The sequence below is a fragment of the Bradyrhizobium sp. YR681 genome (genome assembly GCF_000282615.1).
Classification (GTDB): Bacteria; Pseudomonadota; Alphaproteobacteria; order Rhizobiales; family Xanthobacteraceae; genus Bradyrhizobium.
The window spans coordinates 1-55897 of sequence record NZ_AKIY01000209.1; the positions used below are offsets into that span (position 1 = coordinate 1).

A 55897-nucleotide genomic window follows, 5' to 3' on the forward strand; every position below is an offset into this window, starting at 1 on the left:
GCCCGCCGCATGCGGCGGGCGTTGGCGTCAGATCATTTCGACGCGGTCTTGGTGTCCATGTTCACGACCTGGACGCGGCGGTTGATCGGGTCGGCGCCGTTGGCGGTGTCCTTCAGCTTGGTCTTGCCGTAGCCGACGGTGACGAGATCGGTGCCAGTGAGGCCGTAGTTCTGAACCAGGTACTTCTTGATGGTGTCGGCGCGACGCTCGGAGAGTCCCTGATTGTACTCTTCGGTGCCGATCGCATCGGTGTGGCCGGCGACCACGAAGGTCGAGCCCTTCAGCGCCGGGTCGGACAGTGCCTTGCCGAGCGCCTGCACCGACGACACCGACGTCTTGGCGATGTCGGCGGAGTTGTAGTCGAACTGGATCTCCAGATCGATCTTCGGCTTGGTCGCAGCCAACTCGGCGATCTGCTCGCGCTCGCCGGTCGAGAGCGACCGGGTCGAGCGGTTGCGCACGGTGTTCAGGAACGTCGCTTCCTTGGCCTGCACCGCCGGATCGGCCTGCGGACCGGCGGAGAGGCCACGCGTCGCCGGCCTCGGCTTCAGCGCATCCAGGATCTTGTCGGAAGAGACGTTGGTGTCGCCGGCGAAAGCCAGACTGGCCGTCATCGACAGCGCGGCCGTGAGAGTAATCGCCTTCAGTCCAAAAAACTTATCGAAACGGGTCATTGTGGTATCCTCGCTGTTACGCCTGATGACGATTTGATGCTGCGAGCCTAGGGCAGGTTCAAAGGCCCCGATGTGATCCCGGTCACGGTGGCTACGGGAGCTTGCGGCCTCGTCCCGGTGCGTTTTGCGGCGTTTCAGCGTGCCACACCGGGCTGCTTGGCCTCCGCAGGGAAGGCCAGCCTCGGCAGGCGAACAGTTGTCGTCGCGTCTTTTTTGAGGCCGGTTCGATCCGTCACGATCTCAACGTGATCTAGATCACATTTCTCTTCCGTGGAGGAGATCACACTGGCCGCATCGGTGGTTCTTGATCTGGGGAGAAAGACCATGCGTTTCCTGATAGCGGCAGTGTCCTTCGCAGCCTTCGTCTTCAGCGGTCACGCGGCGCTCGCCGACAAGCGCGTTGCCTTCGTGGTCGGCAACGCCGCCTACAAGAATGTCCCGCAGCTTCCGAACCCCGCGATCGACGCCAGGTCGATGGCGCGGGTGCTGCGCAATGTCGGCTTCGACGTGGTCGAGGGCAGCAACCTCACCCGTGACGCCATGACGGCGAAGCTGCTCGAGTTCGGAAAGAAGAGCGAAGGCGCCGATGTGGCGCTGTTCTTTTATGCCGGCCACGGCATCGCGGTGAACGGCACCAATTACCTTCTGCCCGTCGACGCCGACCTCAAATCCGAGATGGACGTCAAGCTCGGTGCTGCCATCAACGTGGATCTGACGCTGGAGCAGACCATGGCGGATGCCAGGGTGAAGCTGGTATTCCTCGATGCCTGCCGCGACAATCCCTTCGCCGCAAAAATCCGTTCGGCCAGGGCGACACGGTCGGTCAACGTCGCAAGTGGCCTTGCCGAGATGAAGTCCGGTGAAGGCACGCTGATCGCCTTCGCCACCGGCCCCGGCCAGACCGCACTCGACGGCGAGGCCGGCACCAACAGCCCGTTTACCCGCGCGCTGCTCGCCAACATCGCCAAGCCCGGCATCGAGATCCAGCAGGCGATGACTAAGATCCGCGCCCAGGTCAACGACGAGACCAAAAAGGCGCAGCTGCCCTGGGGCCACACGAATCTCACCGGCACCGTCTATCTCAACCCGGCCGCCGCAGCTGCGTCGGACGCCGCGGCGCCGGCGACCGTCGCCCAGGCCGGCGAGGTCGAGCTCGAGTTCTGGCGCTCGATCAAGGACACCAACAAGGTCGAGGAACTCAATGCCTATCTCACCAACTATCCGAACGGCACCTTCAAATCGCTGGCCCTCGCCCGTATAGCAGCGCTGCAGGACGGCCCTTCGACGACGACGCGCAACCTCACCGCCGGCGTCGATCCCGCCACTTTCACGGATGCGGCCGACCAGATCTCCGAAGACCAGATCGGCCTGGACAAGAACCAGCGCCGCGACGTGCAGCGCCGCCTCACCGGCCTCGGCTTCGACGTCAAGGCGACGGGCAAGTTCGACGAGGAGACCCGCACGGTACTCAAGCGCTGGCAGGCGGCGCGCGGCTATCCCGCAACCGGCTATCTCAACAAGCTCCAGCACAAGGCGATGCAGTCCGAGATCGTCTCTGCCCGCGTGGCCGGTTCCGACGAGTCCGAGGACGCACCCGCGCGTCGCCGTTCCTCCGGCGGCAGCCGACGTGCTCACGGTGGTGGTGGTGGCGGCGGCGGGCCGGGCGGCCTCTTCGGCCACATGATGGGCGGACTGTTCCGGCGGTAACCGGCTTATGGCGATGCGTGCAGGCGGCCCGATCGCGGGCCGCTTCTGCTTTGGAAACCCTTGCACACCGATCGTCGCAAAGCCGTCGCCGCATGGCCTGCCTGCGAACAAGTTTTCGGCCAGATAGGCGCCTAGCAGAACGCCTGGTCATCAATCGCGAATGAAGGGGAGCCGAGTTTCGTCCAGTGCCGAGGCCGAGTGACACCCAGTTCTACCGCAGCGGCCCACCGGATCGGACAGTGTTCCTGAGCTCGATGCCTATCTACATCGGTGCGGCGATGATCGCGCTGGCGATCCTGCTGTCGACGCTGATCACGGGGGTGACCTCCCGCTATGTCGGCCTCGACGGGCCGACCGACGAGAACATGTGGCTGGTCGACCGTCTCACCGGCAGCGTCTATCGCTGCCAGGCGGAGGTGCGCGGCAAGGCCTCGTGCGAGCCGGATATCGCCACGGGCAGCGTTGACGATCGGTCCAGGGGTCCTAAGGGCGGGCGCTGATCCCTCCGCCACCGCACCGCAGCGAAGGAAATTTTATTCTCCACGAAACGTTCTCTCTGGGGAAACGTACTAACGAATACCGGCATGACGCCGGTTTGGTTTTTTACGGAGGAGACTTTTCGATGAAGATTGTGCTCACCGCCGCTGCCCTTGGTGCACTCGCTCTTTCCCTGTCGCCCGCATCCGCGGCGATGATGGCGTGCACCGGCGATAACATGATGAAATCAACGGCCATGATGATGGGCACTGCCGACACGCCGGCCAAGGTGGCAGCCAACAAGGAAATGGCCATGGCCAACACCGACATGAGCAATGGCAAGATGAAGAGCGGCTGCATGCATTACATGAAGGCGCAGAAGGCCATGATGATGAAGTAGGGCTCGGCCGCAGTCGCAAGGCCGCGCTGGCAGCAGATGGCAGCGCGGCTTTTTCTTGAGGAGGCTTCTTTCTCCGGTCGCGAATCCCGCTACATTGCATGCTGCAATGTCACGCGCGCCAAAACCTCTTCCCCTCACTACGACACAGGCCCGGCAGATCTGGCTGCATGCCCAGCGGCTGGACGAGCGTAGCCCGTTCGGCGAGGGCGCGCAGGCCGTCGCGGGCGCGGTCGCCCATCTCGGCTACGTGCAGATCGACACCATCAACGTGATCGAGCGCTGCCACCACCACATCCTGTTCAGCCGCATCCCGTCCTACCGCCGCTCCGATCTTCGCCAGGCCCAGAGTGTCGACAGAAGCGTGTTCGAATACTGGACCCATGCGCTGTCCTACGTCCCGTCGGACGATTTCCGTTTCTTCCTGCCGGCGATGCGCGAGCATCGCCGCGAGGGCCACAGATGGTACGCCTCGGTGAAGCCGGCCGACACGCGCAAGGTGATGCGGCTGCTGCGCGCCGGGCCACTGACGATCCGCGACATCGAGGACGACGTGCTCACTGAGAAGGAGCACCTCTGGCAGAGCCGCAAACCGTCGAAGCGGGCGTTGCAGCTCGCCTTCTACACCGGGGTCGCGACCGTCAGCGAGCGCCAGGGCATGCTCAAGACCTATGAGCTGATGACGCGGCATTTCGGCTGGGACAGGCTGCCGAAGCCGGCTTCGAGCAAGGACATCACGACCTATCTGCTCGACCGCGCGCTGCGCTCGCAGGGCGTGGTGAGCCTGGATTCAATCTGTCATCTCGATGCACCGAGCAAGAAAGCGGTCGCGGGGCTGATCACATCGCGCGTCCGCCGCGGTGAGCTCGTGCCTGTCGCGATCGACGGTGCCGGCAAGCAGGAGCATTGGGCCATGCCCGCTGCGCTGGGAGCGAGCGGCGAGGTGTCGTGCGATCTCGTCCACATCCTGTCGCCGTTCGATCCCCTGATCATCCAGCGCAAGCGCACCAGCCTCATCTTCGGCTACAACCATCTGTTCGAGGCCTATGTGCCGAAGGCCAAGCGCAAGCTCGGCTATTTCGCGCTGCCCGTGCTGGTCGGCGACGAGATCGTCGCCGCGCTCGATCTGAAGACGGACCGGCAGGCCAGGAAGCTCTTGATGCAGAAATGGACCTGGGTCGGGGAGGGGAAGAAAACCGCGCGGCGCAAGGAGCTAAAGCGCGTGATCGAGGAAGAACTCGACCGCTTTGAACGGTTTCAGCTCGCGGAATGAACGTCATCGTCTCTCTGCCTGCGGCCGGGCTTCGAACGGGCCCGCGCCTCGAGCGGCAACATGCGCATATCGGTCCAGCACATCGTCGGCCGAATAGCCCGAGAGCTGCGCAAATTCCTCCCGCAGGCCCAGCCTTGCCGAGACTTTCAATCGCTCCGCCGTGGCGGTGACCATCAGGGGATCGAAGCCCAATTCTCGCAAGCCGGCGGCGACGCCGTCCATTTCCACTGCGCGGCGTTCGGCATGGAGCACGTCGGAGCGGACGCACATGTCCAGGAATTTGCTGAACGTGGTGGCGTCCATCGATGCGCAAAGCCCGCGCATGGTTTCATCGCGCACGCCCGCGAGCGTTGCGGCGGTCAGCGCCTCCACCAGCAGCGCCTCCATGCCTTTTGTCACCACGCTCCGCAGCATCTTCACGGCTGCGGCCGTTCCGGCTTCGGGGCCCGCGACATCGATCCGCATGCCGAGCGGCTTGAAGACCTCCGCGAAGCGCTCGGCGCCGCTGCCGGACGTGTAGAGCGTGACAGCAGCGCCGTAGAGGTCGACGGAGCCCATCAGGTTTGCATCCGCAAACAGGCCGCCGCGCGCCTCGACGGCTGCGGCGACACGCTGTTTCGTTCGTGGCGTCGCGGCGTTGATGTCCACGACGAGGCAGCCGGGGCGGATGATCCTGGCAATCGCCTCACCTGTCTCGGCCGCGACGGCAACGACCACGGCGGAAAAGATCACATCCGCGTCCGCGAGGTCCTCGAGCCGATCGACGAGCGTGGCGCCACAATCGGCCGCCACTGCGCGAAAGGCCTGAGAGTAGGGCGGCGCGTTGGTCTTGCCCTGACAGAATGCAACGACCTGTATTCCGGTCTGGGCCACCAGATGCTTTGCGAAGCATCGCGCGGCCTCGCCAAATCCAACGAAGGCGATCTTGGGCTGCGGCATGGAGGTCTCCTCGCGCGGCATTCCACCGTTGACGGCCATTGTGCCGGATTCTACACCGAAGTCAATGAACCGGTTCATAATGGCTTTGATTCCTAGAAGTCATCGTTGCGCATTCTGTCTAATTTTTTTGGCAGTATGCGTTGCAATGCCTTGCCTCGAACTGGTGAACCGGTTCATATACTGGCATGTCGCCACCCGCTCGCCGATCGCAAACCGTGAAGGTCAAGGACGTTGCCCGGGCGGCCGGCGTGGCGGTCGGCACGGTCTCCCGCGTGCTCAATGATCATCCCAAGGTGACCAGGGAGCTGCGCGAGCGGGTCGAACGGGCGATGGCCGATCTCGGTTACGAGGTCGATGTCACGGCCCAGAGCATGCGGGCGGGACGGTCGCGGCTGGTGGCCTGTGCCATTCGCGATTTCGACATCCCGCGCTTTGCACTGTTCATCAAGGAGGCCGAGGCGGTCCTGCGCGAGGCCGGGTACACCTTGCTTCTGGCCAGCACGACCAATCGCCCCGAAATCGAGATCGCCCTGTTGGGCGCCTTCCGCAGGCGCCGGGTCGACGGCGTGATGATGACGCTGAGCGACGAGCAGCACCAGGGCGTGCGCGCGGCGCTGTCGGAGGCGCCGATGCCGGTCCTGCTGATCGATCGCGATCGCGTCGAGGCGCTCGATCGCGTCACCGCCGATCATCGCGAGGGCGCGCGGCTCGCGACCAGCCATCTGATCGGCCTCGGGCACCGCCGGATCGCGATGCTCGTCGGTGATACCAAGGCGTTTCCGTCGCGAAGCCGTCTGGAGGGATTTCGTGCCGCGCATGCAGCAGCAGGTATCGTGCCCGATCCGCGACTGCTGCGCGACCATGTGCTGTCGAGCGAAGACGTCTATCGGGCGACCGCGTCGCTCATGGGGCTTGCGGAGCCGCCAACGGCGCTGTTCGTCGCGGCGATGGACATGCTCGGCGGCTGCCTGCGCGCGCTGCGGACCATGGGTCTTGCCGTCGGCGACGGGATCTCGGTGGTCGCTGGCAGCGATTCGGATCTTGCCGAGCTGCACACGCCGCCCATCACGGCGATTGCGTGGGATCTCGCCGCCATGGGCCGCCACGCCGCGACCATGCTGCTGGAGCGGATGCGCGGCGACGAGATCGAACGGGGCCGTGCTCTCGCCGTGCCGACGGAGCTGGTCATTCGCGGCTCGAGCCGGCCCGTCGCGGGTTGAGCGCGGTCTGCCGGGGCGAGGTCCGGTCTTTCGCGACGCGGCTGTCAAGCCAGATGCCGACGACGATGCCGATGAAATAGGCCACCAGATTCCACAGCGAGAAGATGCGTCCGAGCAGCAGTGCGCCGGCGGTCGTGAGCCGAAACGCATCGAGCCATGGCGTGTGAATGAGCCGGGAGAACTCCACGAAGACCGCGATCGCCACCGCGACGGCTGCGATCTGTGGCCGTGACAGCTGCGGCAACGACACCCCGACCAGCAGGAATACCATCGTCGCCCACAGCAGCGATCCGCCATACTTCACCACGAAAGCAGGCAGGCCGAGCGGAAAGCCGTACCAGCGCAGGGACAGACCGCAGGCAATCACGACCAGGGCGAGCGCGGCGCGGACCAGCGATGCGCGCAACCGCGCAACAGGTTTATCCGGCTGCGCCCCGTGCATTGCTTGATCCATTGACTCTTTGTCCGTGATGCTGAAAACCCCGGATCAGCTCACAAAAGCAATAACCCGGGGGAAAGCCATGAGCCAGACCACGACCTATGCCGGCGCCGCCAAGAGCGACATCGAGACATCCACGATCCGCGCCATCTCCTGGCGCCTGATTCCGTTCCTGGTGCTGGCCTACTTCTTCTCCTATCTCGACCGGGTCAATCTCGGCTTCGCCGCGCTCACCATGAACGCCGAGCTGAAGTTCACGCCGCTGATCTTCTCCTGGGGCGCCGGCATCTTCTTCATCGGCTATTTCATCTTCGAGGTGCCGAGCAATCTGGCGCTGGAGAAGTTCGGCGCCAGCCGCTGGATCGCCCGCATCATGGTGACCTGGGGCATCATCTCGGCGCTGATGGCGCTGACCAGCGGCGTCACCAGCTTCTACGTCCTGCGCTTCCTGCTCGGCGTTGCCGAAGCCGGCTTCTTCCCCGGCATCATCCTTTATCTGACCTATTGGTATCCGGCCGAGTATCGCGCCCGCTTCCTCGCAGCCTTCGCCATCGCCGTCCCGGTCTCGACCGTGATCGGCGCGCCGGTCTCGGGCCTGCTGCTCGGGCTCGACGGCGCCATGGGCCTGAAGGGCTGGCAGTGGCTGTTCATCATCGAGGGCATCCCGTCCGTGCTGCTCGGCATCGTCACCTGGTTCTACCTCACCGACAGGCCGGAGAAGGCGGATTGGCTCTCGACCGAGCAGAAGGCCTGGCTCAAGGCCAAGCTCGATTCGGAAATCGCGGCCAAGCAGGCGGTGAAGCACCTGTCGCTCGGGCAAGCCCTGTCCTCGCCGAAGGTGATCGCGCTCAGCCTGATCTATTTCGGTTTCGTCGGCGCACTCTACGGCATGCAGTTCTGGCTGCCGCAGATCGTGAAAGCGTTCGGCCTCACCAACGCGCAGACCGGCTTCGTCACCGCGATCCCGTATCTGTTCGGCACCATCGCCATGATCCTGTGGGCGCGGCATTCGGATGCCACGCGCGAGCGCGTGATGCATGTCGGCGCGCCGCTGCTGCTCACCGCCGTCGCGCTCGGCGTCTCCTCCTATCTCACCGACCCCACCCTGACGATGGCAGTGCTGACGGTGGCCGCGATCGGTGTGTTCTGCTGCTTCGGCGTGTTCTGGACCTTGCCGACCGCGTGGCTCTCCGGCACGGCCGCGGCCGGCGCCATCGCGCTGATCAACTCGATCGGCAACCTCGCCGGCTTCGGTGGCCCGTATCTGATCGGCTGGGTCAAGGAAGCGACGGGGCAGACCTCGACCGGCCTTCTGGTGCTCGCGGTGCTGCCGCTGATCGCCGGCATTCTGGTGTTCGTCGGCGGCCACGACAGCAAGCACGAGTTCGTCGAACAGGGACGGTAGAGCCGAGCAGACGGTCTCGTTTGGTGGCAAAGCGTAGCGTGCCCACCAAACCGCTATTGTGATTCTCAAATGAGAGAGGCGGGCACTGCACTACGCGCCTTTGCCCATCCTTCGGTATTTCGCCTGAGGTGCCTGATCCGGGCTGTGAGCTTCAGACCACCCTGCGACAGCACCTTTGCACGAGCAGTCGTCCCATCCTTACCACCCCTTAACGATCACAGATTTCTGATGACTGACGATTATTGACTTTCATCAGTGATTAGTCGACATTCCTCTCATTGCAGCGGCAGGAGTGTCCTTCGATGTTCGTCCGGTCAGTTTTATCGAGCTATTCCAAGCTCTTGGCAGGTGTATCCCTGGCCCTGATGGCAGCTGCCCTGGCCGGGTGCAATGATACCGTCGCTGAAAAAGCTGAACCGCCGCGACCGGTTCTGGTCGCGACCGCGCATTATGATGCCGAGACCCCCGAGCGCAGCTTCGTCGGCACCATCAGGCCGCGGATCGAGAGCGATCTCGGTTTTCGCGTCGCCGGCAAGGTTGCGAAACGTCTTGTGGAGGTCGGTCAGACCGTCGAGATCGGCCAGCCGCTCGCCACCCTCGATGAGATCGACCTGAAGCTCCAGGCCGAGCAGGCCCTGGCCGAACAGACGGCCGCCACCGGCGTGCTGGCGCAGGCCGCCGCCGCCGAGCAGCGCGCCAAGGATCTGAAGGCCAAGGGCTGGACCACCGACGCGCAGATGGATTCGAGCCGTGCAAGCGCCGACGAGGCCCGCGCGCGCCTGAACCGCGCCGAGCGGGCGCTCGAACTGAGCAAGAATTCCCTTTCCTACGCGACGCTCAACGCCGACGCCCGTGGCGTCGTCACCGCAACGCTGATCGAGCCCGGCCAGGTGGTTGCCGCAGGCCAGACCTCGATCCGTGTCGCCCGCTTTGCCGAGAAGGAAGCGGTCGTCGCGATCCCTGAGACGCTGGTCGGACGTGCCAAGTCGGGCGCCGCCAGCGTCACTCTTTGGTCGGAGCCGGGCAAGAAGTATACGGCCAAGCTGCGCGAGATCGCGCCCACCGCGGATTCCGCCACGCGCACCTATCTCGCAAAATTCTCGCTGCCCGAGGCCGACGACAAGGTTTCGCTCGGCATGACCGCGACGCTGACGCTGTCGGACGCTGCCACCGAGCGGGTCGCGCGGCTGCCGCTGTCGGCGTTGTTCAACGAAGGCGGCAAGCCCTCCTTCTACGTCGTCGACGACAATGGCGGGGTGGCGCTGAAGCCGGTCGTGGTGAAGTCCTACGAGAGCAACGACGTCATCATCACCAGCGGTGTCGAAGAGGGCGCCAAGATTGTCGCCCTCGGCGTGCAGAAGCTCGATCCCGGCCAGCGGGTGCGGGTCGTCTCGTCGCTGTCGTTCTAACAAGTTCTTACGAGTTACGTCGTGTGAGGTGAGTTTCGGCCCGAGCGCAAATGCAAGGGCTGAAGCGGCGAAGCGATCCAGAACCTGCCCAGCCCCCTGGATTGCTTCGCTGCCTCGCGACGACGGTTTGAACAGAGTGGCTGTCGTTTTTGCAACTGGATCGTCTTTCGGAGAGAGCGATGAAGCGCTTCAACCTTTCGGCCTGGGCCGTCAGCCATCCGACGCTGGTCCTGTTCCTGATGCTCATACTCGGCGTCGCCGGCTTCTTCTCCTATGAGAAGCTCGGTCGCGCCGAAGACCCGTTCTTCACCGTGAAGGTGGTCAACGTCTCCGTGCTCTGGCCCGGTGCGACCGCCCAGGAGATGCAGGCGCAGGTCGCCGATCCCATCGAGAAGAAGATCCAGGAGCTGCCCTATTTCGAGAAGGTGCAGACCTATTCCAAGCCCGGCTTCACCGCGCTCCAGGTCACCTTCCGCGACTCCACGCCGCCGAAGGACGTGCCCTATCTCTTCTATCTGCTGCGCAAGAAGCTCGCCGACGTCCAGGGCCAGCTGCCTTCGGGGATCCTCGGACCGGTCGTCAACGACGAGTTCTCCGACGTCGATTCCATCCTCTACATGATGACCGGCGACGGCGCCGACTATGCCCAGCTCAAGAAGGTGTCCGAAGGTTTCCGCCAGCGCCTGCTGAAGGTGCCCGGCGTGACCAAGGTCGACGTCTACGGCAATCAGGACGAGCGCATCTTCGTCGAATTCAGCCACGCCAAGCTCGCCACCCTCGGCATCACCCCGCAGGCGCTGTTCGATTCGCTCGCCAAGCAGAACAACGTGACCCCGGCCGGCACGGTCGAGACCTCGTCGCAGCGCGTGCCGCTGCGCGTCACCGGTGCGCTCGACGGCGCCAAGGCGGTTGCCGAGAGCCCGGTCGAGAGCAATGGCCGCGTGTTCCGCCTCGGCGACATCGCCACCGTCACCCACGGCTATGTCGACCCGCCGAGCTTCATCGTGCGCCAGGAAGGCAAGGCCGCGATCGGCATCGGCGTCGTCACCGCCAAGGGCGCCAACATCCTCGACCTCGGCAAGGAGGTCGAGAAGGCGACGGCCGAGTTCATGAAGGCGGTGCCGCAGGGCGTCGACGTCAAGCTGATCGCCGACCAGCCCAAGGTCGTCGAGCATGCCGTCGGCGAGTTCGTGCACTCCTTCATGGAAGCGCTCGTCATCGTGCTGTTCGTCTCGTTCCTGGCGCTCGGCTGGCGCACCGGCATCGTGGTCGCGCTGTCGGTGCCGCTGGTGCTCGGCATCGTCTTCATCGTCATGAACACGATGTCGCTCGACCTGCACCGCATCACGCTCGGCGCGCTGATCATCGCGCTCGGCCTGCTCGTCGACGACGCCATCATCGCGGTCGAGATGATGGTGGTGAAGATGGAGCAGGGCTGGGACCGCATGCGGGCTGCGTCCTTTGCCTGGGAATCAACTGCGTTTCCGATGCTCACGGGAACGCTGGTCACGGCCGCTGGCTTCCTCCCCATCGGCTTTGCCAATTCCGCGGTCGGCGAATATGCCGGCAGCATCTTCTGGATCGTGGCGATCGCGCTGGTTGCCTCCTGGTTCGTGGCGGTGATCTTCACGCCCTATATCGGCGTCATGCTGCTGCCCAACATCAAGGTGCACCACAATCACGATCCGCACGCCGTCTATGAGACCCGCATGTACCGCGGCCTGCGCGCGATCGTGCAATGGTGCGTCAATCACCGCATCACCGTTGTGGCCGCCACCGTCGGCGTGTTTGCCGCCTCGATCGTCGGCTTTGGCCATGTCCAGCAGCAGTTCTTCCCGCTGTCGGAGCGGCCCGAGCTGTTCCTCCAGCTCCGCCTGCCCGAAGGCACCGCCTTCAACGTCACCGAGAAGGCGGTCAAGACGGCCGAGACGCTGCTCAAGGACGACAAGGACATCGAGACCTATACGTCCTATGTCGGCCAGGGCTCGCCGCGCTTCTGGCTCGGCCTCAATCCGCAGCTTCCGAACGAGGCCTTTGCCGAGATCGTCATCGTCGCCAAGGGCGTCGAGGCGCGCGAGCGCATCAAGGCCAAGATCGAGAACGCGGCTGCCGAGGGCATGCTGAGCGAAGCGCGCGTGCGCGTGGATCGCTTCAATTTCGGCCCGCCGGTCGGCTTCCCCGTCCAGTTCCGCGTGATCGGCCCCGACGCCAACAAGGTGCGCGAGATCGCCTACCAGGTCCGCGACGTCATGCGGCAGAACAAGAGCGTCAAGGACGTCCAGCTCGACTGGAACGAGCAGTCGCCTTACCTCAAGCTCGTCGTCGACCAGGACCGCGCCCGCGCCATGGGCCTGACCCCGCAGGACGTCTCGCAGGCATTGTCGATGCTGATCTCGGGCTCGCAGGTCACCACCGTGCGCGACGGCATCGAGAAGGTCGGCGTGGTCGCCCGTGCCGTTCCGTCCGAGCGCCTCGACCTCGGCGGCGTCGGCGATCTCACCATCACCTCGCGCAATGGCGTGGCCGTGCCGCTCCAGCAGATCGCCAAGATCGAGTATGCGCATGAGGAGCCGATCATGTGGCGGCGCAACCGCGACATGGCGATCACCGTGCGCTCCGACGTTGTCGACGGCGTGCAGGCGCCCGACGTCACCGGTCAGATCACGCCGAAGCTGAAGGCGATCAAGGACAACCTCGAGCCGGCCTATCGGATCGAGCCGGGCGGAGCGTTCGAAGAGTCTGCCAAGGGTAACGCCTCGATCTTCATCCTCTTCCCGCTGATGGTCATGGTGATGCTGACGCTGCTGATGTTCCAGCTGCAGAGCTTCTCGCGCCTGATCCTGGTGTTCCTGACCGCGCCGCTCGGCATCGTCGGCGCCTCGTTCGGCCTCAACGTCGCCAACGCCCCGTTCGGCTTCGTGGCGCTGCTCGGCCTGATCGCGCTCGCCGGCATGATCATGCGCAACACCGTCATCCTGGTCGACCAGATCGAGACCGACGTCTCGCATGGCCTGACCCGCCGCGAGGCGATCGTGGAAGCAACCGTCCGCCGCGCCCGTCCGGTGGTGCTGACGGCGCTGGCCGCGATCCTGGCCATGATCCCGCTGTCGCGCTCGGCCTTCTGGGGCCCGATGGCGATCACGATCATGGGAGGCCTGTTTGTGGCGACATTCCTGACGCTGCTGTACCTGCCGGGCCTCTATGCCCTGTGGTTCAGGAAGAGCCTGGACGAGGCTGGCACCCCCGAGCAGCCTGCCGCGCCGCAGCATGGGAGCGATGACCAGCACGCAATTCCGCTTGCTGAAGCGGCTGAATAAATGAGAAGACTGCTGACGAACGAGTCCTGACTGATGGCCCTTATTTCGGAACATATCGAAGGCGACACCCGGGATCGGATTCTCGAGGTGGCCGAGCGGCTGTTCCGCCAGATCGGCTACCAGAAGACCACGGTCGGCGACATCGCCAAGGAGCTCAGGATGAGCCCCGCCAACGTGTATCGCTTCTTCGAATCGAAGAAGGCGATCCACCAGGCGGTGGCGCGGGGCCTGATGGGCGAGGTCGAGCTCGAGGCGCAGCGGATCGTGGCGCGGCCCGGCCCGGTGCTGCCGCGCTTCCGGGAGCTGCTCACCACCATCCACCGCATGAACACCGAGCGCTACGTCGGCGATAACAAGCTGCACGAGATGGTCGCGATCGCGATGGAGGAGGACTGGGACGTCTGCGTCACGCATATGGAGCTGATCGCATCCCTGATGGGGCAGATGATCGCCCAGGGCGTGGCCACCGGAGAGTTCGAGGCACCGGACCTGCAACTGGCCTCGCTGTGCGCCTGCACCGCGATGATGCGCTTCTTCCACCCCCAGATGATCGCCCAGTGCGCCACCAAGCCGGGCCCGACCATCGACCAGATGATCGATTTCGTCATCGCCGGTCTGTCCCCGCGCCACTGACGGGCGGAGGAATTTCTCCTATAAGCGAGCCGACGTAGCCCGGATGGAGCGAAGCGCAATCCGGGATGGTTCAGCGTTGCGCTGGCGGATCCGGATTACGCTTCGCTCCATCCGGGCTACCAGGATCAGGGAAGACCTCGCGTGACCGACAAAGACCTTTACTTCTACGAGCCCTCCAAGGGCCACGGCCTCAAGCACGATCCCTTCAACGCCATCATCGCGCCGCGGCCGATCGGCTGGATCTCCTCCCGTGACGCCAAGGGCCACGTCAACCTCGCGCCCTACAGCTTCTTCAACGCGTTCTGCTACGTGCCGCCGATCATCGGATTCTCCTCCACCAACTGGAAGGACACGGTCTCGAACATGGAGCAGACCAGGGAGTTCGTCTGGAATCTCACCACGATGGATCTCGCCAAGCACATGAACGCGACCGCCGCGCATGTCGGCCCCGAGGTCGACGAGTTCGAGATCGCCGGCCTCACCGCCGTGCCCGGCAAGCTCGTCAATGTGCCGCGCGTCGCCGAGAGTCCCGTTGCCTTCGAGTGCAAGGTGTCCGACATCGTCCGCCTCAAGGGTGCCGACGGCAAGGAGGCCAATGCCTGGCTGACGTTAGGTGAGGTCGTCGCCGTCCACATCGACAAGGCCATGATCAAGGACGGCGTCTACCAGACCGCCGCCGCTCGCCCGATCGTCCGCGCCGGCCGCCAGGGCGACTATTTCGAGATCAAGCCGGAAAACATGTTCGAGATGAAACGGCCGGATTAGGCCCGGGCCTCTCGCTCCACGCCGTCATTCCGGGGCGAGGCGCAGCTCGCGCCAAGAGGCGCGCCCCGGAATGACGTGGGGAGACATTCAGCCTCATTCCCCTCCCGGAACTGCCCCCGCGCCCCGACCGTTATGGTCCCCGGGGCGGCCGCCCGGCCGCGTCAATTTTGCCGCCGAAGAGTTCCCTTCCGCCGGCCGGTTTCCGCTAAAATGCCCGATATCCGCGCCGATCCATGAGGTCCGCCATGAGCTTCCGCCGCGACAAAATCACAAGGCCGATCTTTTCCTGGGCGCGCGGCGTGTTGCCGGCGATGTCCGACACCGAGCGCGAGGCGCTGGAGGCAGGCGACGTCTGGTGGGACGCCGATCTCTTCACCGGCAATCCTGACTGGACCAAGCTGCTGAAGGTCCCGCAGGCGAGGTTGACCGCCGAGGAGCAGGCCTTCCTCGACGGCCCCGTCGACGAGCTCTGCGCCATGCTCGACGAGTGGAAGATCTTTTGGGAATGGCGCGACCTGCCGCAGGACGTCTGGTCTTTCGTCAAGCGCGAGAAATTCTTCGGCATGATCATCCCGAAGGAATTTGGCGGCCTCGGCTTCTCGCCCTACGCGCATTCGGAAGTGGTGCGCAAGATCTCGACCCGCTCGATCGCGGCCGCCGTCACCGTGATGGTGCCGAACTCGCTCGGCCCCGGCGAGCTGCTCATGCGCTTCGGCACCAAGGAGCAGCAGGAGCGCTGGCTGCCGCGCCTGGCCGACGGCCGCGACATTCCCTGCTTCGGCCTCACCAGCCCGGAAGCCGGCTCCGATGCGGCCTCGATGGTGGACACGGGAATCATCTGCAAGGGCAATTTCGAGGGTCGCGAGGTCATCGGCCTCAGGCTCAACTGGCACAAGCGCTACATCACGCTCGGCCCCGTCGCGACGCTGCTCGGCCTCGCCTTCAAGGCCTACGATCCCGATCATCTCGTGGGCAGCCAGGACGAGCTCGGCATCAGCGTGGCGCTGATCCCGACCAACCTGCCCGGCGTCAAGATCGGCCATCGTCATCTGCCTTCGATGCAGGTGTTCCAGAACGGCCCGAACTGGGGTCGCGACGTCTTCATTCCGCTCGACTATGTCATCGGCGGCCAGGAGCGGCTGGGGCAGGGCTGGAAGATGCTGATGACGGCGCTCGCCGCGGGCCGCGGCATCTCGCTGCCCTCGCTGTCGGCGGCCGGTGCCGCCTATGCAGCGCGCACCACCGGCGCCTATGCCCGCATCCGCGAGCAGTTCGGCATCTCCATCTCGAAATTCGAGGGCGTCGAGGAGCCGCTCGCGCGCATCGTCGCCACCGCCTATCAGCTCGACGCGGCGCGGCGGCTGACCTGCGCGGCGCTGAATGCCGGCATCCATCCCGCCGTCATCTCCGGCATCATGAAGCTGCACGCGACCGAGCGGATGCGCACCGCGGTCGACGACGCCATGGATATCCACGGCGGCAAGGCCGTGATCGACGGCCCGCAAAACTATCTCGGCAATCTGCACCGCGCCGTCCCCGTCGGCATCACGGTGGAGGGCGCCAACATCCTGACCCGCAATCTCATCGTGTTCGGGCAGGGCGCGATTCGCGCGCATCCCTATCTGCTCGACGAGATGAACGCGCTTGCCGATACCGATCGCGAGCGCGGCTTGACTGCCTTCGACAAGACGTTCTGGAAGCACGTCAGCCACAGCTTCAATACGTTGCTCCGCGCCTTCGGCCGGAGCTGGACCTTTGGCTTCTTCGCGCTTGCGCCCGACGCGGGCGATGCGACGCCGTTCTATCGCCAGCTCTCGCGCTACTCCGCGGCGTTTGCGCTCTGCGCCGACATGGCGCTGCTCACGCTCGGCGGCGCGCTCAAGCGCAAGGAGATGCTGTCGGCACGCTTCGGCGACATTCTCTCCGAGCTCTATCTGCTGTCGGCCGCGCTGAAGCGATGGCAGGACGAGGGCCGGCAGAAGGAGGATTTTGCCGCGCTGGAATGGTGCATGGCGACGGGCTTCAAAACCATCGAGGTCAGGCTTGCCGAAATTCTCGCCAATCTGCCCAACCGCTTCGTCGCCGTCATCCTGAAGCTCGTGGTGCAGCCGTTCGGCGCGCGCGTGCTCGGCCCGTCCGACCGAATCGTGCACCGATGCGCGAGCCTCGTGCTGGAGCCATCTGCGGCACGCGAACGGCTCACGCCGGACCTCGCCCATGTCGATGACGACGGCGGCTTTGCCCGGCTGGAGCGTGCATTCAAGCTGGTCACGAGCACCGATGCGATCGCCAAGCGCATGCGCGCGGCGCACATCCGCGACTGGAAGGACGCTGTCGCCAAGGGCGTGATCACGCAGGCCGAGGGCGAGCAGCTCGCCGCCGCTCACGAGGCCGTCACCAAAGTGATCGAGGTCGACGATTTCGCGCCGGAGGCGCTGTCGCCGATTTACAAGAAAACCGGAGATGTGCATCAGTTCTTCCAGGAACTCGGTGAACAGAGGGCGGCGAGCTGATGGCACGACCGGTTTTCATCGTCGACGGCAGCCGGACGCCGTTCTTGAAGGCGCGCTCGGGGCCGGGGCCGTTCACGCCGGTCGATCTCGCCGTGCAATGCGGCCGGCCGCTGCTGGCGCGCCAGCCGTTTGCGCCTGATGACTTCGACCAGGTCATCCTCGGCTGCGTCAACGTCATCGCTGACGAGATGAACCCGGCGCGCGTCGCAGCCCTTCGGCTCGGCATGGGCGAGGACATGGTCGCCTTCACCGTGCAGATCAATTGCGGCTCCGGGATGCAGTCGATCGACACCGCCTACCGCTACATCCGCGAAGGCCATGCCGACATGATCCTCGCCGGCGGCACCGAGGCGCTGAGCCACGCGCCGCTGGTCTGGCCGAATTCCGGGGTACGATGGTTCGCCGGCCTTGCCACCGCAAAGGGCGTGGCCGCCAAGCTTGCCGCCGCGTTCAAGCTGCGCCCGCGCGATCTCAAGCCGATCATCGGCCTGGAGCGGGGATTGACCGATCCCATCACCGACCTGAACATGGGCCAGACCGCCGAAGTCGTCGGTCATCTCTTCGGCATCACCCGCGCGCAGTCGGACGCCTACGCCGCCGAGAGCCATCGCCGCCTCGCGCACGCGCAGGCCGAAGGCTTTCTCAAGGGCGAGGTCGAGACCGCCTTCTCCCGCGACGGCAAATTCTTCGGCCATGACGACGGCGTGCGCCCGGACTCCTCAGCCGAGACGCTGGCAAAGCTGCGGCCGGTGTTCGAGCGTCCCTGGGGCCAGGTCACCGCCGGCAATTCCTCGCAGATCACCGACGGCGCCTCCTGGGTGATCCTCGCTTCCGACGCGGCTGTGGCAAAGCACAAGCTGTCGCCGAAGGCCGCGATCGTCGACAGCAATTGGGCCGCGCTCGATCCCAGCATCATGGGCCTCGGTCCCGTGATGTCGGCAACCCCGCTGCTTCAGCGCAACGGCCTCACGGTTCAGGACGTCGAGACCTGGGAACTGAACGAGGCGTTCGCGACCCAGGTGCTCGGCTGTCTCGCCGCCTGGAACGATGACAAATTCTGCCGCGAGATTCTTGGCCTCGACGGCGCGGCCGGCGAGATCGACCGCGACAAGCTCAATGTCGACGGCGGCGCCATCTCGCTCGGCCATCCCGTCGGCACCTCCGGCAACCGCATCGTGCTGCATCTCGTCAACGCGATGAAGCGGCTCGGCACAAGGCGCGGAATTGCCACCGAGTGCATCGGCGGCGGGCTCGGCGGCGCCATGCTGATCGAGGCGGTGTGATCATGGAGTCGAAGATCATGACCGCGCTCGGCGACCGCGTGCTGGAGCTCGGGCCCAAGCCTGCGGCCGACAGCCCCTACAGGCACTTCAAGCTGACGCGCGATGCCGACGGTGTCGCCTGGCTGCTGTTCGACCGCGCCGAGACAAGCGCGAACACGCTGTCGTCCGACGTGATGGAGGAGTTCGACGCCGTGCTCGCGGCGATCGAGACCGAGCGTCCCGCAGGCCTCGTGATCCGCTCGGCAAAGCCGTCCGGCTTCATCGCGGGCGCCGATGTCAACGAATTCCGCGGCGCGTCCGATCCCGAAATGGTCGAGACGCGCATCCGCGCCGCGCACGCGGTGGTGGACCATCTGGAGGCGCTGAAGCTGCCGACGGTTGCCGTCATCCACGGCTTCTGCCTCGGCGGCGGTCTCGAGGTGGCGCTCGCCTGCCAGTCGCGTATTGCCATCGACGGCGCCCGCTTCGGCTTTCCTGAGGTGATGCTGGGCCTGCATCCCGGTCTCGGCGGCACTGCGCGTTTCACCGCGCTGGTCAATCCCACGCAGTCGATGGCGCTAATGCTGACCGGCCGCACCATCGATGCGCGCCGCGCCAGATCGCTCGGCCTCGTCGATACCGTGACGCAGGAACGCCATGTCCGTGGCGCCGTGAAGGACGTGCTGTTCGGCCGGCTGAAGCGGGCCAAGCCTGGCCTGCTCACGCGTGCGGCCAATCTCGGACCGGTGCGCGGGCTCCTGGCCAAGCGGATGCGGGCGGAGGCGGCGAAGGCCGCATCCCGCGAGCACTATCCGGCACCTTACGCGCTGATCGACCTTTGGGAGACGCATGGCGGCGGCAAGGCCGCGATGCTGAAGGCCGAGCAGGCCTCGTTCGCAAAACTGATGGTGACGCCGACCGCGCAGAATTTGATCCGCGTGTTCTTCCTGCGCGAGCAGATGAAGAAGACGGCCGGCAGCGGCAACACCATCCAGCACGTTCATGTCATCGGCGCCGGCGCCATGGGCGGTGACATCGCCGCTTGGGTAGCCGGGCAGGGGCTGCGCGTCTCGCTCGCCGACATGAAGGCCGAGCCGATCGCGGGCGCGGTGAAGCGCGCGGCCGAGCTTTACGGCAAGATCATCCGAAAACCCACCGAGGTGCGTGACGCGCTTGATCGCCTCATGCCTGACATGGATGGCGAGGGTGTCCGCAATGCCGATCTCATCATCGAGGCGGTCCCGGAAAAGCTGGAGCTGAAGCAGAAGGTCTATGCCGGCCTCGAGCCGAAGATGAAGCCGGGTGCGATTCTCGCGACCAACACGTCGAGCATTCCGCTTCAGGACCTGCGCACCACGCTGGCGCGACCGGAGCGGCTCGTGGGCCTGCATTTCTTCAATCCGGTGTCGCGCCTGCAACTGGTCGAAATCGTCAGCCACGACGGCAACGATGCGCAAGTGCTGAAGGACGCGCTCGCTTTCGTCGGTGCGATCGACCGCCTGCCGCTGCCCGTCAAGAGCTCGCCCGGCTTCCTCGTCAACCGCGCGCTGACGCCCTACATGCTGGAAGCGATGGTGATGCTGGACGAGAAGACCGACCAGCGCCTGATCGACGCCGCGGCCGAGCAGTTCGGCATGCCGATGGGGCCGATCGAGCTGGCCGACCAGGTCGGCCTCGACATCTGCCTCGACGTCGGAGACATGCTGCGCACAAAATTCGGCGACCTGTTGCCGCCGACGCCGGCCTGGCTGCGCGAGAAGGTCGCCAGGGGCGAGCTCGGCCGCAAGACCGGCAAGGGCTTTTACACCTGGAAAGACGGCAAGGCGGAGAAGGCGCCATTGCCCGAGACCGGCCCGCGCGTCACCGACCAGATGATCGACCGCCTGGTGCTGCCGATGTCCAACGTCTGTGTCGCGGCGCTTCGGGAAGGCATCGTCGATGATCCCGATGCGGTCGATGGCGCCATGATCTTCGGCACGGGGTATGCACCGTTCCGCGGCGGCCCGCTCAACTATGCGCGCACGCGCGGCGTGGAGAATGTCGTAGCCACCATGCGCGCGCTGGCCGAGCGATTCGGCGATCGCTTCGCGCCCGATCCGGGCTGGGACAATTTGAGATAGCGGCGGTGCCGGCATAAGATGCTATCAAGGGTAGTGCAGCCCGATGGAGTATCGCCGATGCCGACGATCCCGTTCTTCAAGCACGCCACCCTGCGCGAGATCATCATCACGCGGCTGTGCTGCGGGGCCGACGCCGTCGTGATCCTGTGTTGCGGGGGCTATCTCCTCCGGTGTTACGACGCGGTGGGATTGCGCTGGCCGTGGCTGATCGTGGCGCTCCTGGTCGGTTATTTCCTTGCCGACCTTTTCTCGGGGCTGGTGCATTGGGTGGTCGACACCTGGGTGGACGAAGGGATGCTTGGCCGCGGTATCGCGATGACGCGTGAGCACCACACCCACCCGAGCCACGTCCTGCTCTACGGATTCCTCGACCAGGCGTCCCTCGGTGCGGCGCCGAGCGCCGTGGTGGTCGGGAGTGCGGCCGCCGTCACGGCGTCGTTCCCGGTTTCCGCGCTGACTTATACGCTCATGATCGTCTGGTTCGTGATCGCGACCTGCATGCTGTTCGGCATGAGCTTTCACAATCTCGCGCACTGGCCGGTCCGCCCGCCGCTCCTGCGCTTGGCGCAACGGCTTCATCTGGTCTGCTCACCCGAGCATCATTGGCGTCATCATGGCGACCATACCGTCCGTTATTGCGTCATCAATGGATGGGCCAATTATCCATGCGATCGGCTCGGGCTTTGGAGCAAGTTGGAGTGGCTCGTGACGGCTACGACCGGGCGCGCGCCGCGGGCCGACGATGCGGAATGGCACCGCAAACTCAACGACACCGGCCTCCTCGCAGGGGAGCCACGGCCGGTCAGATAGCGCGAACTGGTCTCCCGCCGATGTTGCGCAAGTTGGCGCGGCTTTGTATCCAGAGCCGAGAGTCCGGGAGATCAATCAAATGTCCGACACGCCCGTCCACGCCGCCACCACGTCCGACGTCGGGCCGAGCGGGGATCTCTGCATCCGCACGCTGGCGATGCCGGCCGACACCAACGCCAATGGCGATATCTTCGGCGGCTGGCTGCTCAGCCAGATGGACGTCGGCGGCGGCGTGTTCGCGTCCAAGGTCGCGAAGTCGCGCACCGTGACGGTCGCGATCGAGGCGATGAACTTTCGCAAGGCCGTCTATGTCGGCGATCTCGTCTCGGTCTATGCCAACGTCGTCCGCGTCGGGCGCACCTCGATCACCGTGCATCTGGAGGCCTGGGCGCTGCGCCGCAGGGAGGAACATCCGTTCCTCGTCACCGACGGCAACTTCACCTATGTCTCCATCGACGACCACGGCCGCCCGCAACCGATCAGCCGCACCGACACGCCGATTGCGACGTAAGCGCGCGCGACCTTGCGCCTCGTCGCGCCAAGGCGTGCGACGTCAAGCCAAACGCGGCGCGCGTGGGTCAACGCGTCGCGTCTTCGCCAAGAACAAGTCATAAAACGGATGAGGTCCCCGCGTACTCAATTGCGTGTCGATTCGGGGTGGGAAACGGCCGATTTGCCTCAGGAACCTTTGGGCAAAGTCGTCGTTATTTGCCCGCACTTGAGGAATCCACGGGCCATGCCGGACAGCTACATCATCGAAGTGAATTCAGAGACCGCGGGTATCGTCGTTCGCGGCCAAGGCGGTTACTGCTTCTTCGCCTCGTCCCATCAATTCAATCGTCTCGAAGGCCAGCTCTTCCGCAATGCCCGCGAAGCCGAGCGCGCCGCGCGCAAGCTGGTTAACGGCGATGTGAAGGAAGCGGCGTAGTTGCCGTGCACTCGGTCATCCCTTCTCCCTTGCGGGAGAAGGTGGCGCGAAGCGCCGGATGAGCGGTTGTTTCGACGGATTCAACTGTGAGAAATCCACTCACAGAGAGATTTTTCACCGTCTCGCCGCTTTTGCGGCAAGCCACCCTCTCCCCCAAGGGAAGAGGGTGAGAAGCAGCATCACAATTTCGTTGCCGCCCGCGACAGGAGCTTCCAGTCGTCGCCCTGCTTCTGCCAGTTCATCAGGATGTGAAGGTTGGTCGGCACTTTCTTCCCATCGGCCGCCATTTCCTGTTCGGCGACCCAGTGGAAGCGCACGATCGCGGCCGGGCCGACGACCTTGATGGTCGGGTCCTGGTATTCGATCGACAGGAATTTTGACTTGCCGTCGGTGGCGTTGGTGACGAAGGTCGCCTTGTCCTCGACCCGGCCGTTGGAATGGCTGTAGCTCACTTCGTCGGCGCAGAGCGCGCCGAGCGCCTTGGGGTCGGCCGCGATCTGGGCGAGGCGGAAGGCCTCGACCTTCTTCGCCACGGCCTCTTCGTCCGCTGAGGCGGCCAGCGCCGGGCTGGTGAGAGCGAGCGCGGAGACGGCAAGGGCCGGGAGAGCAAGAGTCGAGAGAGCCAGATCGCGTCGGTTGATCGTCATCGTTTCCTCCTTTTTGATCTTGGAGCGAGTGTTGCAGCCGCGCGCGGCTTTGTCGAGTGTCACGTGGCGGTCATGCACGTGCGTCATTGCGCGATTGAAGGCATATTGATACGTGTCGCGCATCGATGCGTCGTGCATTTGGGAAAGTACGGAAATGATCGAGGCCAAGGACGATGCGACGGGCAGGGCGTTGCTGTTCGACATCGACGGTACGCTTGCCAATACCGACCCGCTGCATTTGAAGGCTTTCAACGAGGTGCTTGGTCCTCGCGGCCATGTATTCGATCACGCGCGCTTCTCGAAGGAGCTGCAAGGTTTCGCCAATGTCTCGATCGGCGAGCGCTTTCTGCCCGACGAAACGGTGGAGCGGCGGACGGCAATCCTCGGCGAGAAGGAAGAGGTCTTCCGCACGCTTGTCGCCGGACAGATCGAGCCGCTGCCGGGCCTGATGGCGCTGCTCGACCGTGCGGATGCCGCCGGCATCCCCATGGTTGCGGTAACCAACGCGCCGCGTCTGAACGCCGAACTGCTGCTCTCCGGCCTCGGCATCACGCATCGTTTCAAGGCGATCGTGATCGGCGACGAACTGGCGCACGGCAAGCCGCATCCGCTGCCCTATCAGGAAGGGTTGCGCTTCGCCGGCGCCAGCGCGTCGGCCTCGATCGCGTTCGAGGATTCCCGCACCGGCGTGCAGTCGGCGACCGCCGCGGGCATTCCGACCATCGGCATCCGGACCAGCCTCAACCATGCTGACCTTGTCGGCGCGGGTGCCGTCGCCTCCGCCAGCGCCTTCGACGATCCGGACCTGCTCGCGCGTCTCGCCGCCGCGATGGCATGGTGAGGGGGCCAGCCGTTAACTGTGATCGGCGCACGCATTGACCGATGGCGCGAACCGCCGCACCATGCACCGTCCTGATTTGAGGCCATCGCCGTGACCGGATTGACCCATCGCCAAGCCGAAATCCTCAACATCGCGCGTGCTTCGGGCCGTGTCATGGTCGAAGAGCTCGCGCGCAAATTCGAGGTCTCGGCGCAGACCATCCGCAAGGATCTCAACGATCTCTGCGAGCGGAGATCGCTGACGCGCATCCACGGCGGCGCCATCATCGCCTCAGGCGTCGAAAACCTCGCCTACGAGGCGCGGCGTTTCGTTGCGGCCGACGAGAAGAAGGCGATTGGCGCTGCTGCCGCATCGCTGATCCCGAACGGCTGCTCGCTCTTCATCAATATCGGCACCACGACCGAGGAGGTCGCGAGCGCGCTGACCTCGCATGAGGACCTTCTCGTCATCACCAACAACCTCAATGTCGCGATGCTGCTCTACCGCCATCCCCGCATCGAGGTGGTGGTTGCCGGCGGCACGGTGCGGCGCGCCGACGGCGCCGTGGTCGGCTCCACCGCGACGCAGCTGATCGGGCAGTTCAAGGTCGACTACGCCATCATCGGCGCATCCGCGATCGACGAGGAGGGCGCGCTGCTCGACTTCGACTATCGCGAGGTGCAGGTGGCCCAGGCCATCATCGCCAACGCCCGCAGCGTCATGCTGGTTGCCGATTCCACAAAACTCCGCCGCAGTGCCCCTGTGCGCATCGCCCATATCACCCAGATCCAGACCTTCGTCACCGACCAGGAGCTCCCCGAGCGCCTCGCCACCATCTGCCACAGCAAGGGCATCGAGGTGATGGCGGCGATGCCGAAGGACGCGTCCGATATCGATGACGCGCAGGCCGAGGTACAGGAAGCCTCGCCGGTGGTGCGGCTGCGCTAAGGGCTTATTGACCACTCCACGGGTTGATCAACGTCACGCCCGTCGGTTCGAAATCCCCGACATTACGCGTAACGACCATCAGGCCGTGAACAAGCGCGGTTGCTGCAATGAGGGCGTCGCGCTCAGCCCGCGGGTTGGGAACGTGCAACTGCGCGCAACGCTGCGCCACCGCCGTATCGATCGCCAGAATCCGCCCTTCGAAGCGGACCAGAATGTGATCGTCGATCCAGGCGCGCAGGATGGTGCCTTGCATCGCGTCTTTGCGCTCGATCAGGCGCGCGCCAAGTTCAATTTCGAGGACCGAAATGGCGGACATGAAAAAATGCGCCGCAGGCACACCGCTGGCCCAGGCGAGGACATTGCGGTCAGCCCTATCCGGCCGTCTCAGTTCGGAAATGACATTGGTGTCCAGCAGAAACATCAGTCGAGATCGGCGGGCTTGGCGATCCCGCCGGCAAGTCGAGGCGGATCGAAATCAAAGTCCGCGTTCGCCTGTGCCAAGGCTTCGGCAAGGCTCATATGCCCGCCGCTCAGGCGCAAATAGTCCTCGATCGTCAGCAGGACATGGGCCGGGCGGCCGCGATCCGTAATGAAGACGGGGCCCTCCGAGGCCGCCTTCTTGGCGCCGCTCGTATCCTGGTTGAATTCGCGGCTGGTCAGGGTGGTCACCATCCTCAGTGCCTTTTCAGCTCACTGGCCAAATTATATGTAGTTACGTTACTACATTCAAGTTGATTGGCATGTTCGCTAACGGCTAACCAATTGGCCCTTTGCCTATAAACCGGCTCGTGCTCCTGCCGATTTCTCCGGCTTTCTGGCGCTGAAAAAGTTCCTCTTTCACTTCCCGTCGCCTCTCTTTCATCTTGCTTTCGTTTTTCGGTGTGATCTAATCAAAAGCGAAAGTAGTCGCTCGAAGGAACGAGCGAGTCGCCGGGGGATGCGTCTGTTGGAGCGTATTTTCGACCTCGCCATCATTGGAGGCGGTGTTAACGGTTGCGGTATCGCGCGCGATGCCGTGGGCCGGGGCAACACGGTTTTCCTCTGTGAGATGAACGACCTGGCGAGCGGGACGTCGTCCTGGTCGACCAAGCTGGTGCATGGCGGCCTGCGCTATCTCGAATATTACGAGTTTCGGCTGGTCCGCGAGGCGCTGATCGAGCGCGAGATCCTCTGGGGCATCGCGCCCCACATCATCCGCCCGCTGCGTTTCGTTTTGCCGCATCACGCCGGCCTGCGGCCCGCCTGGCTACTGCGCCTCGGTCTCTTCCTCTACGACCACATCGGTGGCCGCCACCTGCTGCCGGCGACGCGCTCGGTCGACCTTGGGCGTGACGAGGTCGGCAAGCCGCTGATCCCGAATCGCTACAGCCGTGCGTTCGAATATTCCGACTGCTTCGTCGATGATGCCCGTCTCGTCGTGCTCAATGCGCGCGATGCCGCCGACAAGGGCGCCGAGATCCGCACCCGCACCCGCGCGACGGATATCAAGCAGTCCGACGGCGTCTGGACCGTCAGCATGGTCGACACGCTGACCGGCGAACGTTCATCGATCCGCGCGAAGGCGCTGGTCAATGCCGGCGGCCCCTGGGTCGAGGACGTGCTCGGCCGCGGTGCCGGCGTCAACGCGAAAGCCAAGGTGCGCCTGGTGCAGGGCTCGCACATCGTGGTCAAGAAACTGTACGACCACGACCGCGCCTACATGTTCCAGAACGCCGACGGCCGCATTATCTTCGTGATCCCGTACCAGGACGACTTCACGCTGATCGGCACCACCGACCGCGACTATGACGGCGATCCCGCCAAGGTGAAGGCGACGCCGGAGGAGATCGAGTATCTCTGCAAGGCGGCCAGCGAATATCTCGCGAAGCCGGTCACGCCCGCCGACGTGGTCTGGACCTATTCCGGCGTGCGTCCGCTCTATGACGACGGCGCCAGCGAAGCCAAGGCCGCAACGCGCGACTATGTGTTCGAGCTCGACACGCCCGGTGGCGCGCCGCTGCTATCGATCTATGGCGGCAAGATCACGACCTATCGCCGGCTCGCCGAAGAAGCGCTGGAGCGGCTCGCGCCCTATCTTCGCAGCGCCAAAGCGCGCGAGGGCTGGACCGGCAAATGGCCGCTGCCCGGCGGCGACATGAATGTGTCGGATATCGACGGCCTGATCGCCGAGCTCCAGCGCGGCTATTCCTTCCTCAGCCATGAACATGCCCGTCGCCTCGCGCGCGCCTACGGCACCCGCGCCCTCAAGCTGCTCGGCGATGCGAAATCGGCCTCCGATCTCGGTCAGGCTTTTGGCGCGACACTGACCGAACGCGAGGTCCGCTACCTCATGGCCAACGAATGGGCCGTCACGGCGGAAGACATCGTCTGGCGTCGCTCGAAACTCGGCCTGCGACTATCTGCCGACGAGATCGCGGCACTGAGCGACTGGATTGCAACCCATGCAGTGCCGCAAAGTCCCCTGCTGGAAGCGGGAGGACGCTCATGAGCGTGACACTCGACCACGTGACCCGGACCGTCGATGGCATCGAGCACATCCGCGACGTCTCGTTGACGCTCCAGAGCGGCACGCTCAACGTGCTGCTCGGGCCGACGCTGTCGGGCAAGACCTCGATCATGCGGCTGCTTGCCGGTCTCGACAAGGCGACCTCAGGCAAGGTGCTGGTTGGCGGCAAGGACGTCACCGGCGTCGACGTGCGCCAGCGTTCCGTCGCGATGGTCTATCAGCAGTTCATCAATTATCCCTCGTTCACGGTCTATGAGAACATCGCCTCGCCGCTCCGCGTGCAGGGCAAACCGCGCGAGGAGATCGAGGCGCGCGTGGCGGAGGCAGCAAAGCTGCTCCGGCTCGAGCCGTTCCTGAAGCGCACGCCGCTTCAGCTGTCCGGCGGCCAGCAGCAGCGAACCGCAATGGCACGCGCCCTGGTCAAGGGCGCCGATCTCGTGCTGCTCGACGAGCCGCTGGCCAATCTCGATTACAAGCTGCGCGAGGAGCTGCGCGCCGAGCTGCCGCGCATCTTCGAGGCCTCGGGCGCGATCTTCGTCTATGCCACGACCGAGCCGACCGAGGCGCTGCTGCTCGGCGGCAACACGGTCTGCATGTGGGAAGGCCAGGCGCTCCAGATCGGCGAGACGCCGAAGGTCTACCGCCAGCCGCAGACGCTGCGTGTCGCCCAGGTGTTCTCCGATCCGCCGCTCAACCTCGTCGGCATCGAGAAGAAGAACGGCTCCGTGCAATATGCGGGCGGCATCGCCGCACCGGCATCCGGTCTCTACTCCGCTCTCGCCGACGGCGCCTATCGCGTCGGCTTTCGCGCGCATCAGCTTGCGCTCGCCAATGGCGAGACCGACCGCCATGCCTTCCATGCCACTGTCACGGTGACCGAGATCACCGGTTCGGAGAGCTTTGTGCATTTGACCCGCGACGGATCGAACTGGGTGGCGGTGCTGCACGGCGTGCACGAGTTCGAGCCCGGCCAGACGCTCGACGCCGTGCTCGATCCCAACGACGTCTTCGTGTTCGATGCGGCCGACCGTCTGGTCGCCGCTCCTAGCTCGTGAGGGAGGTGCGCCATGGCTCGCATTGACCTCGTCGATCTCGCCCACTCCTACGGCGGCAATGATGCGCCGCAGGACAGCTTTGCGCTGAAGCCGGTCACGATGACATGGCGGCAGGGCGGCGCCTATGCACTGCTCGGCCCAAGCGGCTGCGGCAAGACCACGCTGCTGAACGTCATCTCCGGCATCATCACGCCGTCGCGGGGGAAAATCCTGTTCGACGGCCAGGACATCACACCGCTGTCAACCCAGAAGCGCAACATTGCCCAAGTGTTCCAGTTTCCGGTGATCTACGACACCATGACGGTGGGGCAGAATTTGGCGTTTCCGCTGAAGAACCGCGGCGTGCCGAAGGCCGAGATCGACAAGCGCGTCGCCGAGATCGGCCGCCTGCTCGATCTCGAACCCTATCTGAATCGCAAGGCCACGCGGCTGACGGCCGACGCCAAGCAGAAGATCTCGCTCGGCCGCGGCCTGGTCCGCTCCGACGTCGCCGCCGTGCTGTTCGACGAGCCGCTGACCGTGATCGACCCTGAATTGAAATGGCAGCTTCGCTCCAAGCTCAAGGCGCTGCATCGCGAGCTCGACCTCACGATGATCTACGTCACCCACGACCAGACCGAGGCGCTGACCTTCGCCGACACCGTCGTCGTCATGCATGACGGCCGCGTGGTGCAGAGCGGCACGCCGGCCGAGCTGTTCGACAAGCCCGCGCATACCTTCGTCGGCTATTTCATCGGCTCGCCCGGCATGAACATCATTCCGGCCGAGGTGAGGGGCCGCGAGGCGCACATCGACGGCCACGTCATCGCGCTTAACCGGGCTTACGACAAGCTTCCCGCGGGCGCGAAGATCGAGATTGGCGTGCGTCCGGAATTTGTGGAGGTCGTTGCGCCCGGACCGGGCCTGCTCACCGCAAAAATCGAGCGCATCGACGATCTCGGCCGCATCCGCTTTGCGCGGACGCGCCTCGGCGAGGCCAAGCTCGCGGCGCGTGCGCCGGCGGGCTTCACCAGCTCCGACGGCAATGCCGGGCTGAAACTCGATCCGTCGCATATCCACGTCTATGCCGACAGCCTTCTGGTGGAGGGAGCCGCCTGATGGACAAGACCGTCAATCAAAAAGCCTGGTTCCTGGTGCTACCGGTGTTCCTGGTCGTCGCCTTCTCGGCGGTGCTGCCGCTGATGACGGTGGTGAACTATTCGATGCAGGACACGTTCGGAAATAACCAGTTCTTCTGGAACGGCGTCGGCTGGTTCAAGGAGCTGCTGGATCCTTCGACCGATCTCGGCGGACGCTTCCTCGCCTCGCTCGGCCGCAATCTGTTCTTCTCGCTGGTGATCCTCGCCATCGAGGTGCCGCTCGGCATCGTCATCGCACTGTCGATGCCGCGCCAGGGCTGGACCGTCGCGGCCTGCCTCGTGATCCTCGCGCTGCCGCTGCTGATTCCGTGGAACGTGGTCGGCACGATCTGGCAGATTTTTGGCCGGCCCGACATCGGCCTGATGGGGTACGTCCTCAACCATATCGGCCTCGACTACAATTACGTCTCCAACGACATCGACGCCTGGGTCACCGTCATCGTGATGGACGTCTGGCACTGGACCAGCCTCGTCGCGCTGCTCTGCTACGCCGGCCTGAAGTCGATCCCGGAGGCCTATTACCAGGCCGCCCAGATCGACGGCGCCTCGCGCTGGGCCGTGTTCAAGGCGATCCAGCTGCCGAAGATGAACCGCGTGCTGCTGATCGCGGTGCTGCTGCGCTTCATGGACAGTTTCATGATCTACACCGAGCCGTTCGTCGTCACCGGCGGCGGGCCCGGCAACTCCACCACCTTCGTGTCGATCGAGCTGGTCAAGATCGCGCTCGGCCAGTTCGACCTCGGCAAGGCCGCCGCGCTCTCGCTGGTCTACAACCTCATCATCCTGATCGTCTGCTGGATCTTCTACACCGTCATGACCAATGCCGGCGCTGAGCGGAAGCCGCAGGAAGGAGCCGCGTGATGCATTCGATCCCCGGCCGTCGCCTCATCATGGGGCTATTTCTGATCTTCCTGCTGCTGCCGATCTACTGGCTCGTCAACATGAGCTTCAAGACCAACGCCGAGATCGTCTCGACGATGACGCTGTGGCCGCACGCTCCGACGCTGCAGCACTACAAGCGCATCTTCACCGACGAGAGCTGGTATTCCGGCTATATCAATTCGCTGGAATACGTCGTCCTCAACACCATCATCTCGATCTCGGTGGCGCTGCCGGCGGCCTATGCGTTCTCGCGCTACCGCTTCCTCGGCGACAAGCATCTGTTCTTCTGGCTGCTGTCGAACCGCATGGCGCCGGCCGCGGTCTATGCGCTGCCGTTCTTCAACCTCTATTCGGCGATCGGGCTGTTTGACACGCCCTGGGCCGTTGCACTCGCGCACTGCATCTTCAACGTTCCGCTCGCGGTCTGGATTCTCGAAGGCTTCGTCTCCGGCGTGCCCCGCGAGATCGACGAGACCGCCTTCCTCGACGGCTATTCGTTCCCGCGCTTCTTCATCAAGATCCTGGTGCCGCTGATCGCGAGCGGCATCGGCGTCGCCGCCTTCTTCTGCTTCATGTTCTCCTGGGTCGAGCTGCTGCTTGCGCGCACGCTGACCTCGGTCTCGGCCAAGCCCATCGCCGCGATCATGACGCGAACGGTGTCGGCGGCCGGCATGGACTGGGGACTGCTGGCAGCCGCCGGCGTCCTCACCATCATTCCGGGCGCGCTCGTGATCTGGTTCGTCCGCAATTACATCGCGAGCGGTTTCGCGCTCGGCCGCGTCTAGGGAGGCATCAATGGAATCCATCGCATGGATGGCCTGGACGCTGCCGACGGCGATCTTCTTCGCGGCGCTTGCTTGCACCCTCGCTGTCATGACGTACCTCGCCGCGGTCTATCCTGAGGCCGAGCGCGTCGGCGTGCTCAGTATTCCGACCACGCGCGGTGATCGCCTGTTCGTTTCGCTAATCGCGGCCGCGGTCATCCATCTCTTGTGGATTGCTTTCTTCGGCACGGACGCGATCGCGACGCTGCCGATCGGCGAGGAGGGCGTCGAGATCTCGCGCCTGTGGCTCGCAAGTGGAATTTCGCTGGTCACGGCTGTGCTCATTTTTCGCACGGTCTGAAGCTCGCGAAGGAACGGCCAGATCCGGGGGCAATCCGGGTCTGTATAAAAGTTTGTCGCTGCAACGGAGGAACAACATGCGACAGTTTAGGAGAAGGGAACGTCCATTGACCAAGAATAGCTTTCTGACCATGTCCAGCGTCGCCGCGCTCGTTGCGGTGTCGTTCGCCGTCTCGGTGCCGGTCCGCGCCGCCGACGACGCCGCGATCCAGAAGTGGATTGCGGAATTCCAGCCCTCGACCCTGTCGAAGGAAGACCAGAAGAAGGAGCTGGAGTGGTTCGCCAAGGCCGCCGAGCCCTTCAAGGGCATGGAGATCAACGTCGTCTCCGAGACCATCACGACCCACGAATACGAATCGCAGACGCTGGCCAAGGCGTTCTCCGAGCTCACCGGCATCAAGCTCAAGCACGACATCATCCAGGAAGGTGACGTCGTCGAGAAGCTGCAGACCCAGATGCAGTCCGGCAAGAACGTCTATGACGGCTGGATCAACGATTCCGACCTCATCGGCACGCACTTCCGCTACGGCCAGACCATCGCGCTGTCGGACTACATGACCGGCGAGGGCAAGGACGTCACCGATCCCATGCTCGACGTCAACGACTTCATCGGCAAGTCGTTCGGCACCGCGCCGGACGGCAAGCTCTATCAGCTGCCCGACCAGCAGTTCGCCAACCTCTATTGGTTCCGCTACGACTGGTTCACCAACCCCGACTACAAGGCCAAGTTCAAGGCCAAGTATGGCTACGAGCTCGGCGTTCCCGTGAACTGGTCCGCCTATGAGGACATCGCCGAGTTCTTCACGAACGACATCAAGGAGATCAACGGCGTCAAGGTCTACGGCCATATGGACTATGGCAAGAAGGACCCCTCGCTCGGCTGGCGTTTCACCGACGCCTGGCTGTCGATGGCCGGCAACGGCGACAAGGGCATTCCGAACGGTCTGCCGGTCGACGAATGGGGCATCCGCATGGAAGGCTGCCGTCCGGTCGGCTCCAGCGTGGAGCGTGGTGGCGACACCAACGGTCCCGCCGCGGTCTACTCGATCACCAAGTATCTCGAGTGGATGAAGAAGTATGCCCCGCCGCAGGCCCAGGGCATGACCTTCTCCGAGTCGGGTCCGGTGCCGGCCCAGGGCAACATCGCCCAGCAGATGTTCTGGTACACCGCCTTCACCGCCGACATGGTGAAGCCGGGCATCGCCGTGATGAACGCGGACGGTACGCCGAAATGGCGTATGGCTCCGTCGCCGCACGGCGCGTACTGGAAGGAAGGCATGAAGCTCGGCTATCAGGACGCCGGCTCCGTGACGCTGCTGAAGTCGACCCCGGCAGATCGCCGCAAGGCAGCCTGGCTCTACCTCCAGTTCATCGTCTCCAAGACGGTGTCGCTGAAGAAGAGCCATGTCGGTCTCACCTTCATCCGTGAATCCGACATCTGGGACAAGTCGTTCACCGAGCGTGCGCCGAAGCTCGGCGGCCTGATCGAGTTCTACCGCTCGCCCGCGCGCGTGCAGTGGACCCCGACCGGCAACAACGTGCCCGACTATCCGAAGCTGGCGCAGCTGTGGTGGCAGAACATCGGCGATGCGTCGTCCGGTGCGAAGACGCCGCAAGCCGCGATGGACTCGCTCGCCGCGGCCCAGGACTCCGTGATGGAGCGTCTGGAGAAGTCCGGCGTGCAGAAGGAGTGCGGTCCGAAGCTGCACAAGAAGGAGTCGGCCGAGTACTGGTACGCCAAAGCCCAGAAGGACGGCACCATCGCCCCGCAGCGCAAGCTCGCCAACGAGAAGCCGAAGGGCGAGACGGTCGACTACGACACGCTGATCAAGTCGTGGCCGGCCACCCCGCCCAAGCGCGCCTCGTTGCAGTAAGCAACGTCTCATAACGACGAAAGGCCGGGAGCAATCCCGGCCTTTTTCTTTTGTGCGCTCGCAATGACGCATTTGCGGCAGGTGCTCTCCACATTCTCGGTGTCATCGTCCGCGAAGGCGGACGATCCAGTACGCCGTGGCTCCTCGATCGAATCGTGCTGCCGGTGGCGACTGGATTCCCCGCCTTCGCGGGAATGACAGCAGTGGTGCGGGGCGCGTCCCGCGGCGCAGCCGAACGCCCCCGCTTGACTCGCTGTCACATCGAATTCATGATCAGCATAATGCGATTGAAGTAATCGTATTTCGATTACGTTCGCGAAAGCCGTTTGGGCCAGCGTCGGCCCGTCCCGGAGGCTGTGATGGCATTGATCGAGGCGTTCAGGCAGTTGCTGGGCGACACGGCCGTGCTGACTCGCGAGGAGGATCTCGCGGGCCTCACCGAGGACTGGCGCGGCCGCTATCGCGCGCCGGCGCTCTGCGCCGTGCTGCCGTCGACCACGGAGCAGGTTGCGGCCATCGTCCGTCTCTGCGTCGCGCATGAAACGCCGATCCTGCCGCAGGGCGGTAACACCAGCCTCTGCGGCGGTGCGACGCCGTCCGGGCAGGGCAAGCCGCCTGTCATCGTCGCGCTGACGCGCATGCGCAAGGTCCGCTCGCTCGACCCCGTCAACAACACCATGGTGGTCGATGCCGGCTGCGTGCTGGCGACCATCCAGGAGTTCGCCGCGGCCGCCGGCCGGCTCTATCCGGTCAGCCTCGGCGCCGAAGGCTCGTGCCAGATCGGCGGCAACATCGGCACCAATGCCGGCGGTACCGGCGTGCTGCGCTACGGCAACACGCGCGACAATGTGCTGGGGCTCGAGGTGGTGCTGCCGGACGGCTCGGTCTGGGACGGTCTCTACGCGCTGCGCAAGAACAACACCGGCTACGACCTCAAGCATCTCTTCATCGGCTCGGAAGGGACGCTCGGCATCATCACCGGCGCGGTGCTGAAGCTGCATCCGCTGCCGACGGCGGAGGCCGTCGCCTGGCTTGCTGTCGACAGTCCGCAGAAGGCGCTGGGCGTGCTTGGCCTGTTCCAGGCCGCCTGCAGTTCACGGCTCTCCGCCTTCGAGCTGATGAATGCGAAGCAGATCCAGCTGGTGCTGGAGCAGGTGCCGGGCCGGCGCTGTCCGGTCGCCGAGATCGACACCTGGCACGTCCTCGTCGAACTCTCCGACACCGGCGACGCTGCGGCACTGGCGGCGACGATGCAGACGGTGCTCGAGCAGGCGCTCGAGGCGGGGCTCGTCAGCGACGGCGTCGTCGCTGCGAGCGAGGCGCAGCGCAAGGCGATGTGGCTGGTGCGGCACAGCGTCTCGGAAGCCAACAAGAAGGCCGGTGTCGGCCTGACCTCGGACACCGCCGTCCCGGTCTCGACTGTGCCTGACTTCATCGACCAGGCGATGGCCGCGGTGCGCGCGATCGTGCCGGATCTGTCGTTCATCATCGTCGGCCACATGGGCGACGGCAACATCCATCTCATTCCCTTCTTCAGCTTTGCCGAATGGGACGCGCTGCCGGAGCGTGATGCCGTCGGGCAGAAAATTCGCCGCGCCATGAACGACGTCGCAAGCGCCTTGCGCGGCACCTTCAGCGCCGAGCACGGCGTCGGCCGCACGCTGACGGGTGAGATGGCCCGCTACAAGCCGCCGGTCGAGCTCGCTTTGATGCGGGCGGTGAAGCAGGCGTTCGACCCGTCGGATCTGTTCAATCCCGGCCGCGTTCTGCCGCCGTCATCCGCGGCGGATGCCGCCGCTTCGCCGACCACCGCAACATCGCAAAGAGGGGCCTGACATGACCAACGCACCGAAGATCATCACCTCCCGCCGCCGCCTGCTGCTTGGCGCAGGAGCCGGCGCCGTCGCACTCGCCGCTCCCTCCGTCTGGTCGCCGTCCCGCGCCGCCGGAAAACGCATCGTGGTGCGCGACGATGGCGGCATCTACACCAAGGCCTATGGCGCGGTGTTCTACCGTCCGTTCACCGAAGCGACGGGGATCGAGGTGGTCGGGGTGCAGGCCAATGCCGAGCCGGTCGCGCAGATCAAGACCATGGTCGATACCAAGAACTATACCTGGGACATGGCCAAGATCAGCTGGCCCGCGATCCTGCTGCTGACCAACGGCAGCAAGCAATATCTCGAAAAGCACGGCCTCGAATCCGAGCCCGTGATCAAGTCGATCCCCGCCGAATTCATGTCGCCCTACGGTGTCGGCACCAACGTCTATACCACCGTGCTGGCCTATCGCACCGACGCCTTCAAGGGCCGCAAGGCGCCGCAGTCCTGGGCCGATTTCTGGAACGTGGCGGAGTTTCCGGGACGCCGCGCCGTGCGCAAGCATCCGTTCGACACGATCGAGGAGGCGCTGATGGGCGCGGGCGTGCCGACCGCGCAGGTCTATCCCTGCGATCTGAACAAGGCGTTTGCCTCGCTCGACAAGATCAAGTCCTCGGTCGCGGTGTGGTGGACCAGCGGCGCGCAGGTCGAGCAGATGCTGATCTCGGGTGAGATCGACCTGCTGCCGACCTGGGTGTCGCGTCCGCAGTCTGCGCAGGCGGCTGGCGCACCGGTGGAGATCGTCTGGAATCAGGGCGTCTGGGGCGGCGACAACTGGTCGATCCTGGCCGGCACGCCGAATGCGGACGCTTGCCGCGAGTTCATCAAGTTCGCGTCCGATCCGAAGCGGCAGGCGGCGCTGGTCGAATACTTCCCGGCCGGGCTCACGCAGCCGGAGGCCTTCAACTACGTCAAGCCGGAGGTCGCCAAGAACTGCCCGACCTATCCTGACAACATCAAGGCCGGGCTGAAGATCGATGCGAAGTTCTGGTACGACAACCAGGCCGCCGTGATCGAGCGCTTCAACAGCTGGATCCTGGCTTGATCGGGTCAGGCGGATCGGAGCGGCCCATGGTCTCGTCGAGCCTGCGTATTCGAGAGCTGTGCAAGCGCTACGGTGATTTCGTCGCGCTCGCGCCGACCAGCCTCGACGTCGCCAAGGGGGAATTCCTCACCCTGCTTGGCCCGTCGGGCTCGGGCAAGACCACGCTGCTCAGCCTGATCGCGGGTCTCGCCCATCCCGACGAGGGGCGGATCCTGATCGACGATTGCGACGTCACACATAGCCCCGCTTATGACCGCGACATCGGCGTGGTGTTCCAGAACTACGCGTTGTTTCCCCACATGACGATCGAGGACAACATCGCATTTCCCCTCCGGATGCGGAAAGTGTCCGACGCGGACGCGCGCCGGCGCACCGCCGCGGCGCTGGAGACGGTGCGCCTGCCGCATGTCGCAAAGCGCTACCCGCACGAATTGTCCGGCGGCCAGCAGCAGCGCATCGCGCTGGCGCGCTGCATCGTCTACCGCCCCGCGATCATCCTGATGGACGAGCCGCTGGGGGCGCTCGACAAGAAGCTGCGCGACCAGATGCAGCTCGAGATCAAGCGCATCCATCGCGAGCTCGGCACCACGATCGTCTATGTCACCCACGACCAGGAAGAGGCGATGACGATGTCGGATCGCATCTGCCTGATGAATGCGGGCGCGATCGAGCAGCTCGGCACGCCCCGGGATCTCTACTTCCGGCCGCGCTCGGTGTTCGTCGCCGACTTCCTCGGCGAGTCCAATCTGCTCAGCGCCACCGTTCGCGGTGTCGATGGCGAGGGGCTCGACATCGTCCTCGCCGAGCAGCTTGCAGCGTCGCGCGCGGTCGGCAATGGCTCCCGTTTCGCCGCCGGCGAGCCGATCAAGGTGATGGTGCGGCCGCAGAACCTCATGGTAGGTGAGGGCGGCCAGCTGTCCGGCCGGCTCACCGACGTGATGATCAGCGGCAGCCTGACACGGCTCTACATCGCGCCGGAGACGGCGGGCCTGCCGCAGCTCGTTGCCGCGCATCCGACCCGCAGCGGCAGCGCGCCTTACGAGATCGGTCAGCGTCTGTCGCTCGGATGGCATGCGGCGGATGCCGTCGCCATCCACGACGGCAAGGGGATCTGAGCTTGGCCGGCATGCGCGCGATATCGCGGAGGCTGGCCTGGACGCGGGCTGCAATGGGCGCGCCGCTGGTGCTGCTGCTCGTGCTGTTCCTGGTCTATCCCGTCGGCCAGCTGCTGCTGCTCAGCATCTACGGCGACAATGGCTTCACGCTTGCGCAATATCGTCAGCTCTTCGCCTCGTCGGTCTATCTCGACGTTCTCCTGATCACGCTGAAGATCTCGCTGGTGACCACGCTGGTCTGCGTCGTCACGGGTTATCCGATCGCCTATCTGATCTCGGTCGTCGGCAAGGAGCGCAAGGCGACGCTGCTGTTCTGGGTGCTGCTGTCGTTTTGGACCAGTTTCCTGGTCCGGGCCTTCGCCTGGATCGTGCTGCTCGGCCGCAACGGCGTCATCAACAAGACGCTGATTTCGCTCGGCATCATCTCGAGTCCCGCAAACCTGCTCTACAATTTCGGCAGCGTTCTCGTCGGCATGGTGAATGCGCTGCTGCCGCTCGCCGTGCTGACCATGCTCTCGGTGATGGAGAACATCGACCGCACCCTGCCGCGCGCCGCCGCCACGCTCGGGGCGCGGCCGGGCATGGCGTTCTGGAAGATCTATTTTCCGCTGTCGCTGCCGGGCGTCGCTGCTGCCGGGATCATGGTGTTCGTCACCGCGATCGGCTTCTTCATCGTGCCGGCGCTGCTCGGCGGGCGCCGCGAGACCATGATCACGCAGCTGATCATCGACCAGGTCCAGCAGACCATGAACTGGGGCTTTGCCGGTGCGATCTCGGTGCTGCTTCTGGTCGTGGTCCTCATCGTCTTTGCCGCCTATGACCGGCTGCTCGGCCTGTCGAGCATGACCGGCGCATCCGCGCCGCGCAATGCGAAGCCATCGCGTCTGTCGGGCCCGGTCGCGAGGGCGGGCGATGCGCTGCTCACGTTGCTCGGCGCCATCTCCGACCGCATCATCCTGCTGCTGCCGTCACGCCGCCGCGACCGCAATCCCGATCAGGCCGGCCTCGGCTTGCAGGCCTTCGTCTGGACCATGCTGCTCGTCATCAGCGCGCCGACGATCCTGATGATCCCGCTGTCGTTCGGCACCGGCGGCCTCAACTGGCCGCCGCAGGGCTTCACCCTGCATTGGTACGAGACGGTGCTGAATTCGCCGGTCTGGACCCAGGCCATGCTGCGCTCGCTGCTGGTCGGCATCGGCACCGGGCTGCTCGCCATGCTGATCGGCACGCCGGCCGCGTTCCTGCTGGTGCGCAGCGAGATCCGCGGCAAGGCGGCGTGGCTCGCCTTCATCCTGTCGCCGATCGTGGTGCCGCGCATGATCATCGCGGTCGGCCTGTTCTACGTCTTCGCGCAAATGGGTCTGGTTGGCAGTGCCCTCGGCCTCGTGCTCGGCCACACCGTCGTCGCCGTGCCCTATGTGGTGATGACCATGATGGCGGTGCTGCGCAATTACGACACGCGGCTCGACCACGCCGCACAGAGCCTCGGGGCGCGCCCGTTCGCGACGCTGCGCTTCGTGACCTTCCCGATCCTCGCCGCCGGCATGATGTCGTCGTTCCTGTTCGCCTTCGCGACCTCGTTCGACGAGCTGACCATCGCGCTGTTCGCGACCGGCGGCCTCAACGCGACGCTGCCAAAGCAGTTCTGGGACGAGGTGACACTTCAGGTCTCGCCCACCATCGCCGCCGTCTCGACCTGCCTGTTCGTTTTCATGGGGCTCCTGATCTTCGTCGCCGAACGCCTGCGCCGGCGTGCCGCCGCAAGATAGAAGCTCCGCATTCCAACCAGAGGTTCTCAATCATGCTCACTGCCAATCGTCTCCGCGGCCTGTTCCCGGCCATTCCGACCCCGGTCAAGGCGGACGACAGCATCGATGCCGGCGCGGTCGCGGCCATGTTCACCTGGCTCAACAAACAGGGCATCGACGGCGTGGTGCCGCTCGGCGGCACCGGCGAATACGGGGCGTTGGCGCGCGCAGAGCGCATCAAGATGGCCGGCCTGTCGGTGAAGGCGATGGCGGGCAAGGGCCCGGTCATTGCCGGCGTGCTCGACACCGGTTTCCACGATGCCCTCCAGGCCGGCCGTGAATTCGCAGCCGAAGGCGTGGACGGTCTGCTGGTTCTTACGCCATATTATACCAACCCGACTCAGATCGGCATTCGCGACTATTTCCTGCGCTATGCCGACGCTTCGCCTGTGCCCGTCCTGATCTACGAGATTCCCTATCGCACCCGGATCGCGATCGAGCCCAAAATCCTGCATGAGCTCTCCAGGCATCCCAACATCATCGGCATGAAGGCCTGCAATCTCGACATGTACCATTTCCTCCAGGTCGTGGCCGGTGTCGACGAGAGCTTTGCGGTGCTGAGCGGCGAGGACAGCCTGTTTCCGCTACATCTTGCAGCCGGCGCGACGGGCGGCATCGTCGTCACCGCCTGCCTGCTGCCGCGTGCCTGGCGGAATATATACGAGACGGCGATTGCTGGTCGGACCGCCGAGGCACTGAGCCTGCACCGCCGCCTGATCCCGTTCATGAACATGGCGTTTGCCGAGACAAATCCGGGGCCGATGAAGGCGGTGATGGATCTCGTCGGTGTCGATGCGCCGCGGATGCTGGCGCCGCTGGTCCAGCCGGCGCCGGCGCTGGTCTCGGCGTTCCGCGCCGAGCTCAAGAAGCAATTGGCGCTCACTGAAAACGTTGGGTGACGAGAGGACGGCGACATGGCGCGCAGCGGCCAGGGCGGATCAAGGAAGGCTGTCAAGGCCAAAAGCCTGGACAAAGCGGGCCCGGATAAGGCGCGTGCAGGAAAGCACGTCGAGAAAAGCGCCGAGCCGGCGCGCTCGTCGCTGTTCGTCGGCTCGACCGAGAAGGCCTTTCAGGTCCTGCACGCCTTCGATGGGCCGCGACGCTTCATGACGCTGGCCGATATCGCGCGCGCGGCCGGTCTCGACCGCAGCGCCACCCAGCGCCTGGTCTATACGCTGGAGACGCTCGGCTATCTCAGGCGGATCGAGGGCACGCGCAACTATGGCCTCACGTCGAAGGTGCTCCAGTTCTCGCACAGCTATCTCAAGGCCAACGAACTGATCGACAAGGCCTCGCCCTATCTGCTCGACATGAGCCGTAACCTCGGCGAGACCTGCAATTTGCACGAGCTCGACGGCCACGAGGTCGTGTTCGTGGCACGCTTTCCCGGCCGGCACCTCATCCACATCGATTTCGTGATCGGAAGCCGGCTGCCGGCCTACTTCACGGCGTCCGGCATCGCCATCCTGTCGGCTCTTCCCGAGGAGACGCGGCACGATCTGTTGAAGCGTACGCAGCTGGAGCCCCTCACGCCCTATACGATCACGGATCCGGACCAGCTTCTGGAGCAGGTGCGCGTCGCCGCCACGCGCGGCTATTCGATCCAGGTCAACCAAAGCGTCATGGGCGACATTTCCGTCGCGGCGCCGATCATCGACGAGCACGGCCGCGCGGTCGCCGCGGTCAACATCTCCGTGCCGACCACGCGCTGGACCAGGGAGCGCGCCGAGGCGGAGCTCGTGCAGCATGTCCACGTCGCCGCGACCTCGATCTCGAAGTCGAAATTCAACCGCTACGCCGCCTGATGCGGATGCTGCTGAATGCCGACGACTACCGCAGCCGTGCGCGAAAATTCCTGCCGCGCGGCCTGTTCGACTACATCGATCGCGGCACCGAGGATGAGGTCGCGCTGAGGCGCCTGCGCGCCTCGCTCGATGAGATCACGCTGATGCCGTCGGTGCTGACCGGGCACGACAGGCGATCGTTCGACACCGCGCTGCTGGGACAGCGCCTCGCGGTGCCCCTCGTCGTCGCGCCGACCGCGCTCGCCGGTCTGGTCGCGCATGACGGCGAGACCAAGCTGGCGCGCGCGGCCTCGCGCGTCGGCATTCCCGTCTGCATCTCGACGCAATCGGTGACGACGGTCGAAACCATCCGGCGCGGCGCGCCCGATGCGACGCTGTGGTTTCAGCTCTATGTCTGGCGCGATCGGGCGCTGACGGCAGGACTTCTGGAGCGCGCCCGCGCCTGCGGCTGCGAGACCCTCGTCGTCACGGCCGATACGCCGGTCTCGCCCAACCGCGAGTACAACAGGCGCAACGGCTTCGGCATTCCGTTCGTCCCCAGCCTGCGCAGCACGATCGACGTCGCGCGGCATCCGCGCTGGCTCGTCGGCGTTCTGGCGCGCTATCTCCTGAGCGAGGGCATGCCGACCTATGGGCACTATCCGGACGAGTTCCGCGCGGCGATCACCCGGCCGAACATCGCCGAGGCCGTGCGGCTCGACCATCGCCTGAACTGGGACGACGTGCGCTGGCTGCGCCAGCTCTGGCCGGGCAAGCTGATCATCAAAGGCGTCTTGGCCGTCAAGGATGCGGAGACCGCGGCCGAGCTCGGCTGCGACGCCATCGTTGTGTCAGCCCATGGCGGCCGCAATCTCGACTGCCTGCCTGCGCCCGCGGAGTGCCTTCCGGCCATCGTCGAGGCCGTCGGGGGACGCCTGACGGTTCTGGCGGACAGCGGCGTGAGGCGCGGCACCGATGTCCTGAAATATCTCGCACTCGGCGCCGGAGCCGTCCTGCTCGGCCGCCTGCCGCTCTGGGGCCTCGCCGCGGGCGGCGAAGCCGGTGCAGAGGCGGTCCTGCGCATGATCGTCGCCGAGATGGACGCCGCGATGGCTTTTTTGGGCGCGGAGTGCGTGTCGGGGTTGCAAGCGCCGCTTCGATAAGACAAAGGCCGGGAGCGATCCCGGCCTTTTCTCAATTGCCCTGCCGCGAGCGGGGAGGCGCTTACTTCGCCGCCGCCAGAGCCGGGTAATCCGTATACCCCTTCGCGCCGCCGCCGTAGAACGTGTTCTTGTCCCAGTCGTTGAGCGCCGCACCCTGCTTCAGACGCTCGACGAGATCGGGGTTGGAGATGAACGGCTTGCCGAACGCGATGAGATCGGCGGCTTTCGCGTCCAGCACCTTGGTGGCGAGATCGAAATCGTAGCCGTTATTGGCGACGTAGGCGCCGGCAAAGCGCTTGCGCAGGGACGCATAGTCGAACGGCGCGATGTCGCGCGGGCCGCCGGTGGCGCCCTCGACGACGTGGAGATAGACAAGCTTCAGCGCGCTGAGGCCGTCGACGATATGGTCGTACAGGGCTTGCGGGTTGGAATCCGAGATGTCGTTGGCCGGGGTCACCGGCGAGATGCGGATGCCGGTGCGCTCAGCGCCGGCCTCGGCCACGACGGCCCTGGAGACTTCCAGCATCAGCTTGGCGCGGTTCTCGATCGAGCCGCCGTAGGCGTCGGTACGCTTGTTGGCGCCGTCCTTCGCAAATTGCTCAAGCAAATAGCCGTTGGCGCCATGAATCTCGACGCCGTCGAAGCCGGCTTCGAGCGCGTTCTTGGTGGCGCGCTTGAAGTCGTCGATGATGCCTGGAATTTCGGAGAGTTCGAGCGCACGCGGCTCGGAGACGTCGGCGAAGGTGCCGTTGACGAAAGTCTTGCCCTTGGCACGGATTGCGCTCGGCGCCACAGGGGCTGCGCCATTGGCCTGGAGGTCGACATGCGAGATGCGGCCGACATGCCAGAGCTGGATGAAGATCTTGCCGCCGCGCGCATGCACTTGGTCGGTGACCTTGCGCCAGCCGGCGACCTGGTCCTTTGAATAGATGCCGGGGGTGTCCTGGTAGCCCTGGCCCTGCTGCGAGACCTGGCTCGCTTCGGTGATGAGAAGGCCTGCGGAGGCGCGCTGGGCGTAATAATCGGCGGCGAGCGCGCCGGGTACGAATGTGCCGGGAACGGCCCGGTTGCGCGTCAGCGGCGCCATCACGAAACGGTTGGCCAGCGTGATCGGGCCGAGCTTGTAGGTCTCAAACAATTTGGTCGGGCGGCTCATGGGGATGCTTCCAGGCGGTGAGAGGTTCGGAACACTTGTGCATCGCGGCAATCAGCGCAAGAGACGAGCCATACGGAAAGTGCAGGCGAGCTGCGCGGCAAGGCCCGCGCAGCATAATTCATGTGCAATTTGAGCCGCGGCAGCGGAATTCCACTACGCGGCCGTGCGATTTGGCAAAATCAGCTCGCGCCGAGGAAATCGCGCTTGCCGATCTCGACGCCGGCATGGCGCAGAAGGCCGTGGGCGGTCGCGGCGTGGAAATAGAAGTTCGGCAGCGAGAACGCGCTGAGGAATTGCTGCCCCTTCATGGTGATGGATTTGTCCGGGCCGGCCGGGAAGGTGACGTCCTTGCTGTCGGCGCCCTCGAACTGCTCGGTCTTGAACGACTTCACGTAGTCGATGGTCCTGGCCAGCCGCTGCTTCAGCTCCTCGAACGTCTTTTCCGTGTCGGGCGTCGAGGGCACCTCGCTATGCGTCAGCCGCGCGCAGCCCTTGGCGGCGAAATCGCTGACGAGCTGGATCTGCTTCGAGAGCGGCAGCATGTCCGGAAACAGGCGGGAGCCGAGCAGGACGCTGGGGTCGACCTTCTTGGCCGCGCAATGCGCCTCGGCTTTGGTGAGCAGGCCGGTGAGGCTGTTGAGCATTTGCAGGTACGCGGGGACGACGGCGTCGTAGAAGGACATGTGATGCTCGCTTCAATGATGGGAAATCTCAGGAGAAAACCTGAGCCACTCACATGGGAACCTCATGGAAAAATACAATCGCGAAAGCGGCTTGTGCGGTGCGAAAATTCTACCGGATCGTCCCCGCCGGCTGCGCCTGCGCCGTGCCGCCACGCATGCGCGCCAGCAGCTCCGCCGTCGGCCAGGAATCCGCCGGCAGGCCGTATTTGATCTGCATCGCCTTCACCGCCGCACGGCTCTGCTGGCCCAGCACGCCGTCGACCTTGCCGACATTGAAGCCGGCCTGGACCAGAAGCTGCTGCAACTGCTTGAGCTCGTTGAACGGCAGCTGCGCGACCGGCTGGGCCGGCTTGCGCATCGGGGCCGCGCCCGCGATGCGGGTGGCGAGATAGCCCGCGGTGGTCGAGTAGATCAGCGAGTTATTCCACTCGGTGTAGGCCGCGAAATTCGGGTACGCCATGAAGGCCGGCCCCAGGCGTCCCATCGGCAGCAGCACGGATGAGGCGAGATTGTCGTTCGGCAGCGGACGGCCGTCCGGATAGGTCACGCCCAGCTGCGCCCATTTCGAGCGCGGCAGCTGCACGGTGAGGTCGGTCTGATCCCACGGCAGGTTCTGCGGCACCTTGATCTCCTCCAGCCACGGCTCGCCGCGCCGCCACTTCAATCCGTTGGCGATGTAGTTCGCTGTCGAGCCGATCACGTCGTCCTCGCTGCGCAGCAGATCGCGCCGTCCGTCGCCGTCATAGTCGACGGCATAGTTGACGTAATGCACCGGCAAGAACTGTGTCTGGCCGAGCTCGCCGGCCCAGGAGCCGATCATCTCGTCCGGGGTGAGATCGCCGCGGTCGATGATCTTCAGCGCGGCGATGGTCTCGCCCACGAACATCTCCGAGCGCCGGCAGTCATAGGCCAGCGACACCAGCGATTTCAGCGTCGGCAGGTTGCCCATGTTGACGCCGAAATCGCTCTCCAGCCCCCAGAACGCGGCGATCACCGCCGGCGGCACGCCATACTCCTTTTCCGCGCGCGCGAACGCAGCGGCATGTTGCTTGATGTGCTGCTGGCCATTCTGCATGCGATAGGGCGCGGCCATGCGCCCGGCGAATTCGGTGAAGAGCTGTCCGAACACGCGCTGGCCGCGGTCGCGGTTGACGATGCCCTGGTCGTAGACGAGGTAGGGCGAGGCCTCCGCGATCGTCCGCTGCGAGACGCCTGCGGCCACCGCCTGGCTCTTCACGTCGGCCAGGAAGCGATCGAAGCTCGCGCCGTTGTGGCACGATGCCGCGCGCGGCGAGGGCGCAATGGCCTTGGGCGCGGCAGGCCTCGCCGGCGGTGGCGCGAATTGGGCGGAGGCGGGAAGGACGAGCGTGAGCAGGGCGGCGGCCGCGATCGCAAATCGGGTCTTGAGCATGAGTTTTCCGGAGGGAGAGACGCTTGGATTCTTGACGAAGTTTAATGGAATGATCTGGCTCAAGCCAGTGCCGCGGCTCCGCGACGCACCCGGAAACCTTGCGGCCGGGCCGGGGTCATTCCTACCTGATGCTTGCCGGCCAGAGGTTTTGCCCGCGGCCGCCCCGGGAGACGGCCATGAACTATCTTCGGACCGCAATGCTGCTTGCAGCCCTCACCGCCCTGTTCATGGGTGTGGGCTATCTGATCGGCGGTGCCTCAGGCGCCTTGATCGCGCTCGTCATTGCCGCGGCGACCAATCTCTTCGCCTATTGGAACTCCGATCGCGCGGTACTCTCGATGTACGGCGCCCACGAGGTCGACCGCGCCAGCGCGCCGGAGCTGGTCGGGCTCGTCGCCGAGCTTGCCGGCCGTGCGGGCTTGCCGATGCCGCGCGTGTTCGTGATGGACGAGGCGCAGCCCAATGCGTTCGCGACCGGTCGCAATCCCGAGAATGCCGCGGTCGCCGTGACCACGGGCCTGATGCATCAGCTCAGCCGCGAGGAGCTCGCGGGCGTGATCGCGCACGAGCTGGCCCATATCAAGCATCACGACACGCTGTTGATGACCATCACCGCGACCATCGCCGGCGCCATCTCGATGCTGGCGCAGTTCGGCATGTTCTTCGGCGGCAATCGCGGCAATAACGGCCCGGGCATCGTCGGCTCGATCCTGATGATGATCCTCGCCCCGCTCGGCGCCATGCTGGTGCAGATGGCGATCAGCCGCACCCGCGAATATGCCGCGGACAATCTCGGCGCGCGCATCGTCGGGCAGCCGATGTGGCTGGCCTCCGCGCTGGTGAAGATCGAGGGCGCCGCGCATCAGGTCCCGAATTTCGAGGCCGAGCGCAATCCCGCCACCGCGCACATGTTCATCATCAATCCGCTGTCGGGCCACGGCGTGGACAATCTGTTCACCACCCATCCCTCGACGCAGAACCGTATCGCCGCGCTCCAGCAGCTCGCGGCCGAGCTCGGGGCCCAGGCGGCGCCGTCGGTCGGGGCCAATGAGAATTATCCGCCGCAGGGCCCGTGGGGTCGCTCGTCCTCGCGTGGGCCTCGGCGTGGACCTTGGGGCTGATCAGGATCTGCGGGATTTGTGGCGGGCTTTGTGACCTGGAGCACACAGGAAGGTCCCGGTCGGTGCTAACACCTCGGCGTGACCGTTTCTTCGAAAGGGGATGCGTGGCCGGCCCGGTGCCGGTCACTGCCGAAGATGAAAAGAGCTGCCGTACCGTTGCTGATCGTCCTGGGCGTGCTCATTGGCTTGTCCACGCATACGGTCGTGAATTGCGGCGACGAGGACGAGCCCGACGTCTGTTCGGCCGTGATCGGTTTCTCGCCGCTGCGCGGATCGCTGATCGCCTTTGCCTATGAAGGGCGGGGGCGGATCGCGCTGCGCCATGGCGACTTCAGGCGGGCGATCGCCGATTTCGACGAGGCCATCAACCTCAACCCCAACCGCGCCTCGCTGTATCGCGACCGCGCGCTTGCGCGCTGGCAGAGCGGCGACCTCGCGCTTGCCATCGAGGATTACGACGAGGCGATCGCGCATGATCCAAAACTTTCCGCGCCCTATCACCAGCGCGGTCTGGCGCTCGCCGCCGCCGGCGATCTCGATCGCGCGATCCTGAGCTACAACACGGCGGTCCGCCTCGATCCCTCGAATGCGCAGGCCCGCCTCGACCGGGGCCTTGCCTTCCTCGCCCGCGGCCAGGCCGACGATGCGCGCGCCGATTTCGAGGCCGCGCTGGCGCTGCCGGCGGGCAAGGATACCCGTACGCGCGATGCGGCACGCGCCAAGCTGGCCGAACTCGCCAGCGTCGAGCCGACCCGGCTCGCGGCGCCGCGGCGGTAGCGATATCCAGAGCTGCGAAGCGGCTCCGCGAGGAATCATCTCGCGATTTGAATGCGTGGATAGAACCCCTCATCCGGCGCTTCGCGCCACCTTCTCCCGCAAGGGGCGAAGGAAGAGGAGATCGGGCCTACTTCGCTTTCTTGGCTTTTGCCGTCTTCGCCTTGGCCGCCTTCTTGACCGGCTTCGCCTTCGCCGGCTTCTCAGCTTTCACCTCGACCGGCGTGCTGGCGGCGATGCGCATCGATCTTGCGTAGCTGTCGGCGACGTTGTCGGCGGACATCTGGAGGCGCCTGGCGGCTGCGGTGGCCTGCTCCATGGTGGCCTTGGCCATCAGCTTGAAGCGGGCGCTGGTCTCCTTGCCCTTGGCCTTGGCCGCAAGGCCGTTGAAGCGATCCCGCCGCTCCTTGGCGCGGGTTATCAGGCCCGTATGCAGCTGTCTGGCCAGTTGCCGGATCACGACATCCAGGTCGGCGTCCGCCATGTTGTTCTATCCTCTTGAAAACAGGTATCGATGCGGGCGGGACTATGCAGATCGGGCCCCGGCTTGGCAATTCCCCGGGGGGCGGTGATCAACACCTCCTGTATCCAAAACGAAAAGGCCGCGCTGTTCGCGCGGCCCCGCTGTCGCCGGTGCCCGGCTCAGTACTGGCCGCCGGGGCGTCCCGGGAAATATTGCCGGTTGCAGAACCTGCGGCCCTGATCGTACGCAGCCCCATCGCCGTGGGCGCGGATGCTGAAATACTGGAGGCAGCGCATGTAGTTCTGGTTGCTGAGAAAGTCGAGATTGCCGGCGGAGGCCGGCGAGACGCTCGCAGAGCCGGCGAGCAGCGTGGTGGCGAGAAGGGCGGCGGAGGCGAAGAGCGCGAGCTTTGTCATGGTTGTTGACTTTCGATTTGCGGCTGCCCGATGCAGTCCCCATGACGCTGACGATGCCTGATCCTTCATGATGCAGCTGTGCTCGACGTCACAGAGCGTCAGCGAGGTCTTGCAGTTGCGGAGGCGGACGCTCGCTATCCCCTCAACGCATCAGGGCCGCGATGCTGCCGCCGCCTTTGGTCCTGTCTGGCGCAGAGGCGCTCTGCCTGTCTATTTAAGCGAGGCGACCGGACCGCTGGACGCTGCCGGATCGGGGTCGAAGCCGAACACGCCGACCAGATATTTGTAATAGTCCGGCATCTTCTCCTTGAGCACCTCGCGCGATTTCGGATCGTGGAATTCGCTCTTTCCGGCCAGGAAGATGCTGGCGGTCACGGCGAAGAACTCCATGGGGTTCTTCATCGCATAGGATTCCCTGGGCAGCAGGTCCTTGGACTTGGCCAGGGCGAAATAGCCGATCACGCCCTTGTTGGCGTAACCGTCCGGCAACAGCCGGGCGTGATAGGCATGCAGCAGCTCGTGCAGCAGCACGGCCTCCTTCTCATACCGCATCATGTCGGGGCGCAGCATGATGACGCCGAGCCCCGAATCGACCGCGAGGTCGACGGCATTCGGATTGGTCCAGCGCTGCTTGCCGGGGTCCCAGACCGTCAGCGTCCGGGGCGCGGTGCGCTGCATGTCGGGTGTGACCCGGCCGTAGCATGCGGTCGCGGCACCCTCGTCGAGGCAGGCCAGCTCGCTCGCGACGATCGGAACGGTATGGAAGAAGCGCAGCACGCGCGGGGACAGGCCGACGCCTTCGACGACGTCGATCTGGCTCTTCAGATTGTCTGTGAGCTTGTCGACATCCTTGCGGTCGCGGTTCTCGGAGATGTCGAACATGTAGCCGCGGTAGCTCTGGAAGCCCGGCGGCAGAGCCTGCGCTGCGTCGGCATCGAGTGATCCGGCATTGGACGGATTGGCAAAGAGCGCGCCGACGATGGTCGCGGTCAGCAGCAACGCAATGCGCATGATGAACCCCCTGATGTCACTTCGCCCGGCAGGATAGGCCACCGTTGTTTGCGAAAAGTGAGTGGGGCGAGACTACGGGAGCGATGTTGAGGCGTGCTTAACTGTTGGTTGCAGATCCCGCAGGCGGGTTAGGGACGGGTTAACCAAGGCATAGGCCGCGAGTGCTGGCTTGTCCCCGTCATCCTGAGGTGGCCGCTTCTTAGCGGCCCTCGAATGATGAACGGCCCGGCTGCATCGGGGCCGTGCATCCTTCGAGGCTCGCAAGGGCTCGCACCTCAGGATGACGGGATGGGTACTGAGGTGTAGATTCACCCGAGGGCAGCAAGCCCCACATCAGAAGCCGGAGGAGGATGCCATGTATGCCGCCATCCGTCAGGCCAAGGCGAAAAGCGGGAGCGCGGAGGAACTGGCGCGCCGCATCAAGGACGGCGCCGTTCCGATCATCAGCGACGTCGACGGCTTCAGGGCCTATTACGTCGTCTATGCCGGCGACGATACGGTCACCGCGATCTCGATCTTCGACAAGTTCGAGCAGGCCGAGGAGGCGAACCGGCGCGCCATCGCCTGGATCGAGAAGGAAATCGGCCCGCTGCTCGCCGGCGACGCGCACGCAGCGGCGGGGCCGGTGATCGTGCATACGCTGGCGTGAGGTCTCGAGCTGCACGCTCTCGCCTCACATTCAACTGTCATCGCCCGCGAAGGCGGGCGATCCAGTATGCCGCGGCAATTGTTGGGAATCTCGACGTCTCTGGAATACTGGATGCCCCGCCTTTGCGGGGCATGACAGTTGTGTGTGGAGCGTGCGCTTTCCGCCAAACGCACGCCGCTCACAACTCCCTTGCATTCGAGAATGCGAAACTCGACACCCGCCGCGTCGTCTCGTCCAGGATCAGCGTGCGCGTGATCGGCGGCTCGGCGCGCTGGGCGCAGTTCTCGCGTTCGCAGAGGCGGCAGTTGACGCCGATCGGCGTGCCCTCGGTTTTCTCCAGATCCATGCCCGCGGCATAGACCAGGCGCGAGGCGTGGCGGATCTCGCAGCCGAGGCCGATGGCGAAGCGCGGCTGCGGCAGCGGATGCGGCGCGACGGGACGGCGCACCATCTGCGCGATCGAGAAATAGCGCGTGCCGTCGGAGAGCTCGATCACCTGCTTGAGCAGGCGATCGGGCGTGTCGAAGGTCGAGTGCACGTTCCAGAGCGGGCAGGTGCCGCCGAATTTCGAGAACGGGAACGTGCCGGAGGAAAAGCGCTTCGAGACGTTGCCGGCATTGTCGACGCGCAAGAGGAAGAACGGGATGCCGCGGGCGTTCGGCCGCTGCAAGGTGGTGAGGCGGTGGCAGACCTGCTCGAAGCCGGAATTGAAGCGCTGCGCCAGCAGATGGATGTCGTAGTTGAGCGCTTCGGCAGCAGCCAGAAATGCCGGGTAGGGCATCATCACGGCCGCTGCAAAATAGTTGGCGAGGGTAATGCGGAACAGACGCCGCGGCGTGTCGTCGAGCGGGCCGGCGCGGCCGATGATCGCCTCCAACTGCTGCGCGCATTCGCCAAGACCGAGCTGGAAAGCGAGCTGAAACGCGCGGCCGGGTGGATCGACCAGCTCCGAGATCAGCAACTGGCGGCGGTGGCGGTCGAAGCGCCGCAGCGTCTCGCGCATGACGTCGACAGGCATGATGCGGGTCTGCACCGAATGCTTTTCGCGCAGGCGTGCGGCCAGCGCCGCATAGAGCCCTTCGGCCGGTACGTTCAGTTCATCGCGCAAGGCTTCTGCGGCCTGCTCGAGCTCCGGAAAATAATTGCGGTTGGCCTCGATCAGCTCGCGCACGCGCTCGACCGGATTGGCCTCATAGCGCGTGCCGACGTCGCGGTCGGCCATCTGCGCCGCCGCCAGCGTCTCGCCCTGGCGGGCCTCGGTATAGGCCGCGTAGAGCCGCTGCAGCGCATGGGTGACGCCGGGGCAGAGCTCGGCGAGGTCGCGCAGTTCCTGCTTGGGCACGTCGATCTGGCGGAACAGCGGGTCGGAGAAGATCTCGTTGAGTTCGGCGAAGAAGCGGTCCTCGTCGGCGGTGGCGAGGTCGCGCAAATCGAGGTCGTAGGTCTCGGCCAGCCGCAGCAGGATCTGGGCGGTCACCGGGCGCTGGTTGCGCTCGATCAGGTTGACGTAGCTTGGGGAGATGCCGAGCCCTTCGGCGATCTGGGTCTGCGACAGCCCCAATTGCTGCCGGATTCGCCGGAAGCGCGGGCCGACGAACAGTTTCTTCCCCGACACGGCGGGCATTTGTCAGATCTCCAAGGGAACTATCGGCGCCATCAGGACAGTCTTACTGACCTATTTGTTACAAATTTTACAACATAACATCTATTACATGTTCTGATGTTACATGACATCACCAATAAAAAACAAGCCATCTATCCGAAGTTTCCGTTTTCGCGTTTAGCTCCTGACACGCATTTCGCAATGCACTGTCAAGAATGTCGATGGCCTCATCGCCATCGTCAGCGAAAGGATCAGGACATGAACTACCAGCCCCGTGGCATCAGCACTTTCCAGGCGCCGGCCTCGTATCAGAGCGAGATCGATGCGGCCCAGGCGCTCCTCGAGACCAAGCCGACCTGGAACGGGGTGACGGCCGAGCACGTCGCGCGCATGCGCCTGCAGAACCGTTTCAGGACCGGCCTCGACGTCGCCCGCTACACCGCGGCGCTGATGCGGGCCGACATGGCGGCCTATGACAACGACCCCACCAAGTACACCCAGTCGCTGGGCTGCTGGCACGGCTTCATCGCCCAGCAGAAGCTGATCTCGGTCAAGAAGCACTTCGGCGGCAAGACCGATCGCACCTACCTCTATCTCTCCGGCTGGATGATCGCGGCGCTGCGCTCCGAGTTCGGGCCGCTGCCCGACCAGTCGATGCACGAGAAGACCTCGGTGCCGGCGCTGATCGAAGAGCTCTACACCTTCCTGCGCCAGGCCGACTCCCGCGAGCTCAACGACATCTTCCGTTTGCTCGACAAGGCGCGCAAGGAAGGCGACAAGACCCGCGAGAAGGAGTTGATCGAGAAGATCGACAACTTCCAGACCCATGTCGTGCCCGTCATCGCCGACATCGACGCCGGCTTCGGCAATGCGGAGGCGACCTACCTGCTCGCCAAGAAGATGATCGAGGCGGGCGCCTGCGCGCTCCAGATCGAGAACCAGGTCTCGGACGAGAAGCAGTGCGGTCACCAGGACGGCAAGGTCACCGTGCCGCATGACGTCTTCCTGGCGAAGATCCGCGCCTGCCGTCACGCCTTCCTCGAGCTCGGCGTCGAAGACGGCGTCGTCGTGACCCGCACCGACTCGCTCGGCGCCGGCCTGACGCAGCAGATCGCCGTCAGCCACAAGCCCGGCGACATCGGCGACCAGTACAACAGCTTCCTCGACTGCGAGGAAATCACCGCGGAGAACGCCCGCAACGGCGACGTCATCATCAACCGCAACGGCAAGATGATGCGTCCGAAGCGGCTGCCCTCCAACCTCTACCAGTTCCGCCCGGGCACCGGTGAGGACCGCTGCGTGCTGGATTGCGTCACCTCGCTGCAGAACGGCGCCGACCTGCTCTGGATCGAGACCGAGAAGCCGCATATCGAGCAGATCGCCAAGATGGTCGACCGAATCCGCAAGGTCGTGCCGAACGCCAAGCTCGCCTACAACAACTCGCCGTCGTTCAACTGGACCCTCAACTTCCGTTGGCAGGTCTACGACGCGATGAAGGAAGCGGGCAAGGATGTCAGCAAGTACAACCGCGCCGAGTTGATGAAGCCGGAATATGACGAGACGCCGCTGGCGATCGAAGCCGACGAGCGCATCCGCACCTTCCAGGCGGATTCGGCCAAGCGCGCCGGCATCTTCCACCACCTGATCACGTTGCCGACCTATCACACGGCGGCGCTCTCGACCGACAATCTCGCTCGCGAGTATTTCGGCGAGCAGGGCATGCTGGGCTACGTCAAGAACGTCCAGCGCGCCGAGATACGTCAGGGCATCGCCTGCGCCAAGCACCAGAACATGGCCGGCTCCGACATCGGCGACGACCACAAGGAATACTTCGCGGGCGAAGCTGCCCTGAAGGCGGGCGGCGCCCACAACACGATGAACCAGTTCGGCTAACCCATCACGCGCTTCGACAGGAGACTGACAATGACCAAAGGCAGCAATTTCTGGGTGATCGGCGGCGAGTTCGGCTCGATGAACTTCCACAAGCTCGTGGAAGGCTCGGCCCAGGTGCAGGGTCCGTTCAAGACCCGCAAGGAAGCCGAAGATGCCTGGCGCTCGGTCTCGGAAGAGAACCGCCACAAGGCCGGCGTCCGCTTCTCGATCGTGGAAGAGCCGTCGCGGGTCTCGGCCTGAGGCCTTACCTGCCGGCCTGAACTAAGAAGACGTCCAAGGACGGAGGGTCCCATCCGGCGCAAGCCGGGTGGGATCGTCTGTTTTTGGCACAGGCGAGCCGGCTGTGGGCTGGTTAAGTCTCTGGAATTGTGGACCCTTTGCGGACCGTTTGGTTGCTGATAGGTTAACTTCAGCAAGTGAGGACGAGGCCGACAATGTCAGAGCCCGAGACCAGCGGGACCCATCCCAGCCAGCCACGCCCGGTACGGCTGCGCGACGCGCTGCTGCGGGCACGGATCGAGGCCGCCGACCGGACCGGCGTGGTCGTCGACTTGCGGGACGCCGAAGTGGCGCGGCTCGAGATCCTCAACGACGCGCTCGATCCGCTGTTCGCCCAGGTGCCCGACCAGATCGACCTGTTCGACCGCGGCATCAGCCAGGGCGATACGCCCAGACTCTGGATCGACGTCGTCGCCCACATCATGATGGGGCGCGACAAGCGGCAATATCGCTTCGTCCAGGACACCCGCTTCGGTCGCATCGTGCTCGCCGAATCGCACGACATTTCGGTGATCGTCGAGGCCGTCACCGACTATGTCGCCCGCCGCATGATCGAGCGCGAGCACGCCATGGTGGTGTTGCCCGAGCCGCAAGCCCCGACTGTCGCGCCACCGCGCCGCTCGCGGTTCTGGCCGTTCGTGTTCGGCTTTGTGCTCGGTGCCGCCGCACTGTTCGGCGTTGCCGTGCTGGCGGCCCTGCGGAGCTGGTGACCGTGGCGTCGTAGCCCGGATGGAGCTCAGCGCAATCCGGGGCCTTCGTGCAACGGATACAGGCGTCCCGGATTGCGCTGCGCTCCATCCGGGCTACGGACGGCCTGCTAAACCAACCTCGCATGCTTGATCTGCCGGATCTGAAATCCCGACCCCAGCCCCCGCACCGTCTGCTCGCAGCGCCAGCCGGCATTGTCCTTTTCGATCGTGAACAGGTTATACGCCGCCGCCGGGTAGTGCCCGTGCGCGAGCGCGGAGGCCGAGGGCACGCCGATCGCTGGAATATTGCCGTTCGGACCCTCGAACCACATCGTCGAATGAATGTGGTCGTGCCCGTGCAGGATCAGCTCGACGCCGTGGCGCTTCAAGAGCGCCAGCAGATCGGCCGAGTCCGTCATCCGCTTCAGGCGCGCGTCGGACTTGAGCGGATGATGCACCAGCAGCACGCGGAAGACGTCTTCAGTCGCGAGCCGTTCGAGAATATGTGCGAGCGCTGCGAGCTGATCGCGCCCGAGCGTGCCCGTCGCCATCAGCGGCCGGGTCGGCACCGCCGTGGACAGGCTGATCAGGGCGAGCGGCCCGCGCCGGCGCACCGAGGGAAAGCCGATGCTGCCGTCGTCGCCGGCAAGATAGGGTGCAAAGGTCTCGCCGAACCGATCAAAGGTGGCGCGGACATAGGCGTCGTGATTGCCGGGAATCGTGGTGACGCGGTCGGGCGGGCCGACGCCGTCGAGCCAGGCGCGCGCAGGGGCGAACTCCGCCTCCAGCGCCAGGTTGACGAGATCGCCCGTCACCGCGATATGGTCCGGCGTCTGCGCCTTGACGTCGGCGACCAGGGCGTCGAGCACCTCGCGGCGCTGGTATTTGTGCCGGTTGCGCGTCCAGTTGACATAGCCGAACACACGCTTGCCCGCGAGCTCGATCAGCCGCGGCCTTGGCAGCGGCGGCAGATGCGGGTCGGACAGATGGGCGAGCGTGTAGGGAGCCATGACGCGCGATTGCCTCGCTATTCGTTTGTTGTAATGGCAAGGTCGTGGGCGACGCGCAAGCGGGGCCTCAAGGGAGCCTGATGGGGGATCGTCTCAACCGTATCCGACGAAAATTCGAGCCGCTGCTGCGGCGGATCTTCCATGCCTATTTCCTGCTGGTGCGCGGCATGACGCTGGGCGTGCGCGCCGTGGTGCTGGATTCCGAGAACCGGGTGTTCCTGGTCAGGCACAGCTACATCACCGGCTGGTATCTGCCCGGCGGCGGCGTCGACCTCGGCGAGGCCATGGAACAGGCGATGCGGCGCGAGCTCAAGGAGGAGGGCGACATCGACCTCACCGGCGAGGCCGTGCTGCACGGCATCTTCCTCAACAGCCACGTCTCCCGCCGCGATCACGTCGCGGTCTATATCGTCAGGCAGTTCAGGCAGGATCGCGTTCCTGAGCCCAATCACGAGATCGTTGAATGCGGATTCTTCGCGATCGATGCGCTGCCCGAGGGGACCACGCACGGCACGCGGCAACGGCTCGCGGAAGTGCTCGACGGCAAGCCTGTGATTTCGACGTGGCGGTGAAGACGTCTTGCGCTGAAGCGTCCTGATGTCGAAGCAACCCGGCCCTAACCGCCGGGCTGGCCGCTGTCCTTCGTCTTCAGTTCCAGCGCCAG

The 55897-nt window shown here is 64.9% G+C and carries 54 protein-coding genes (1 of these 54 cut by a window edge); 39 read left to right on the plus strand and 15 right to left on the minus strand.

The window, feature by feature from the left end:
* Nucleotides 1-32 precede the first annotated feature (32 nt).
* Nucleotides 33-674, minus strand: coding sequence for an OmpA family protein (locus PMI42_RS20820; protein WP_008137695.1), 642 nt, complete (start codon nucleotides 672-674; stop codon nucleotides 33-35).
* A 324-nt stretch (nucleotides 675-998) separates the two neighbouring features.
* Here PMI42_RS20820 and PMI42_RS20825 point away from each other — a divergent pair, with 324 nt between their 5' ends.
* The 4 genes from PMI42_RS20825 (at nucleotide 999) to PMI42_RS20840 (ending at nucleotide 4528) form a co-directional block, all read left to right on the plus strand.
* A complete protein-coding gene (locus PMI42_RS20825; protein WP_008137698.1) occupies nucleotides 999-2381 on the plus strand; it encodes a caspase family protein in 1383 nt (460 codons plus the stop codon).
* Between the two features lie 254 nt (nucleotides 2382-2635).
* Nucleotides 2636-2881 carry a hypothetical protein gene (locus PMI42_RS20830; RefSeq protein WP_008137700.1) on the plus strand — a complete coding sequence of 82 codons (246 nt, stop codon included), beginning with the start codon at nucleotides 2636-2638 and terminating at the stop codon, nucleotides 2879-2881.
* 122 nt (nucleotides 2882-3003) lie between these two features.
* Nucleotides 3004-3258, plus strand: coding sequence for a hypothetical protein (locus PMI42_RS20835; protein WP_008137702.1), 255 nt, complete (start codon nucleotides 3004-3006; stop codon nucleotides 3256-3258).
* Between the two features lie 106 nt (nucleotides 3259-3364).
* Nucleotides 3365-4528, plus strand: a complete 1164-nt coding sequence (locus PMI42_RS20840) for a winged helix-turn-helix domain-containing protein (protein ID WP_008137705.1) — start codon at nucleotides 3365-3367, stop codon at nucleotides 4526-4528.
* A 3-nt stretch (nucleotides 4529-4531) separates the two neighbouring features.
* On the opposite strand, the gene PMI42_RS20845 is transcribed toward PMI42_RS20840, so the two are convergent.
* Nucleotides 4532-5467 carry an NAD(P)-dependent oxidoreductase gene (locus PMI42_RS20845; protein ID WP_008137707.1) on the minus strand — a complete coding sequence of 312 codons (936 nt, stop codon included), beginning with the start codon at nucleotides 5465-5467 and terminating at the stop codon, nucleotides 4532-4534.
* Nucleotides 5468-5682: 215 nt separating this feature from the next.
* On the opposite strand from PMI42_RS20845, the gene PMI42_RS20850 reads away from it, so the two are divergent.
* Nucleotides 5683-6687, plus strand: a complete 1005-nt coding sequence (locus PMI42_RS20850) for a LacI family DNA-binding transcriptional regulator (protein WP_157195788.1) — start codon at nucleotides 5683-5685, stop codon at nucleotides 6685-6687.
* On the opposite strand, the gene PMI42_RS20855 is transcribed toward PMI42_RS20850, so the two are convergent.
* Nucleotides 6653-7129: a ribosomal maturation YjgA family protein gene (locus PMI42_RS20855; RefSeq protein WP_008137710.1), complete on the minus strand. Its 477-nt coding sequence runs from the start codon at nucleotides 7127-7129 to the stop codon at nucleotides 6653-6655. The genes PMI42_RS20850 and PMI42_RS20855 overlap by 35 nt on opposite strands.
* Before the next feature lie 79 nt (nucleotides 7130-7208).
* Here PMI42_RS20855 and PMI42_RS20860 point away from each other — a divergent pair, with 79 nt between their 5' ends.
* The 11 genes from PMI42_RS20860 to PMI42_RS20910 all read left to right on the plus strand — a co-directional run bounded on the left by PMI42_RS20860 (nucleotide 7209) and on the right by PMI42_RS20910 (nucleotide 22288).
* Nucleotides 7209-8531: an MFS transporter gene (locus tag PMI42_RS20860; RefSeq protein WP_008137712.1), complete on the plus strand. Its 1323-nt coding sequence runs from the start codon at nucleotides 7209-7211 to the stop codon at nucleotides 8529-8531.
* Nucleotides 8532-8833: 302 nt separating this feature from the next.
* Nucleotides 8834-9940 (plus strand): efflux RND transporter periplasmic adaptor subunit, encoded by a 1107-nt coding sequence (locus PMI42_RS20865; protein WP_008137714.1) that lies wholly within the window; start codon nucleotides 8834-8836, stop codon nucleotides 9938-9940.
* 179 nt (nucleotides 9941-10119) lie between these two features.
* The gene (locus PMI42_RS20870) at nucleotides 10120-13257 is read left to right on the plus strand and encodes an efflux RND transporter permease subunit (protein ID WP_008137716.1); all 3138 of its coding nucleotides are present in this window, start codon (nucleotides 10120-10122) and stop codon (nucleotides 13255-13257) included.
* Nucleotides 13258-13290: 33 nt separating this feature from the next.
* Nucleotides 13291-13890, plus strand: a complete 600-nt coding sequence (locus PMI42_RS20875) for a TetR/AcrR family transcriptional regulator (protein WP_008137719.1) — start codon at nucleotides 13291-13293, stop codon at nucleotides 13888-13890.
* Nucleotides 13891-14031: 141 nt separating this feature from the next.
* Nucleotides 14032-14655, plus strand: coding sequence for a flavin reductase family protein (locus PMI42_RS20880; protein ID WP_008137720.1), 624 nt, complete (start codon nucleotides 14032-14034; stop codon nucleotides 14653-14655).
* A 245-nt stretch (nucleotides 14656-14900) separates the two neighbouring features.
* The gene (locus PMI42_RS20885) at nucleotides 14901-17168 is read left to right on the plus strand and encodes an acyl-CoA dehydrogenase (RefSeq protein ID WP_008137722.1); all 2268 of its coding nucleotides are present in this window, start codon (nucleotides 14901-14903) and stop codon (nucleotides 17166-17168) included.
* Nucleotides 17168-18451, plus strand: coding sequence for an acetyl-CoA C-acetyltransferase (locus PMI42_RS20890; protein WP_008137726.1), 1284 nt, complete (start codon nucleotides 17168-17170; stop codon nucleotides 18449-18451). The genes PMI42_RS20885 and PMI42_RS20890 overlap by 1 nt, the downstream gene beginning before the upstream one ends.
* A 2-nt stretch (nucleotides 18452-18453) precedes the next feature.
* Nucleotides 18454-20550, plus strand: a complete 2097-nt coding sequence (locus tag PMI42_RS20895) for a 3-hydroxyacyl-CoA dehydrogenase NAD-binding domain-containing protein (RefSeq protein WP_008137728.1) — start codon at nucleotides 18454-18456, stop codon at nucleotides 20548-20550.
* 57 nt (nucleotides 20551-20607) lie between these two features.
* Complete coding sequence (locus tag PMI42_RS20900; protein ID WP_008137730.1) at nucleotides 20608-21360, plus strand: fatty acid desaturase CarF family protein; 753 nt, start codon at nucleotides 20608-20610, stop codon at nucleotides 21358-21360.
* 79 nt (nucleotides 21361-21439) lie between these two features.
* On the plus strand, nucleotides 21440-21871 hold the full coding sequence (locus PMI42_RS20905; protein ID WP_008137731.1) for an acyl-CoA thioesterase: 432 nt from the start codon (nucleotides 21440-21442) through the stop codon (nucleotides 21869-21871).
* Nucleotides 21872-22096: 225 nt separating this feature from the next.
* Nucleotides 22097-22288 (plus strand): hypothetical protein, encoded by a 192-nt coding sequence (locus PMI42_RS20910; RefSeq protein WP_008137732.1) that lies wholly within the window; start codon nucleotides 22097-22099, stop codon nucleotides 22286-22288.
* 179 nt (nucleotides 22289-22467) lie between these two features.
* Here the strand turns inward: PMI42_RS20910 and PMI42_RS20915 are convergent, their stop codons facing one another.
* A complete protein-coding gene (locus PMI42_RS20915) occupies nucleotides 22468-22935 on the minus strand; it encodes a nuclear transport factor 2 family protein (protein WP_035966233.1) in 468 nt (155 codons plus the stop codon).
* A gap of 154 nt (nucleotides 22936-23089) precedes the next feature.
* Between PMI42_RS20915 and PMI42_RS20920 the strand changes: the two genes are divergently transcribed.
* Together PMI42_RS20920 and PMI42_RS20925 are read left to right on the plus strand one after the other, a co-directional pair.
* A complete protein-coding gene (locus PMI42_RS20920) occupies nucleotides 23090-23776 on the plus strand; it encodes an HAD family hydrolase (protein WP_008137734.1) in 687 nt (228 codons plus the stop codon).
* A 90-nt stretch (nucleotides 23777-23866) separates the two neighbouring features.
* Entirely contained in the window at nucleotides 23867-24703 is an 837-nt protein-coding gene (locus PMI42_RS20925; RefSeq protein WP_008137735.1) for a DeoR/GlpR family DNA-binding transcription regulator, read from the plus strand.
* Between the two features lie 4 nt (nucleotides 24704-24707).
* On the opposite strand, the gene PMI42_RS20930 is transcribed toward PMI42_RS20925, so the two are convergent.
* Nucleotides 24708-25124 (minus strand): type II toxin-antitoxin system VapC family toxin, encoded by a 417-nt coding sequence (locus PMI42_RS20930; RefSeq protein WP_008137736.1) that lies wholly within the window; start codon nucleotides 25122-25124, stop codon nucleotides 24708-24710.
* On the minus strand, nucleotides 25124-25375 hold the full coding sequence (locus tag PMI42_RS20935; RefSeq protein ID WP_008137737.1) for a type II toxin-antitoxin system prevent-host-death family antitoxin: 252 nt from the start codon (nucleotides 25373-25375) through the stop codon (nucleotides 25124-25126). The genes PMI42_RS20930 and PMI42_RS20935 overlap by 1 nt, the downstream gene beginning before the upstream one ends.
* A 265-nt stretch (nucleotides 25376-25640) precedes the next feature.
* Here PMI42_RS20935 and glpD point away from each other — a divergent pair, with 265 nt between their 5' ends.
* The 14 genes from glpD (at nucleotide 25641) to PMI42_RS21005 (ending at nucleotide 42075) form a co-directional block, all read left to right on the plus strand.
* Nucleotides 25641-27191, plus strand: coding sequence for a glycerol-3-phosphate dehydrogenase (gene glpD, locus PMI42_RS20940; RefSeq protein ID WP_008137738.1), 1551 nt, complete (start codon nucleotides 25641-25643; stop codon nucleotides 27189-27191).
* Nucleotides 27188-28264, plus strand: coding sequence for an ABC transporter ATP-binding protein (locus tag PMI42_RS20945; RefSeq protein ID WP_008137740.1), 1077 nt, complete (start codon nucleotides 27188-27190; stop codon nucleotides 28262-28264). The genes glpD and PMI42_RS20945 overlap by 4 nt, the downstream gene beginning before the upstream one ends.
* Nucleotides 28265-28276: 12 nt before the next feature.
* The gene (locus tag PMI42_RS20950) at nucleotides 28277-29362 is read left to right on the plus strand and encodes an ABC transporter ATP-binding protein (protein WP_008137742.1); all 1086 of its coding nucleotides are present in this window, start codon (nucleotides 28277-28279) and stop codon (nucleotides 29360-29362) included.
* Entirely contained in the window at nucleotides 29362-30264 is a 903-nt protein-coding gene (locus PMI42_RS20955; protein WP_008137745.1) for a carbohydrate ABC transporter permease, read from the plus strand. The genes PMI42_RS20950 and PMI42_RS20955 overlap by 1 nt, the downstream gene beginning before the upstream one ends.
* Nucleotides 30264-31070 (plus strand): carbohydrate ABC transporter permease, encoded by an 807-nt coding sequence (locus PMI42_RS20960; protein WP_008137747.1) that lies wholly within the window; start codon nucleotides 30264-30266, stop codon nucleotides 31068-31070. Before PMI42_RS20955 ends, PMI42_RS20960 begins: the two co-directional genes overlap by 1 nt.
* 10 nt (nucleotides 31071-31080) lie before the next feature.
* Nucleotides 31081-31410, plus strand: coding sequence for a DUF2160 domain-containing protein (locus PMI42_RS20965; protein ID WP_008137749.1), 330 nt, complete (start codon nucleotides 31081-31083; stop codon nucleotides 31408-31410).
* A gap of 130 nt (nucleotides 31411-31540) precedes the next feature.
* Entirely contained in the window at nucleotides 31541-33283 is a 1743-nt protein-coding gene (locus tag PMI42_RS20970; RefSeq protein WP_035966234.1) for an ABC transporter substrate-binding protein, read from the plus strand.
* A 359-nt stretch (nucleotides 33284-33642) separates the two neighbouring features.
* Entirely contained in the window at nucleotides 33643-35118 is a 1476-nt protein-coding gene (locus tag PMI42_RS20975; protein WP_008137753.1) for an FAD-binding oxidoreductase, read from the plus strand.
* Between the two features lies 1 nt (nucleotide 35119).
* Nucleotides 35120-36205: an ABC transporter substrate-binding protein gene (locus PMI42_RS20980; protein WP_008137755.1), complete on the plus strand. Its 1086-nt coding sequence runs from the start codon at nucleotides 35120-35122 to the stop codon at nucleotides 36203-36205.
* Between the two features lie 26 nt (nucleotides 36206-36231).
* Nucleotides 36232-37320 carry an ABC transporter ATP-binding protein gene (locus PMI42_RS20985; protein ID WP_008137756.1) on the plus strand — a complete coding sequence of 363 codons (1089 nt, stop codon included), beginning with the start codon at nucleotides 36232-36234 and terminating at the stop codon, nucleotides 37318-37320.
* An 11-nt stretch (nucleotides 37321-37331) separates the two neighbouring features.
* The gene (locus PMI42_RS20990) at nucleotides 37332-39089 is read left to right on the plus strand and encodes an ABC transporter permease subunit (RefSeq protein ID WP_008137758.1); all 1758 of its coding nucleotides are present in this window, start codon (nucleotides 37332-37334) and stop codon (nucleotides 39087-39089) included.
* A gap of 32 nt (nucleotides 39090-39121) precedes the next feature.
* The gene (locus tag PMI42_RS20995) at nucleotides 39122-40027 is read left to right on the plus strand and encodes a dihydrodipicolinate synthase family protein (protein WP_008137760.1); all 906 of its coding nucleotides are present in this window, start codon (nucleotides 39122-39124) and stop codon (nucleotides 40025-40027) included.
* A gap of 15 nt (nucleotides 40028-40042) precedes the next feature.
* Nucleotides 40043-40933, plus strand: a complete 891-nt coding sequence (locus tag PMI42_RS21000; protein ID WP_008137761.1) for an IclR family transcriptional regulator — start codon at nucleotides 40043-40045, stop codon at nucleotides 40931-40933.
* Nucleotides 40933-42075 (plus strand): alpha-hydroxy acid oxidase, encoded by a 1143-nt coding sequence (locus tag PMI42_RS21005; protein WP_008137763.1) that lies wholly within the window; start codon nucleotides 40933-40935, stop codon nucleotides 42073-42075. The genes PMI42_RS21000 and PMI42_RS21005 overlap by 1 nt, the downstream gene beginning before the upstream one ends.
* A gap of 61 nt (nucleotides 42076-42136) precedes the next feature.
* Here PMI42_RS21005 and PMI42_RS21010 read toward each other — a convergent pair whose 3' ends face one another.
* From PMI42_RS21010 to PMI42_RS21020, 3 genes are all read right to left on the minus strand, one after another.
* The gene (locus tag PMI42_RS21010; protein WP_008137764.1) at nucleotides 42137-43231 is read right to left on the minus strand and encodes an alkene reductase; all 1095 of its coding nucleotides are present in this window, start codon (nucleotides 43229-43231) and stop codon (nucleotides 42137-42139) included.
* 179 nt (nucleotides 43232-43410) lie between these two features.
* A complete protein-coding gene (locus PMI42_RS21015) occupies nucleotides 43411-43914 on the minus strand; it encodes a DUF1993 domain-containing protein (RefSeq protein WP_008137766.1) in 504 nt (167 codons plus the stop codon).
* Nucleotides 43915-44023: 109 nt separating this feature from the next.
* Nucleotides 44024-45325 (minus strand): lytic murein transglycosylase, encoded by a 1302-nt coding sequence (locus PMI42_RS21020; protein ID WP_008137768.1) that lies wholly within the window; start codon nucleotides 45323-45325, stop codon nucleotides 44024-44026.
* A 176-nt stretch (nucleotides 45326-45501) separates the two neighbouring features.
* Here PMI42_RS21020 and htpX point away from each other — a divergent pair, with 176 nt between their 5' ends.
* Both htpX and PMI42_RS21030 read left to right on the plus strand, forming a co-directional pair.
* Nucleotides 45502-46446, plus strand: a complete 945-nt coding sequence (gene htpX, locus PMI42_RS21025) for a zinc metalloprotease HtpX (RefSeq protein WP_008137769.1) — start codon at nucleotides 45502-45504, stop codon at nucleotides 46444-46446.
* 135 nt (nucleotides 46447-46581) lie between these two features.
* Nucleotides 46582-47223 (plus strand): tetratricopeptide repeat protein, encoded by a 642-nt coding sequence (locus tag PMI42_RS21030; protein ID WP_193376343.1) that lies wholly within the window; start codon nucleotides 46582-46584, stop codon nucleotides 47221-47223.
* Nucleotides 47224-47350: 127 nt separating this feature from the next.
* Here the strand turns inward: PMI42_RS21030 and PMI42_RS21035 are convergent, their stop codons facing one another.
* The 3 genes from PMI42_RS21035 to PMI42_RS21045 form a co-directional block, all read right to left on the minus strand.
* Entirely contained in the window at nucleotides 47351-47704 is a 354-nt protein-coding gene (locus PMI42_RS21035) for a hypothetical protein (protein ID WP_008137774.1), read from the minus strand.
* Between the two features lie 158 nt (nucleotides 47705-47862).
* Nucleotides 47863-48099: a hypothetical protein gene (locus PMI42_RS21040; RefSeq protein ID WP_008137775.1), complete on the minus strand. Its 237-nt coding sequence runs from the start codon at nucleotides 48097-48099 to the stop codon at nucleotides 47863-47865.
* Nucleotides 48100-48309: 210 nt separating this feature from the next.
* On the minus strand, nucleotides 48310-49110 hold the full coding sequence (locus tag PMI42_RS21045; protein ID WP_008137778.1) for a hypothetical protein: 801 nt from the start codon (nucleotides 49108-49110) through the stop codon (nucleotides 48310-48312).
* A 355-nt stretch (nucleotides 49111-49465) separates the two neighbouring features.
* On the opposite strand from PMI42_RS21045, the gene PMI42_RS21050 reads away from it, so the two are divergent.
* Nucleotides 49466-49759, plus strand: a complete 294-nt coding sequence (locus PMI42_RS21050) for an antibiotic biosynthesis monooxygenase (RefSeq protein ID WP_008137780.1) — start codon at nucleotides 49466-49468, stop codon at nucleotides 49757-49759.
* 178 nt (nucleotides 49760-49937) lie between these two features.
* Here PMI42_RS21050 and PMI42_RS21055 read toward each other — a convergent pair whose 3' ends face one another.
* On the minus strand, nucleotides 49938-51383 hold the full coding sequence (locus PMI42_RS21055) for a helix-turn-helix domain-containing protein (RefSeq protein WP_008137781.1): 1446 nt from the start codon (nucleotides 51381-51383) through the stop codon (nucleotides 49938-49940).
* Between the two features lie 237 nt (nucleotides 51384-51620).
* Between PMI42_RS21055 and PMI42_RS21060 the strand changes: the two genes are divergently transcribed.
* The 3 genes from PMI42_RS21060 (at nucleotide 51621) to PMI42_RS21070 (ending at nucleotide 54244) form a co-directional block, all read left to right on the plus strand.
* A complete protein-coding gene (locus tag PMI42_RS21060) occupies nucleotides 51621-53255 on the plus strand; it encodes an isocitrate lyase (protein ID WP_008137783.1) in 1635 nt (544 codons plus the stop codon).
* A gap of 30 nt (nucleotides 53256-53285) precedes the next feature.
* On the plus strand, nucleotides 53286-53495 hold the full coding sequence (locus tag PMI42_RS21065; RefSeq protein ID WP_008137787.1) for a DUF4170 domain-containing protein: 210 nt from the start codon (nucleotides 53286-53288) through the stop codon (nucleotides 53493-53495).
* Between the two features lie 194 nt (nucleotides 53496-53689).
* Nucleotides 53690-54244: a hypothetical protein gene (locus tag PMI42_RS21070; RefSeq protein WP_008137790.1), complete on the plus strand. Its 555-nt coding sequence runs from the start codon at nucleotides 53690-53692 to the stop codon at nucleotides 54242-54244.
* Nucleotides 54245-54351: 107 nt separating this feature from the next.
* Here the strand turns inward: PMI42_RS21070 and PMI42_RS21075 are convergent, their stop codons facing one another.
* Entirely contained in the window at nucleotides 54352-55233 is an 882-nt protein-coding gene (locus PMI42_RS21075) for a metallophosphoesterase family protein (RefSeq protein WP_008137791.1), read from the minus strand.
* 80 nt (nucleotides 55234-55313) lie between these two features.
* Here PMI42_RS21075 and PMI42_RS21080 point away from each other — a divergent pair, with 80 nt between their 5' ends.
* On the plus strand, nucleotides 55314-55805 hold the full coding sequence (locus PMI42_RS21080; RefSeq protein ID WP_008137793.1) for an NUDIX domain-containing protein: 492 nt from the start codon (nucleotides 55314-55316) through the stop codon (nucleotides 55803-55805).
* A 44-nt stretch (nucleotides 55806-55849) separates the two neighbouring features.
* Here the strand turns inward: PMI42_RS21080 and PMI42_RS21085 are convergent, their stop codons facing one another.
* Nucleotides 55850-55897 carry the 3' end of a DUF2304 domain-containing protein gene (locus PMI42_RS21085; RefSeq protein ID WP_008137794.1) on the minus strand. 330 nt of this gene lie beyond the right edge of the window, so the window shows 48 of its 378 coding nt (coding positions 331-378); the start codon falls outside the window, past its right edge — the gene reads right to left on this strand; its stop codon occupies nucleotides 55850-55852.

Excerpts from the sequence above, each read along its gene's own strand:
- PMI42_RS20820 (WP_008137695.1), bottom strand. The coding sequence starts at position 674 with ATGACCCGTTTCGATAAGTTTTTTGGACTGAAGGCGATTACTCTCACG.
- PMI42_RS20825 (WP_008137698.1), top strand. The coding sequence starts at position 999 with ATGCGTTTCCTGATAGCGGCAGTGTCCTTCGCAGCCTTCGTCTTCAGC.
- PMI42_RS20830 (WP_008137700.1), top strand. The coding sequence starts at position 2,636 with ATGCCTATCTACATCGGTGCGGCGATGATCGCGCTGGCGATCCTGCTG.
- PMI42_RS20835 (WP_008137702.1), top strand. The coding sequence starts at position 3,004 with ATGAAGATTGTGCTCACCGCCGCTGCCCTTGGTGCACTCGCTCTTTCC.
- PMI42_RS20840 (WP_008137705.1), top strand. The coding sequence starts at position 3,365 with ATGTCACGCGCGCCAAAACCTCTTCCCCTCACTACGACACAGGCCCGG.
- PMI42_RS20845 (WP_008137707.1), bottom strand. The coding sequence starts at position 5,467 with ATGCCGCAGCCCAAGATCGCCTTCGTTGGATTTGGCGAGGCCGCGCGA.
- PMI42_RS20855 (WP_008137710.1), bottom strand. The coding sequence starts at position 7,129 with ATGCACGGGGCGCAGCCGGATAAACCTGTTGCGCGGTTGCGCGCATCG.
- PMI42_RS20860 (WP_008137712.1), top strand. The coding sequence starts at position 7,209 with ATGAGCCAGACCACGACCTATGCCGGCGCCGCCAAGAGCGACATCGAG.
- PMI42_RS20865 (WP_008137714.1), top strand. The coding sequence starts at position 8,834 with ATGTTCGTCCGGTCAGTTTTATCGAGCTATTCCAAGCTCTTGGCAGGT.
- PMI42_RS20870 (WP_008137716.1), top strand. The coding sequence starts at position 10,120 with ATGAAGCGCTTCAACCTTTCGGCCTGGGCCGTCAGCCATCCGACGCTG.
- PMI42_RS20875 (WP_008137719.1), top strand. The coding sequence starts at position 13,291 with ATGGCCCTTATTTCGGAACATATCGAAGGCGACACCCGGGATCGGATT.
- PMI42_RS20885 (WP_008137722.1), top strand. The coding sequence starts at position 14,901 with ATGAGCTTCCGCCGCGACAAAATCACAAGGCCGATCTTTTCCTGGGCG.
- PMI42_RS20890 (WP_008137726.1), top strand. The coding sequence starts at position 17,168 with ATGGCACGACCGGTTTTCATCGTCGACGGCAGCCGGACGCCGTTCTTG.
- PMI42_RS20895 (WP_008137728.1), top strand. The coding sequence starts at position 18,454 with ATGGAGTCGAAGATCATGACCGCGCTCGGCGACCGCGTGCTGGAGCTC.
- PMI42_RS20900 (WP_008137730.1), top strand. The coding sequence starts at position 20,608 with ATGCCGACGATCCCGTTCTTCAAGCACGCCACCCTGCGCGAGATCATC.
- PMI42_RS20905 (WP_008137731.1), top strand. The coding sequence starts at position 21,440 with ATGTCCGACACGCCCGTCCACGCCGCCACCACGTCCGACGTCGGGCCG.
- PMI42_RS20910 (WP_008137732.1), top strand. The coding sequence starts at position 22,097 with ATGCCGGACAGCTACATCATCGAAGTGAATTCAGAGACCGCGGGTATC.
- PMI42_RS20915 (WP_035966233.1), bottom strand. The coding sequence starts at position 22,935 with ATGACGATCAACCGACGCGATCTGGCTCTCTCGACTCTTGCTCTCCCG.
- PMI42_RS20920 (WP_008137734.1), top strand. The coding sequence starts at position 23,090 with ATGATCGAGGCCAAGGACGATGCGACGGGCAGGGCGTTGCTGTTCGAC.
- PMI42_RS20930 (WP_008137736.1), bottom strand. The coding sequence starts at position 25,124 with ATGTTTCTGCTGGACACCAATGTCATTTCCGAACTGAGACGGCCGGAT.
- PMI42_RS20935 (WP_008137737.1), bottom strand. The coding sequence starts at position 25,375 with ATGGTGACCACCCTGACCAGCCGCGAATTCAACCAGGATACGAGCGGC.
- glpD (WP_008137738.1), top strand. The coding sequence starts at position 25,641 with ATGCGTCTGTTGGAGCGTATTTTCGACCTCGCCATCATTGGAGGCGGT.
- PMI42_RS20945 (WP_008137740.1), top strand. The coding sequence starts at position 27,188 with ATGAGCGTGACACTCGACCACGTGACCCGGACCGTCGATGGCATCGAG.
- PMI42_RS20950 (WP_008137742.1), top strand. The coding sequence starts at position 28,277 with ATGGCTCGCATTGACCTCGTCGATCTCGCCCACTCCTACGGCGGCAAT.
- PMI42_RS20955 (WP_008137745.1), top strand. The coding sequence starts at position 29,362 with ATGGACAAGACCGTCAATCAAAAAGCCTGGTTCCTGGTGCTACCGGTG.
- PMI42_RS20960 (WP_008137747.1), top strand. The coding sequence starts at position 30,264 with ATGCATTCGATCCCCGGCCGTCGCCTCATCATGGGGCTATTTCTGATC.
- PMI42_RS20965 (WP_008137749.1), top strand. The coding sequence starts at position 31,081 with ATGGAATCCATCGCATGGATGGCCTGGACGCTGCCGACGGCGATCTTC.
- PMI42_RS20970 (WP_035966234.1), top strand. The coding sequence starts at position 31,541 with ATGTCCAGCGTCGCCGCGCTCGTTGCGGTGTCGTTCGCCGTCTCGGTG.
- PMI42_RS20975 (WP_008137753.1), top strand. The coding sequence starts at position 33,643 with ATGGCATTGATCGAGGCGTTCAGGCAGTTGCTGGGCGACACGGCCGTG.
- PMI42_RS20980 (WP_008137755.1), top strand. The coding sequence starts at position 35,120 with ATGACCAACGCACCGAAGATCATCACCTCCCGCCGCCGCCTGCTGCTT.
- PMI42_RS20985 (WP_008137756.1), top strand. The coding sequence starts at position 36,232 with ATGGTCTCGTCGAGCCTGCGTATTCGAGAGCTGTGCAAGCGCTACGGT.
- PMI42_RS20990 (WP_008137758.1), top strand. The coding sequence starts at position 37,332 with ATGCGCGCGATATCGCGGAGGCTGGCCTGGACGCGGGCTGCAATGGGC.
- PMI42_RS20995 (WP_008137760.1), top strand. The coding sequence starts at position 39,122 with ATGCTCACTGCCAATCGTCTCCGCGGCCTGTTCCCGGCCATTCCGACC.
- PMI42_RS21000 (WP_008137761.1), top strand. The coding sequence starts at position 40,043 with ATGGCGCGCAGCGGCCAGGGCGGATCAAGGAAGGCTGTCAAGGCCAAA.
- PMI42_RS21005 (WP_008137763.1), top strand. The coding sequence starts at position 40,933 with ATGCGGATGCTGCTGAATGCCGACGACTACCGCAGCCGTGCGCGAAAA.
- PMI42_RS21010 (WP_008137764.1), bottom strand. The coding sequence starts at position 43,231 with ATGAGCCGCCCGACCAAATTGTTTGAGACCTACAAGCTCGGCCCGATC.
- PMI42_RS21015 (WP_008137766.1), bottom strand. The coding sequence starts at position 43,914 with ATGTCCTTCTACGACGCCGTCGTCCCCGCGTACCTGCAAATGCTCAAC.
- PMI42_RS21020 (WP_008137768.1), bottom strand. The coding sequence starts at position 45,325 with ATGCTCAAGACCCGATTTGCGATCGCGGCCGCCGCCCTGCTCACGCTC.
- htpX (WP_008137769.1), top strand. The coding sequence starts at position 45,502 with ATGAACTATCTTCGGACCGCAATGCTGCTTGCAGCCCTCACCGCCCTG.
- PMI42_RS21030 (WP_193376343.1), top strand. The coding sequence starts at position 46,582 with ATGAAAAGAGCTGCCGTACCGTTGCTGATCGTCCTGGGCGTGCTCATT.
- PMI42_RS21035 (WP_008137774.1), bottom strand. The coding sequence starts at position 47,704 with ATGGCGGACGCCGACCTGGATGTCGTGATCCGGCAACTGGCCAGACAG.
- PMI42_RS21040 (WP_008137775.1), bottom strand. The coding sequence starts at position 48,099 with ATGACAAAGCTCGCGCTCTTCGCCTCCGCCGCCCTTCTCGCCACCACG.
- PMI42_RS21045 (WP_008137778.1), bottom strand. The coding sequence starts at position 49,110 with ATGCGCATTGCGTTGCTGCTGACCGCGACCATCGTCGGCGCGCTCTTT.
- PMI42_RS21050 (WP_008137780.1), top strand. The coding sequence starts at position 49,466 with ATGTATGCCGCCATCCGTCAGGCCAAGGCGAAAAGCGGGAGCGCGGAG.
- PMI42_RS21055 (WP_008137781.1), bottom strand. The coding sequence starts at position 51,383 with ATGCCCGCCGTGTCGGGGAAGAAACTGTTCGTCGGCCCGCGCTTCCGG.
- PMI42_RS21060 (WP_008137783.1), top strand. The coding sequence starts at position 51,621 with ATGAACTACCAGCCCCGTGGCATCAGCACTTTCCAGGCGCCGGCCTCG.
- PMI42_RS21065 (WP_008137787.1), top strand. The coding sequence starts at position 53,286 with ATGACCAAAGGCAGCAATTTCTGGGTGATCGGCGGCGAGTTCGGCTCG.
- PMI42_RS21070 (WP_008137790.1), top strand. The coding sequence starts at position 53,690 with ATGTCAGAGCCCGAGACCAGCGGGACCCATCCCAGCCAGCCACGCCCG.
- PMI42_RS21075 (WP_008137791.1), bottom strand. The coding sequence starts at position 55,233 with ATGGCTCCCTACACGCTCGCCCATCTGTCCGACCCGCATCTGCCGCCG.
- PMI42_RS21080 (WP_008137793.1), top strand. The coding sequence starts at position 55,314 with ATGGGGGATCGTCTCAACCGTATCCGACGAAAATTCGAGCCGCTGCTG.